53 protein-coding genes and 1 pseudogene (2 of these 54 running past the window's edge) are annotated in these 55,299 nt (G+C 70.8%); 28 read left to right on the forward strand and 26 right to left on the reverse strand.

Features of this window, described 5'->3' with window-relative positions; translation table 11 throughout:
• The 3 genes from ACWFRU_RS19055 to ACWFRU_RS19065 all read right to left on the reverse strand — a co-directional run.
• On the reverse strand, window positions 1-354 hold the 5' portion of the coding sequence (locus tag ACWFRU_RS19055; protein ID WP_453688388.1) for an effector-associated constant component EACC1. The gene continues 72 nt to the left of window position 1, outside the view; the window shows 354 of its 426 coding nt (coding positions 1-354); it begins with the start codon at window positions 352-354; the stop codon falls past the left edge of the window.
• 90 nt (window positions 355-444) lie between these two features.
• Complete coding sequence (locus tag ACWFRU_RS19060) at window positions 445-1,704, reverse strand: MFS transporter (RefSeq protein WP_453688390.1); 1,260 nt, start codon at window positions 1,702-1,704, stop codon at window positions 445-447.
• Window positions 1,701-2,372: a winged helix-turn-helix domain-containing protein gene (locus ACWFRU_RS19065; RefSeq protein ID WP_453688392.1), complete on the reverse strand. Its 672-nt coding sequence runs from the start codon at window positions 2,370-2,372 to the stop codon at window positions 1,701-1,703. Before ACWFRU_RS19065 ends, ACWFRU_RS19060 begins: the two co-directional genes overlap by 4 nt.
• A gap of 125 nt (window positions 2,373-2,497) precedes the next feature.
• Here ACWFRU_RS19065 and ACWFRU_RS19070 point away from each other — a divergent pair, with 125 nt between their 5' ends.
• Together ACWFRU_RS19070 and ACWFRU_RS19075 are read left to right on the forward strand one after the other, a co-directional pair.
• Window positions 2,498-3,433 carry a PPK2 family polyphosphate kinase gene (locus ACWFRU_RS19070; RefSeq protein ID WP_453688394.1) on the forward strand — a complete coding sequence of 312 codons (936 nt, stop codon included), beginning with the start codon at window positions 2,498-2,500 and terminating at the stop codon, window positions 3,431-3,433.
• 119 nt (window positions 3,434-3,552) lie between these two features.
• Entirely contained in the window at window positions 3,553-5,196 is a 1,644-nt protein-coding gene (locus ACWFRU_RS19075; protein ID WP_453688396.1) for a GMC oxidoreductase, read from the forward strand.
• A gap of 25 nt (window positions 5,197-5,221) precedes the next feature.
• Here ACWFRU_RS19075 and ACWFRU_RS19080 read toward each other — a convergent pair whose 3' ends face one another.
• From ACWFRU_RS19080 to ACWFRU_RS19095, 4 genes are all read right to left on the reverse strand, one after another.
• Window positions 5,222-5,701: a carboxymuconolactone decarboxylase family protein gene (locus tag ACWFRU_RS19080; RefSeq protein ID WP_365816265.1), complete on the reverse strand. Its 480-nt coding sequence runs from the start codon at window positions 5,699-5,701 to the stop codon at window positions 5,222-5,224.
• 5 nt (window positions 5,702-5,706) lie between these two features.
• Window positions 5,707-6,786 (reverse strand): NAD(P)H-dependent amine dehydrogenase family protein, encoded by a 1,080-nt coding sequence (locus tag ACWFRU_RS19085; protein ID WP_453688398.1) that lies wholly within the window; start codon window positions 6,784-6,786, stop codon window positions 5,707-5,709.
• Window positions 6,787-6,882: 96 nt separating this feature from the next.
• The gene (locus ACWFRU_RS19090) at window positions 6,883-7,398 is read right to left on the reverse strand and encodes a lytic polysaccharide monooxygenase auxiliary activity family 9 protein (RefSeq protein ID WP_453688400.1); all 516 of its coding nucleotides are present in this window, start codon (window positions 7,396-7,398) and stop codon (window positions 6,883-6,885) included.
• Between the two features lie 149 nt (window positions 7,399-7,547).
• Complete coding sequence (locus ACWFRU_RS19095; RefSeq protein ID WP_453688402.1) at window positions 7,548-8,090, reverse strand: FABP family protein; 543 nt, start codon at window positions 8,088-8,090, stop codon at window positions 7,548-7,550.
• A 216-nt stretch (window positions 8,091-8,306) separates the two neighbouring features.
• Between ACWFRU_RS19095 and ACWFRU_RS19100 the strand changes: the two genes are divergently transcribed.
• The 8 genes from ACWFRU_RS19100 (at window position 8,307) to ACWFRU_RS19135 (ending at window position 17,630) form a co-directional block, all read left to right on the forward strand.
• On the forward strand, window positions 8,307-9,332 hold the full coding sequence (locus ACWFRU_RS19100) for a FecCD family ABC transporter permease (RefSeq protein ID WP_453688404.1): 1,026 nt from the start codon (window positions 8,307-8,309) through the stop codon (window positions 9,330-9,332).
• Between the two features lie 2 nt (window positions 9,333-9,334).
• The gene (locus tag ACWFRU_RS19105; RefSeq protein ID WP_453688406.1) at window positions 9,335-10,369 is read left to right on the forward strand and encodes a FecCD family ABC transporter permease; all 1,035 of its coding nucleotides are present in this window, start codon (window positions 9,335-9,337) and stop codon (window positions 10,367-10,369) included.
• Window positions 10,370-10,373: 4 nt separating this feature from the next.
• Window positions 10,374-11,225 (forward strand): ABC transporter ATP-binding protein, encoded by an 852-nt coding sequence (locus ACWFRU_RS19110; protein WP_453688408.1) that lies wholly within the window; start codon window positions 10,374-10,376, stop codon window positions 11,223-11,225.
• A gap of 47 nt (window positions 11,226-11,272) precedes the next feature.
• Window positions 11,273-12,967 (forward strand): ABC transporter ATP-binding protein, encoded by a 1,695-nt coding sequence (locus ACWFRU_RS19115; protein WP_453688410.1) that lies wholly within the window; start codon window positions 11,273-11,275, stop codon window positions 12,965-12,967.
• Entirely contained in the window at window positions 12,964-14,829 is a 1,866-nt protein-coding gene (locus ACWFRU_RS19120; protein ID WP_453688412.1) for an ABC transporter ATP-binding protein, read from the forward strand. The genes ACWFRU_RS19115 and ACWFRU_RS19120 overlap by 4 nt, the downstream gene beginning before the upstream one ends.
• Window positions 14,829-15,896 carry an iron-siderophore ABC transporter substrate-binding protein gene (locus ACWFRU_RS19125; RefSeq protein WP_453688413.1) on the forward strand — a complete coding sequence of 356 codons (1,068 nt, stop codon included), beginning with the start codon at window positions 14,829-14,831 and terminating at the stop codon, window positions 15,894-15,896. Before ACWFRU_RS19120 ends, ACWFRU_RS19125 begins: the two co-directional genes overlap by 1 nt.
• Before the next feature lie 15 nt (window positions 15,897-15,911).
• The gene (locus ACWFRU_RS19130) at window positions 15,912-16,448 is read left to right on the forward strand and encodes an NUDIX hydrolase family protein (RefSeq protein WP_453688415.1); all 537 of its coding nucleotides are present in this window, start codon (window positions 15,912-15,914) and stop codon (window positions 16,446-16,448) included.
• Window positions 16,449-16,574: 126 nt separating this feature from the next.
• Window positions 16,575-17,630 (forward strand): YncE family protein, encoded by a 1,056-nt coding sequence (locus tag ACWFRU_RS19135; RefSeq protein ID WP_453688417.1) that lies wholly within the window; start codon window positions 16,575-16,577, stop codon window positions 17,628-17,630.
• Here the strand turns inward: ACWFRU_RS19135 and ACWFRU_RS19140 are convergent.
• On the reverse strand, window positions 17,627-18,349 hold the full coding sequence (locus tag ACWFRU_RS19140; protein ID WP_453688419.1) for a FadR/GntR family transcriptional regulator: 723 nt from the start codon (window positions 18,347-18,349) through the stop codon (window positions 17,627-17,629). The two genes, ACWFRU_RS19135 and ACWFRU_RS19140, sit on opposite strands and share 4 nt — an antisense overlap.
• Window positions 18,350-18,573: 224 nt before the next feature.
• On the opposite strand from ACWFRU_RS19140, the gene ACWFRU_RS19145 reads away from it, so the two are divergent.
• The 3 genes from ACWFRU_RS19145 to ACWFRU_RS19155 all read left to right on the forward strand — a co-directional run bounded on the left by ACWFRU_RS19145 (window position 18,574) and on the right by ACWFRU_RS19155 (window position 22,753).
• Window positions 18,574-19,818, forward strand: a complete 1,245-nt coding sequence (locus ACWFRU_RS19145) for an SLC13 family permease (protein ID WP_453688421.1) — start codon at window positions 18,574-18,576, stop codon at window positions 19,816-19,818.
• 69 nt (window positions 19,819-19,887) lie between these two features.
• On the forward strand, window positions 19,888-21,345 hold the full coding sequence (locus ACWFRU_RS19150; RefSeq protein ID WP_453688422.1) for an acyl-CoA synthetase: 1,458 nt from the start codon (window positions 19,888-19,890) through the stop codon (window positions 21,343-21,345).
• On the forward strand, window positions 21,338-22,753 hold the full coding sequence (locus tag ACWFRU_RS19155; protein ID WP_453688424.1) for a carboxyl transferase domain-containing protein: 1,416 nt from the start codon (window positions 21,338-21,340) through the stop codon (window positions 22,751-22,753). Before ACWFRU_RS19150 ends, ACWFRU_RS19155 begins: the two co-directional genes overlap by 8 nt.
• Before the next feature lie 41 nt (window positions 22,754-22,794).
• On the opposite strand, the gene ACWFRU_RS19160 is transcribed toward ACWFRU_RS19155, so the two are convergent.
• Together ACWFRU_RS19160 and ACWFRU_RS19165 are read right to left on the reverse strand one after the other, a co-directional pair.
• Window positions 22,795-23,217 (reverse strand): hypothetical protein, encoded by a 423-nt coding sequence (locus ACWFRU_RS19160; RefSeq protein WP_453688426.1) that lies wholly within the window; start codon window positions 23,215-23,217, stop codon window positions 22,795-22,797.
• A 27-nt stretch (window positions 23,218-23,244) separates the two neighbouring features.
• A complete protein-coding gene (locus tag ACWFRU_RS19165) occupies window positions 23,245-23,649 on the reverse strand; it encodes an STAS domain-containing protein (RefSeq protein WP_453688427.1) in 405 nt (134 codons plus the stop codon).
• Between the two features lie 187 nt (window positions 23,650-23,836).
• Here ACWFRU_RS19165 and ACWFRU_RS19170 point away from each other — a divergent pair, with 187 nt between their 5' ends.
• Entirely contained in the window at window positions 23,837-24,886 is a 1,050-nt protein-coding gene (locus tag ACWFRU_RS19170) for an NAD-dependent epimerase/dehydratase family protein (RefSeq protein ID WP_453688429.1), read from the forward strand.
• Between the two features lie 48 nt (window positions 24,887-24,934).
• Here ACWFRU_RS19170 and ACWFRU_RS19175 read toward each other — a convergent pair whose 3' ends face one another.
• Window positions 24,935-26,047: a sensor histidine kinase gene (locus tag ACWFRU_RS19175; RefSeq protein WP_453688431.1), complete on the reverse strand. Its 1,113-nt coding sequence runs from the start codon at window positions 26,045-26,047 to the stop codon at window positions 24,935-24,937.
• Window positions 26,048-26,052: 5 nt separating this feature from the next.
• On the reverse strand, window positions 26,053-26,904 hold the full coding sequence (locus ACWFRU_RS19180) for a response regulator transcription factor (RefSeq protein ID WP_453688433.1): 852 nt from the start codon (window positions 26,902-26,904) through the stop codon (window positions 26,053-26,055).
• A 124-nt stretch (window positions 26,905-27,028) separates the two neighbouring features.
• Here ACWFRU_RS19180 and ACWFRU_RS19185 point away from each other — a divergent pair, with 124 nt between their 5' ends.
• From ACWFRU_RS19185 to ACWFRU_RS19195, 3 genes are all read left to right on the forward strand, one after another.
• Window positions 27,029-27,814, forward strand: coding sequence for a glycosyltransferase family 2 protein (locus ACWFRU_RS19185; protein ID WP_453688435.1), 786 nt, complete (start codon window positions 27,029-27,031; stop codon window positions 27,812-27,814).
• Window positions 27,815-27,995: 181 nt separating this feature from the next.
• Window positions 27,996-28,661, forward strand: a complete 666-nt coding sequence (locus tag ACWFRU_RS19190) for a TIGR04282 family arsenosugar biosynthesis glycosyltransferase (protein WP_453688437.1) — start codon at window positions 27,996-27,998, stop codon at window positions 28,659-28,661.
• Window positions 28,658-29,362 (forward strand): class I SAM-dependent methyltransferase, encoded by a 705-nt coding sequence (locus ACWFRU_RS19195; RefSeq protein WP_453688439.1) that lies wholly within the window; start codon window positions 28,658-28,660, stop codon window positions 29,360-29,362. Before ACWFRU_RS19190 ends, ACWFRU_RS19195 begins: the two co-directional genes overlap by 4 nt.
• On the opposite strand, the gene ACWFRU_RS19200 is transcribed toward ACWFRU_RS19195, so the two are convergent.
• A complete protein-coding gene (locus ACWFRU_RS19200; protein WP_453688441.1) occupies window positions 29,305-29,790 on the reverse strand; it encodes a hypothetical protein in 486 nt (161 codons plus the stop codon). The two genes, ACWFRU_RS19195 and ACWFRU_RS19200, sit on opposite strands and share 58 nt — an antisense overlap.
• Window positions 29,790-31,088 (reverse strand): molybdopterin-dependent oxidoreductase, encoded by a 1,299-nt coding sequence (locus ACWFRU_RS19205; RefSeq protein WP_453688443.1) that lies wholly within the window; start codon window positions 31,086-31,088, stop codon window positions 29,790-29,792. The genes ACWFRU_RS19200 and ACWFRU_RS19205 overlap by 1 nt, the downstream gene beginning before the upstream one ends.
• Window positions 31,089-31,306: 218 nt before the next feature.
• Between ACWFRU_RS19205 and ACWFRU_RS19210 the strand changes: the two genes are divergently transcribed.
• The 4 genes from ACWFRU_RS19210 (at window position 31,307) to ACWFRU_RS19225 (ending at window position 36,825) form a co-directional block, all read left to right on the forward strand.
• Window positions 31,307-32,665: a hypothetical protein gene (locus tag ACWFRU_RS19210; protein ID WP_453688444.1), complete on the forward strand. Its 1,359-nt coding sequence runs from the start codon at window positions 31,307-31,309 to the stop codon at window positions 32,663-32,665.
• Window positions 32,666-32,802: 137 nt separating this feature from the next.
• Window positions 32,803-33,714 carry a LysR family transcriptional regulator gene (locus ACWFRU_RS19215; RefSeq protein ID WP_453688446.1) on the forward strand — a complete coding sequence of 304 codons (912 nt, stop codon included), beginning with the start codon at window positions 32,803-32,805 and terminating at the stop codon, window positions 33,712-33,714.
• A gap of 123 nt (window positions 33,715-33,837) precedes the next feature.
• Window positions 33,838-35,199 (forward strand): histidinol dehydrogenase, encoded by a 1,362-nt coding sequence (hisD, locus tag ACWFRU_RS19220; RefSeq protein ID WP_453688447.1) that lies wholly within the window; start codon window positions 33,838-33,840, stop codon window positions 35,197-35,199.
• Window positions 35,200-35,379: 180 nt separating this feature from the next.
• Window positions 35,380-36,825, forward strand: a complete 1,446-nt coding sequence (locus ACWFRU_RS19225; protein WP_453688449.1) for an amino acid permease — start codon at window positions 35,380-35,382, stop codon at window positions 36,823-36,825.
• 4 nt (window positions 36,826-36,829) lie between these two features.
• Here the strand turns inward: ACWFRU_RS19225 and ACWFRU_RS19230 are convergent, their stop codons facing one another.
• Window positions 36,830-37,375, reverse strand: a complete 546-nt coding sequence (locus ACWFRU_RS19230; protein WP_453688451.1) for a substrate-binding domain-containing protein — start codon at window positions 37,373-37,375, stop codon at window positions 36,830-36,832.
• Between the two features lie 61 nt (window positions 37,376-37,436).
• On the opposite strand from ACWFRU_RS19230, the gene ACWFRU_RS19235 reads away from it, so the two are divergent.
• Window positions 37,437-38,435: an ester cyclase gene (locus tag ACWFRU_RS19235; RefSeq protein ID WP_453688453.1), complete on the forward strand. Its 999-nt coding sequence runs from the start codon at window positions 37,437-37,439 to the stop codon at window positions 38,433-38,435.
• 70 nt (window positions 38,436-38,505) lie between these two features.
• Here the strand turns inward: ACWFRU_RS19235 and ACWFRU_RS19240 are convergent, their stop codons facing one another.
• Window positions 38,506-39,681, reverse strand: coding sequence for an MFS transporter (locus ACWFRU_RS19240; protein ID WP_453688455.1), 1,176 nt, complete (start codon window positions 39,679-39,681; stop codon window positions 38,506-38,508).
• A 155-nt stretch (window positions 39,682-39,836) separates the two neighbouring features.
• On the opposite strand from ACWFRU_RS19240, the gene ACWFRU_RS19245 reads away from it, so the two are divergent.
• Window positions 39,837-41,894 (forward strand): glycoside hydrolase, encoded by a 2,058-nt coding sequence (locus ACWFRU_RS19245; protein ID WP_453688457.1) that lies wholly within the window; start codon window positions 39,837-39,839, stop codon window positions 41,892-41,894.
• A 22-nt stretch (window positions 41,895-41,916) separates the two neighbouring features.
• Here ACWFRU_RS19245 and ACWFRU_RS19250 read toward each other — a convergent pair whose 3' ends face one another.
• The 3 genes from ACWFRU_RS19250 to ACWFRU_RS19260 are packed head-to-tail and all read right to left on the reverse strand — an operon-like array spanning window position 41,917 to window position 44,377.
• The gene (locus ACWFRU_RS19250; RefSeq protein ID WP_453688459.1) at window positions 41,917-42,246 is read right to left on the reverse strand and encodes an STAS domain-containing protein; all 330 of its coding nucleotides are present in this window, start codon (window positions 42,244-42,246) and stop codon (window positions 41,917-41,919) included.
• Window positions 42,243-43,574, reverse strand: a complete 1,332-nt coding sequence (locus ACWFRU_RS19255; RefSeq protein ID WP_453688460.1) for a PP2C family protein-serine/threonine phosphatase — start codon at window positions 43,572-43,574, stop codon at window positions 42,243-42,245. Before ACWFRU_RS19255 ends, ACWFRU_RS19250 begins: the two co-directional genes overlap by 4 nt.
• Window positions 43,574-44,377 (reverse strand): alpha/beta fold hydrolase, encoded by an 804-nt coding sequence (locus tag ACWFRU_RS19260; protein ID WP_453688462.1) that lies wholly within the window; start codon window positions 44,375-44,377, stop codon window positions 43,574-43,576. The genes ACWFRU_RS19255 and ACWFRU_RS19260 overlap by 1 nt, the downstream gene beginning before the upstream one ends.
• 171 nt (window positions 44,378-44,548) lie before the next feature.
• Between ACWFRU_RS19260 and ACWFRU_RS19265 the strand changes: the two are divergent.
• Both ACWFRU_RS19265 and ACWFRU_RS19270 read left to right on the forward strand, forming a co-directional pair.
• Window positions 44,549-45,667 (forward strand): annotated as a pseudogene (locus ACWFRU_RS19265) (pectate lyase family protein); the annotation flags it as partial.
• Between the two features lie 237 nt (window positions 45,668-45,904).
• Window positions 45,905-47,557 carry a glycine/sarcosine N-methyltransferase gene (locus ACWFRU_RS19270; protein WP_453688464.1) on the forward strand — a complete coding sequence of 551 codons (1,653 nt, stop codon included), beginning with the start codon at window positions 45,905-45,907 and terminating at the stop codon, window positions 47,555-47,557.
• A gap of 95 nt (window positions 47,558-47,652) precedes the next feature.
• On the opposite strand, the gene ACWFRU_RS19275 is transcribed toward ACWFRU_RS19270, so the two are convergent.
• Together ACWFRU_RS19275 and ACWFRU_RS19280 are read right to left on the reverse strand one after the other, a co-directional pair.
• Window positions 47,653-48,012 (reverse strand): hypothetical protein, encoded by a 360-nt coding sequence (locus ACWFRU_RS19275; RefSeq protein WP_453688466.1) that lies wholly within the window; start codon window positions 48,010-48,012, stop codon window positions 47,653-47,655.
• Window positions 48,013-48,093: 81 nt separating this feature from the next.
• Window positions 48,094-49,182 (reverse strand): hypothetical protein, encoded by a 1,089-nt coding sequence (locus ACWFRU_RS19280; protein WP_453688467.1) that lies wholly within the window; start codon window positions 49,180-49,182, stop codon window positions 48,094-48,096.
• A gap of 372 nt (window positions 49,183-49,554) precedes the next feature.
• Between ACWFRU_RS19280 and ACWFRU_RS19285 the strand changes: the two genes are divergently transcribed.
• Window positions 49,555-50,442, forward strand: coding sequence for a glycosyl hydrolase (locus tag ACWFRU_RS19285; protein ID WP_453688469.1), 888 nt, complete (start codon window positions 49,555-49,557; stop codon window positions 50,440-50,442).
• On the opposite strand, the gene ACWFRU_RS19290 is transcribed toward ACWFRU_RS19285, so the two are convergent.
• Together ACWFRU_RS19290 and ACWFRU_RS19295 are read right to left on the reverse strand one after the other, a co-directional pair.
• Window positions 50,439-50,564 carry a hypothetical protein gene (locus ACWFRU_RS19290; RefSeq protein WP_453688471.1) on the reverse strand — a complete coding sequence of 42 codons (126 nt, stop codon included), beginning with the start codon at window positions 50,562-50,564 and terminating at the stop codon, window positions 50,439-50,441. The genes ACWFRU_RS19285 and ACWFRU_RS19290 overlap by 4 nt on opposite strands.
• 32 nt (window positions 50,565-50,596) lie before the next feature.
• Window positions 50,597-52,702 (reverse strand): APC family permease, encoded by a 2,106-nt coding sequence (locus ACWFRU_RS19295; protein ID WP_453688473.1) that lies wholly within the window; start codon window positions 52,700-52,702, stop codon window positions 50,597-50,599.
• Window positions 52,703-53,033: 331 nt separating this feature from the next.
• Here ACWFRU_RS19295 and ACWFRU_RS19300 point away from each other — a divergent pair, with 331 nt between their 5' ends.
• Window positions 53,034-53,513 (forward strand): hypothetical protein, encoded by a 480-nt coding sequence (locus tag ACWFRU_RS19300; protein ID WP_453688475.1) that lies wholly within the window; start codon window positions 53,034-53,036, stop codon window positions 53,511-53,513.
• A gap of 396 nt (window positions 53,514-53,909) precedes the next feature.
• Here the strand turns inward: ACWFRU_RS19300 and ACWFRU_RS19305 are convergent, their stop codons facing one another.
• Window positions 53,910-54,476 carry a hypothetical protein gene (locus ACWFRU_RS19305; RefSeq protein ID WP_453688477.1) on the reverse strand — a complete coding sequence of 189 codons (567 nt, stop codon included), beginning with the start codon at window positions 54,474-54,476 and terminating at the stop codon, window positions 53,910-53,912.
• Between the two features lie 9 nt (window positions 54,477-54,485).
• A complete protein-coding gene (locus tag ACWFRU_RS19310) occupies window positions 54,486-54,713 on the reverse strand; it encodes a hypothetical protein (protein WP_453688479.1) in 228 nt (75 codons plus the stop codon).
• Window positions 54,714-54,820: 107 nt separating this feature from the next.
• Here ACWFRU_RS19310 and ACWFRU_RS19315 point away from each other — a divergent pair, with 107 nt between their 5' ends.
• Window positions 54,821-55,033, forward strand: coding sequence for a hypothetical protein (locus ACWFRU_RS19315; RefSeq protein ID WP_453688481.1), 213 nt, complete (start codon window positions 54,821-54,823; stop codon window positions 55,031-55,033).
• A 226-nt stretch (window positions 55,034-55,259) separates the two neighbouring features.
• On the opposite strand, the gene ACWFRU_RS19320 is transcribed toward ACWFRU_RS19315, so the two are convergent.
• A protein-coding gene (locus ACWFRU_RS19320; RefSeq protein ID WP_453688483.1) for a class I SAM-dependent methyltransferase crosses the window boundary here: on the reverse strand, window positions 55,260-55,299 show its final stretch. The gene runs 653 nt beyond the window's last position; the window shows 40 of its 693 coding nt (coding positions 654-693); its start codon lies off the right edge, out of view; it ends in the stop codon at window positions 55,260-55,262.

Raw genomic sequence — 55,299 nt, forward strand, 5'->3', positions numbered from 1 at the left:
GACGGTCTCCGGTGAGCTGTCCCGCAAGGTGATGACGACGCCGTCCCGTTCGAGCCGCACCTGCGGCGGGCGCGGTCGCGAGCCGCGCCAGGCGGCGACGGCGGTGACCAGGCCGCCCAGGGCGATGCTGTTGGCGAGGACGACGTTGACGAGGTCCAGGCCGTCGCCCATGCTTCCCGGTGCCGTGTGCCGTGCCGCGGTGGACACCTGTGCCTGGCCGCGCAGATCGGGCTCCGCAAGGAGCCAGCGGTACAGCGAAAGCACGGACGCCGTGCTTTCGCCGTCGCCGCCGCGGCCGCCGTCACCGCCGCGGCCGCCTTCGCCGCCTTCGCCGAACGAGAGGTTGACCTCCACGTCCCGGTTCCTTCCCCCGTTACCCCCGATGTGGTCCGCGCTGTTCATCGTAGAGCCGCGGGTCGTGCGAGGAGCGGGCTTTCCTGGGCCCTAGACCGGCACAGGGTCTTCGGCGGGCTCGGGCAGCTCCCGGGTGCCGGGAACGGGTGACGGCAGGAGCCACAGGATGGCCAGGACCGCTCCCGCCGTACCGATCCAGAGTGTGGGGCGCAGGCCGATGGCCGTGCCGAGGACGCCGGCGGTCAGCGCCCCCAGCGGGCGGAAGCCATGGTTCAGGGTGCGTTGGGCTCCCATCACCCGGGAGCGGATGACGGAGGGGATCAGCGCCATCTGGAGCGAGGCGGCGGCCACGTCGATGAGCATCACCCCGACACAGCTGAGGAATTCGGCGACGAAGAGCGTGGTGACGACCAGCGGCAGCGGGCCGCCCGCGAGGGGGATGAACACCAGCGGCAGGGTGAAGCCCACGGAGCCGACGATGATCGACGGTCCGATGCCGAAGCGGCGTACGACCCTCCCGCTGCACACGGCGCCCAGCAGACCACCGATGGCCCCCGCGCCGAGTATCGCGCCGAGAACGCCCGCGCTCAGGCCGAGTTCGACCGTCACGTACAGCACGAAGAGCGTGTGGAACATGTAGTTGAAGAACTGGATCGTGCCCGACCAGGCGAAGAGTGCCCGCATGGTCGGCTGCCTGAAGACCCAGCGCAGCCCCGCCGTGAAATGCCCCTTGGCGACCGGTGCGGGTTCGGGCTCGACGGGCTTGATGCGGGAGAGCTGACGCGCCGAGACCAGGTAGGTGAGGGCGTCGGCGAACAGGGCGAAGGGAGCGGTGAGGAACTGCACCAGCAGCCCGCCCGCCCCGGGTCCGGCCAGCCAGGACATCGAACGGCTGCCGTGCACCAGGGAGTTGGCCTGGACATAGCGCTCGCTCGGCACGAGAGCCACGAACAGCGTGGCGTTGCAGGCGTCGAAGAGCACGGTCAGCGCACCGATGCCGAAGGCGGTCACGTAGAGCTGCCCGAGCGTGAGGGCGTCGAGCAGATAGGCGACCGGAAGGGTCAGGAGCAAGGCCGCGCGCGCCAGGTCGGCGGCGATCATGGCGTACCTGCGGCGCGCCTGCCGGTCGGCCCAGGCGCCGAGCGGGATGTTGAGGAGGAGCGCGGGCAGCAGCTCGACGGTCTTGAGCCAGCCCATCTCGGCGGCGTCGGCACCGAGGACCAGCACGGCGGCGAGCGGGACGGCGATCAGTGAGATCTCGTCGCCGATGAGCGAGACGGTCTGCCCGGTCCAGTAGCGCCGGAAGGTCCGCTCCCGCAGCAGCTCGGGTATGCGCTCCCTGAGCTTCACCCTTCGGCCTCCGTGCCGACACCCTCTCCAGTCGCGTCCGGGACTTCCTCCGGAATCTCCCGGTCGACGAAGGCGAGCCGCACCAGGCTGACGGGGCGCGCGTCTTCGGGGCGCAGGGCGGGGTCGTTCTCGCGGTCCTCGTAGGGCCGCAGCAGCGCGTCGATGCGCTCGCCGATGCCGGTCAGCTCCTCAGGGGTGAGGTGGAGGAGCGAGTCGCTGAACTGTTCCGCCTCGCGCCAGGCGCGCGGCAACAGGTGGCGCTGCTCCATCGCCCGGGCGGCCCGCTCGAAGTACCGCCGGGCGACCGCCGCGCTCAGCGCGTCCGACGCCTCGGCCACGGACGGGTCCTCGCTGTAGCCGGGCCAGTCGGTGAACCGGGCGGTCGCCTGCCACGGCTTCTCGCGCCCCCGGCCCCCGGGCGCTTCCTCGACGAGCCCGTACTTCGCCAGTATCCGCAGGTGGTACGAGCAACTGGCCACGGACTCGCCGGTCAGCTCGGCGGCGCGGGTGGCCGTGAACGGTCCGCTCCGCCGCAGCAGGCCGACCAGGGCCATGCGCGTGGGGTGGGCGTAGGCCCGCAGGGCGCGGGGGTCGGTGAGGTGGATGCTGCGCTCGGCAGGCCCGGCGCTCTCGTGGTCTTCCGGGCTCTTCGGGGTCTCCTCCATCATGTAAAGGTATCTTTAGAAAGAAGTCTTTACAAGGCGCTGACAGGCTTCGCCGAGGCCCCGATCCCGCTGGCGGGTACCCGCCCCCTGACCCACCATCGAGGGACACCGGAGGAAGGGACCGCCCCGTGGCCAAGGACAAGAAGGACTCGAAGAAGGACCCGAAGAGGAACCAGAAGGACAAGAAGAAGCAGGGGGGCAAGAAGGCCAGGACGCCCTCCACCCCGCCGCTCAGCGAACTCCTCCGCATCCCCGAAGGCGAGCGCGTCAACCTCGCCTCGTACGCCGCCGACGCGACTCCCGGCGGCCCGGTGGACAAGGCCACCGGGGTCCTCGCCACCGCCCGGATGGGCGAACAGCTCGCCGACCTCCAGGAGCGGCTCCACGCGGCGAGCACCGCCGGCGACCGCCGGCGCATCCTGCTGATCCTGCAAGGCATGGACACGAGCGGCAAGGGCGGCACGGTCAAGCACGTCATCGGCCAGTTCAACCCCTCCGGCTGCCGCGTCCGAGCCTTCAAGACGCCCACGCCCGAGGAGTTGAACCACCCCTTCCTCTGGCGCATCACGCAGGCACTCCCCGTGCCCGGCGAGATCGGCATCTTCGACCGCTCGCACTACGAGGACGTCCTGATCGCCCGCGTACGCGAACTGGTCCCGCCCAGCGACCTCGGCCGCCGCTACGGCAGGATCAACAACTTCGAGCAGAGCCTCGCCGACGACGGCGTCTCCGTCATCAAGTGCTTCTTGCACATCTCGTACGAACAGCAGCGCCGCCGCCTGCTCGAACGTCTCGACAACCCGGACAAGCACTGGAAGTTCAGTCCGGGCGACATCGAGGATCGCGCCCTGTGGCCCGCCTATCAGGAGGCGTACGAGATCGCGCTCGAGCGCTGCTCCACGGCGGACGCCCCCTGGTACCTCATCCCGGCGGACCGCAAGTGGTACCGCAACTGGGCGATCAGCGGCCTGCTCCTGGAGCATCTGACCGCGCTCGATCCGCGGTACCCGAAGGCGGACTTCGACGTCGCCGAGGCCAGGAAGCAACTCCTGCACGACGACTGAGACACAACAACGGATCTTAGGTACAAGATCGGACAGAAGTTACTTCTAGGTATGCCGTGACTTAATGCGCCACTAGCAGTAGAACTCGTTCCCATTCCTACGAGAGTGAGGAACGTCACATGAGTGGCACCACCACGTGTTCTGACGGTTCCGGAGGCGTCTCACGCCGAAGATTCATAGCTGGAACCAGTTCTATTCTTGGCGTCGCGTCCCTCGCGACGCTCGCCCCCGCGACCCGGACGTACGCCGCGGCAGCGGCCGGACCCATCGGCGACGGAGCCCGCGTCCCCGTACTGATCATCGGCACCGGGTACGGCGGCTCCGTCGCCGCCCTGCGCCTGGCCCAGGCAGGCGTCGACGTGCACATGGTCGAGATGGGCATGGCCTGGGACACCCCCGGATCCGACGGCAAGATCTTCGCCCACACGACCTCACCCGACGGCCGTTCCTACTGGCTGCGCACCAAGACCAAGCAGCCCCTGAGCAACTTCCTCGGCTTCCCCATCGACAAGGACATCCCCCGCTACACCGGAATCCTCGACGCCGAGGACATGGGCGGCATCCTCGTCTACCAGGGCCGCGGGGTGGGCGGCGGCTCCCTGGTCAACGGCGGTATGGCGGTCACGCCCAGGCGCGAGAACTTCGGCGCCGTCCTCCCCTCGGTCAATGCCGACGAGATGTACTCCACCTACTACCCGCGTGCCAACGCCGGTCTCGGCGTCAGCACCATCGACCCCGCCTGGTTCGACAGCGTCGACTGCTATCAGTACTCCCGGGTCGGCCGTAAGCACGCCCAGCGTTCCGGCTTCCCGTTCGTCTTCGTGCCCGGTGTCTATGACTGGGACTACATGAAGCAGGAGGCGGCCGGAACAGTCCCCAAGTCGGCGGTCGCCGGTGAGATCCTCTATGGCAACAACTACGGCAAGAAGTCACTGCAGAAGACCTACATCGCCAAGGCCACCGCGACCGGAAAGGTCAGCATCTCCGCCCTGCACAAGGTCACCACGGTCAGCCCCGCGTCCGGTGGCGGCTACACCGTCGTCATCGAGCAGCTCGACACCAGCGGCACCACCACCGCCACCAAAACCGTCACCGCGCAGAAGGTGTTCTTCGCGGCGGGCAGTGTCGGCACCAGCAAACTGCTGGTCAGACTGAAGGCCACCGGCGCGCTGCCCCGGCTGAACGCGGAGATCGGCAAGGGCTGGGGCGACAACGGCAACGTCATGTGCGGCCGCGCCAACCACATGTGGGACCCGACCGGCAAGGTGCAGTCGTCCATCCCCACGGCCGGCATCGACAACTGGGCGGCCGGGGGCGCGTTCGCCGAGGTCGCGCCGCTGCCCACCGGCATCGAGACCTACGCCTCGTTCTACCTCTCCATCACCAAGAACCCGAACCGCGCCGCCTTCTCCTGGAACGCGGCGGCGAACAAGGTCGAGCTCAACTGGCAGACGGCCTGGAAGCAGCCGTCCATCGACGCGGCCAAGACCATCTTCGACAAGATCAACGCGAAGGAGGGGACGATCTACCGCACCGATCTGTTCGGCACGTACAAGATCTGGGGCGACCATCTCACCTATCACCCGCTGGGCGGCGCCGTCCTGAACAAGGCGACCGACAACTACGGGCGTCTGCACGGCTATGCGGGCCTGTACGTCATCGACGGCTCGCTGATCCCCGGCAACACGAGCGTCAATCCGTTCGTCACCATCACGGCGCTCGCCGAACGCAACATCGAGAAGATCATCGCCACGGACGTGTAGCACCGTGGGTGTGTAGCAACTCCCCTCAGTGGCCGGGGAGTACGCAGACCGCGTCCAGGCCCAGCACGTGGTTGAGCCGGCCGAAAGCCAGCCAGGAACCGATGCTCATGCTCAGCTCCACGATCTCGCGCTGGCTGTAGTGCGCGGTCATCCGCTTCCAGAACTCCTCGTCGAGGCCATGGTGATCCAGGGCGTACCGCTCGGCGTACTCGGCGGCAAGGCGTGTCCGGTCGTCGAAGGCGTCGGTGGTGCGCCACTGGGTGACCGCTTCGGCGAACTCCTCCTCGACCTTCTCGCCCTCGCGTTCGGTGCGCCAGTCGAGGCAGAACAGACACCCGTTGATCTGCGCGACGCGCAGCCGCGCGGCCTCGAACTCCCGCAGCCCCAGGGTCGTGTGCTCGTACACCGACAGCGAGAAGTTCGCCGCGGCCATGCCGATCCCGGGGACCATCTCGCCCCACACGTACCCGATCGGCTCCTGCCCCTCGGGGATGTCTATGTGCATCGAGCTCATTGCTTGCTCCTTCCGAGCTTGCCGGTCGCGGGGCGCAGCGGGACGTCGAGCGCGTCGTACAGGCCGGGGTCCATGTCCACGAGCCAGTCGATGGCGCCCACCAGACGGCCGACCGCGGTGGCGTTGCCGCCCGCCGACCGGTTCTCGCCCTCGTCGGTGGCCTCGACCGTCACCTCGATGCGCGGGCGGCCCTCGATGATCACGCGGTGCGCCCCGGCACCGTCGGGCGGCGTGGGCCAGTCGGGTGCGCAGGACGGATGGATGCGGGTGACGTGCTCGATGACGATGCGGGGCTCTCCCCCGACGATGCCCTGCACCTCGAAGCGCACGGCGCCCTGCGTGCCCGCCTCGAAGTCACCCATCGTCCTGGTGCTCACCGAGCTGTCGAGCGCGCGCCGCTCCAACGTCTCGCGGATGTCGTCGAGTTCGACGCCGAGCGCCCTGGCCATCAGCCGGATCTGCCCGCCCCACACCATGGTCGGAACGGTCTCGGCGAGCATCAGGGGCTGGTAGTCCATCGGATGCCCCATGCCGATCAGGTGGCGTACGGAATCCTCCTGGTCGTACGTGGAGTAGTCGAAGATCTCCTGGCAGCGGATTGCGTCGACGGTGCTGCCCAGTCCGCTGATCAGCAGCGGCAGGATGTCGTTGCCCCAGCCGGGGTCGACGCCGGACACGAACAGGGAGCCGCCGCCGTCCGCGACGGCGGCCAGGAGCGGCTCCCGCAGCTCGGGCGGGGCGTTGCGCTGGTCGTAGAGCGCGTAGAGGGCGGGGGTGACGACGACGGCGCCGGCCCGGATCGCCCGGCCGACGTCGTCCAGGGCCTCGTCGGGGCGGATGTCGCCGGAGGCCGCGTACACCACGGCCCGGGGCGATGCCGCCAGGACCGCGTCGATGTCGTCGGTCGCCGTGACGCCCAACTGCCCCTGGAGACCGGCGAGGTCGGCCGCGTCGCGGCCGACCTTGTCGGGACTGTGGACGAGCACGGCCGTCAGTTTCAGCGCCGGGTGGGCGTCCACGGCACGTATGGCCGCTCGGCCGACATTTCCGGTACCCCAGACAACCGTGGAAATCATGCGCGGAGGGTAGCCAGAGGGCGTATCACTTCATAGGGCCATGACCGGAGAAATTTCCAGCGAGAGCGCCCGCCCCGAGGAGCAAGAGGGGTGCCTCTAACGGATGTTGACGTCGATGCACGCGTAGAAGGCGTTCGACGTGTCACCTATGTTCCAGACCGCGAGCACCTTGTGCCTGCCGGTGGCGCTGCCCAGGTTGACCTGGTGCGAGACGGTGGCGGGGGGCTGCTGGTTGCCGCCGTCGATGGTGGCGACCTTCCTGCCGTCGACGAAGTACTCGTAGTTCGCGGTGCGGTGGCGTGCGGTGAAGGTCCAGGTGAAGGTCTGCGTGCGGCTGACGTCGCTGACCCGCCACCCCTTGCTGTCGTTGTCGAGTTCCGCGAACCGGGCGTTGCCGCCGCTGCAGCTGCGCAGGCCCTTGGGGCCTTCGACGCTCTGCGGTTCCCACTTGATCTCACCGCAGGCGACCGTGCCGGCGGCGCACTGCGCCTGCCGGCTGGCCGGTGCGTTGACGTATCCGTGCGCACTGGCCGAACCGGTCGGCAGGGTGAGGGCGAGGACCGGTGCGAGGCCCGCACCGATCATGGCGGCCATCTTCCGCTTCCTGTGCATGCGTACTCCTTCACGGCGCTGAGGTGGGGGTGTGCGTGAAGTGCTGGGGCCAGATGTTCGCGAGGGCCGATTAGTCCAGACCATAGACTTCGGCCGCCCTCGGTCAAGGCCCCTTTCGCGCCAGGTACGTGCGACAGGAGAGCCGCGCTCTACGCCGTGCGGCGCAGGCGTGCCGAGAGGTGATGCTGGAGCGGTTGGCCGACCGCTTCGAGGTCGTGGGCGAAGGTGAGGTGACCGTCGTCGGTGAGCGTGTAGCGGCGGCGGGTCGCCGTGACCTCCTTGGCGGTGGGGGTACGGGCCACCTCGCCGGTGGCGAGGTCGATCGTGCCGCCCGTCGCCCGGCCCACCGCGATCTCCGCGATACCGGTGGGCTGGGTGATCAGCGCCTCCACGCGGCCGTCGGGCTGCAGCCGCCACCAGCCGCTCTCCCGTGCGGACGGCCGCAGCGGTGCGTCGTCCGCGTCCAGGAGCCAGGCCCGTGCCTCGTAGCGCAGGAAGGGGCGGCCGTCGTGACTGAAGGTGACTTCCTGGGCGTAGGTGAAGTCCGATTCGAGGGTCGGGTATTCGCCCTGGCCCCGGCCGTGCCAGGTACCCAGCAGACCGAGCACCGGCGCGAGCAGCGCGTGCGGCGTCGGCGCCTCGTCCGGCCGGTGGCCGTCGGGGTACGGGTGCTCCGGTGCGGGGTCGAACACGGTGTGCGCTCCAAGGTCGGGGGCCGATGCCAGGAGAAGCCTAGGGGCCCTCCGGGTCGTGGCCCGGGAGGCGACGGGAACGGCGGGAGCCCTCACCGGCGGTGGCCGAAAAGTTAGGGTAACCTCATCGACCGGCCCGGCTTCGGCGTGTCACGCGTCCCGCATCACGCCCAAGTCCCGCCGCTTCCAAGGGAGTTGGCTGTTGGAGACCGTAAGGTGACGGAGAGCGGAAAGGTCCGCCCAGCCCTTCTCGTGGCTCTGCTCTGCACCGTCCTCGCCGTGCTCTGCGTGCTGTCGCTCGCCGTCGGCGCGGCCTCCATCGCCCCGGATCAGGTCGTACGGGCCCTCTTCGGTGACGCCCCGAGCCGGCTCGTGGAGAACATCGTCTGGTCGGCACGTGTGCCCCGCACCGCGCTCGGTCTCGCGGCGGGCGCCGCCCTCGGCATCTCCGGGGCGCTCATGCAGGCCCTGACCCGCAATCCGCTCGCGGACCCGGGCATTCTCGGCGTCAGTGCCGGTGCCTCCTTCGCCCTCGCGCTCGCCGTCGGGGTGATCGGGATCGGCTCGTTCCACGGGTACGTCTGGTTCGCCTTCGCGGGCGCTCTCGCGGCGAGCGTCCTGGTCTACGCCCTCGGCAGGCTGGGCCGCTCCGGCCTGACGCCGGTCAAACTGGCCCTCTCCGGCGTCGCGGTGACCTCGCTGCTCTCCTCCCTCACCAGCGCGATCGCGCTCACCGACCCCGACGCCCTGGACCGTTACCGCTTCTTCTCGGCCGGCTCGATGGCCGACCAGGACGCTGCGACGGTCCTGCGCATCCTGCCGTTCATCGCCGTCGGCACGGTCCTCGCCCTGGCCTGCGCCCCCGCGCTCAACAGCCTGGCCCTGGGCGACGACGTGGCGGCCTCGCTCGGACGGCGGCTCGGCCTCGTCCGGCTCCAGGGCGTCGCCGCGGTCACGCTCCTGACCGGCGCGGCGGTCGCCATGATCGGCCCGGTCGTCTTCATCGGGCTGATCGTCCCTCATATAGCCCGTGTGCTGGCCCAGTCGGCGGGCATCGGCCCCGACCAACGGTGGCTGCTGCCACTGTCGGCGGTGCTCGCCCCGTGTCTGCTGCTCGCCGCCGACATCGTCGGGCGGGTCGTCGCGCGGCCCACCGAGATTCAGGCGGGCGTCATCGTCGCCTTCATCGGCGGCCCGTTCTTCATCGCCATGGTCCGCCGACGCCACCTGGCGGAGGTATGAGCGTGAGCACCTTCCGGCTGACGGTGCCGCCGGTCTCCTGGATCATCCGCCCCCGGCTCGTGACGCTGGGCGCACTGCTCGCCGTCACCGCCTTCCTGCTGTTCTGCTGGGGCCTGTCGATCGGCGACTACCCCATCGCCTTCGCCGACGTCGTGCGCGCCCTGGCCGGCTCCGGCGACCCCGGCACCGTCCTCGTCGTCCAGGAACTGCGGCTGCCCCGCGCCCTGGTGGGGCTGCTCGCCGGGGTCGCCTTCGGTGTCTCCGGCGCGCTGTTCCAGACCATGACGCGCAACCCGCTGGCAAGCCCCGACATGATCGGCCTGACCCAGGGCGCGGGCACCGCCGTCGTCGCGGGGATCGTCCTCGGCTGGGACGGCGGACTCGGCACCCAGGCGCTCGGCCTGCTCGGAGCGCTGACCACGGCCCTCGTCGTGTACGCGCTCGCCTGGCGACGCGGCGCCACGGGTTACCGCATCATCCTGGTCGGCGTCGGGGTGGCCTGGATCTGCACCAGCGCCACCGACTATCTCGTCGCCAAGGGCGGACGGTTCCAGGCGCAGGCCGCCCTCGGCTGGCTGGTCGGCAATCTCAACGGGCGTACGTGGGACCAGGTCGGGCCCCTCGCGATCGCCCTCGCGGTGCTGCTCCCGACGGCGCTGCTCCTGGGACGGCTGCTGCGCACCCTGCAGCTCGGCGACGACGTGGCCACCGGGCTCGGCACCCGGGTGCAGCCGGTGCGCCTGGCCGTCCTGCTCACCGGGGTCGGCCTCGTCGCCTTCGCCACCGCGTCCGCCGGGCCCGTGGCCTTCGTCGCGCTCGCCGCGCCCCAGATCACCCAGCGCCTCGCCCGCACCGCGTGGCCGCCCACGCTCGCCTCGGGCCTGACCGGGGCCGTGGTCGTCCTCGGCAGCGACCTCCTCGCCCGCACCCTCGTCACCGGCACGGAACTGCCGGTCGGAATCGTCACCGGCGTGCTCGGCGCGCCGATCCTGCTCTGGCTGCTCGTCCGCGCGAACCGCGCGGGTTCTGGAGGTTGATCCCATGTCGGCTGACTCCCTGTCGACCGACCCCGGTCCCGGCCCCGCGAAGGCCGCCGACGTGGACCTGCGGGCCGAGGGCCTGCGCCTGGCGTACGGCAACCGCCTCGTCGTGGACGGACTCGATCTGTCGGTCCCGCCGGGCCGCGTCACGGCCATCGTCGGCGCCAACGCCTGCGGCAAGTCCACCCTCCTGCGCGCCCTGGCCCGGCTGCTCGCGCCCCGCGAGGGCAGCGTCCATCTGGACGGCCGCGCGCTGCACTCCATACCGAGCCGCGAGCTGGCCCAGCGCCTGGGCATCCTGCCCCAGAGCCCGGTCGCCCCGGAGGGCCTGACCGTCGTCGACCTGGTCAACCGCGGGCGCTCACCGCACCAGACCTGGTGGCGGCAGTGGTCGAGGTCCGACGAGCGTGCCGTGCACGAGGCGCTGGCCGCGACCGGCATGACCGATCTCGCGGACCGTCCCGTCGACGAGCTCTCCGGCGGGCAGCGCCAGCGCGCCTGGATCGCCATGGCGGTCGCCCAGGGCACCCCCGTCCTGCTCCTCGACGAGCCGACGACCTATCTCGACCTGGCGCACCAGATCGACGTGCTCGACCTGATCACCGACCTCAACCGCCGCGAGCACCGCACCGTCGTGATGGTCCTGCACGACCTCAACCAGGCCTGCCGGTACGCCGACCATGTCGTCGCCATGAAGGAGGGGCGGATCGCCGCCGAGGGCCCGCCGGCCGAGGTGATCACCGCCGACCTCGTCCGGGACGTCTTCTCCCTGCGGTGCCGCATCACGCCGGACCCGGTCAGCGGGACCCCGCTGGTCATTCCCATGGGACGCCACCACGGAGAATCGACTTAGGGTAGCCTCACCTAGATTTTTACTGTCCGGCCCTGGAGAGGTGGCGGGTGAGTTCCTCAAGTCCGTCGGGGCGGGACGTCCTGAAAGAGTCGATACGGGGCCAGCGGCGCGATGTCGCCGTCGGCTCGGTGCTGGGTTCCGGGCACCAGATAGGCGAGGCGCTGGTCCCCGTCCTGATCGGTGTCGCGATCGACCAGGCCGTCACCGACTCCGACACCGGCGCCCTGCTGATATGTCTCGGCGTGCTCGCCGTCGGCTATGTCGCGCTCGCGCTGAGCTTCCGCTTCGGCGCCATGGCCGGTGAGCGTTCCGCCGCCCGCGCCGAGCACACCCTGCGCGTCTCCCTCGTACGCCGCATCCTGCATCCCGGCGGCGGAGCCGAGGAAGGCCGGCTGCCCGGCGCCCTCGCGAACATCGCCACCGAGGACGCCAAGCGCGTCGGCGCCGTCAACATGGCCCTGATGTCCGGGATCTCGGCCCTGACCGGCATCCTCACCTGTGCGGTCGTCCTGTTGCGCATGTCGCTGACGCTCGGCCTCGTCGTGCTGCTCGGCACACCGGTGCTGCTCTGGCTCGGGCATCTTCTGAGCAAGCCCCTCGAAAGCCGCAGCGAGGCCGAGCAGGAGCGGGCGGCACACGCGTCCGCCGTCGCCGCCGACCTGGTGACGGGCCTGCGCATCCTCAAGGGCATCGGCGGCGAGTCGGCTGCCATCGCCCGTTACCGCACCACGAGCCGCGACTCCCTGGGGGCCACCCTCAAGGCGGCCCGCGCGCAGGCCTTCCAGAGCGGCATGGTCCTCGCGCTGACGGGGTGCCTGATCGCCACCGTCGCGCTGGTCGGCGGCAGGCTCGCCGCCCAGGGCAGCATCAGCCTGGGCGAGCTGGTCTCGGCGGTGGGGCTCGCGCTCTTCCTCCTCGGTCCCCTTGAGGTGCTCGCCTGGGTCAACGCCGAGTTCGCCCAGGGCCGGGCATCGGCGGGACGGATCGCGGAGGTCGTCGCCACCGAACCCGCCGTCACCGGCGGCGACCGGAGCCTGCCCTTCCCGGTGCGCGGAGCGGTACGGCTCGACGGCGTACGGCACGGCGGGCTGCGCGGAGTGGACCTGGACGTCGCGCCCGGCGAACTGCTCGGCATCGTCGCGACGGACCCCGCGCACGCGGGCGATCTGCTGCGCTGCCTGGCCCGGCGGGCCGACCCGGAGGCCGGGACCGTGGAGCTCGACGGCATCCCCCTGCGGGACCTCGACCCCGCCGAACTGCGTACGGCGATGCTGGTCGCCGAACACGACGCGGACCTCTTCGAGGGCACCGTCCGCGACAACGTCACGGCCGCCGCGTCCGACGCCACCGACCCCGAGCAGGCCATGGCGGCGGCCGGCGTCGCGCAGGTCGCCCGAACGCTGCCGGACGGCGAGCACACGCCGGTCGGCGAGCGCGGCCGCTCGCTCTCGGGCGGGCAGCGCCAACGCGTCGCCCTCGCGCGCGCACTGGCCGCCGAACCCCCCGTCCTGGTGGTGCACGATCCGACGACCGCGGTCGACGCCGTGACCGAGGCCGGCATCGCGGCCGGTGTCCGCGAGCTCCGCAAGGGCCGCACCACGGTCCTGGTGACCACGAGCCCCGCGCTCCTCTCGGTCACCGACCGGGTGGTCCTCCTGGACGCGGGACGGGTCATCGACACGGCCGCGCACGCAGACCTGATCCAGCGTCATGAGGCCTATCGCACGGCGGTGTTGGCATGAACGAGACCTCGGCCGAGCAGCACACGGACACCCGCGAGCTGCTCCCCACCGCCACCGCGACCCGCACCCGCGCCGCGGTCCGTGAACTGGTGCGCCCCTACCGCGGCCTGGCGGTCGGCGGCTTCGGAGTGATGATCGCGGCGACGGCCGTGGGCCTCCTGGTCCAGCCGCTGCTCGGCCGCATCGTCGACCTGGTGGCCGAACAGCGTCCGGCGGGCGACCTCACGCTGCCGGTCGTCCTGCTCGTCCTGGTCGCCCTCGTGCACGGCGGGACCACCTCGCTCGGCCTGACGCTCGTCTCCCGGCTCGGCGAGACCGTGCTCGCGCAGCTGCGCGAACGGTTCGTGGAGAAAGCCCTGCGGCTGCCGCTGGAACAGGTGGAGAAGGCCGGGGCCGGAGACCTCACGGCGCGCGTGACCCGGGACGTTTCGGTGGTGGGCGAGGCGGTGCGCAGCGCCCTGCCCGAACTGGCCCGCTCCCTGCTCGCCATCCTGCTGACGCTGGTGGCGATGGCGGCGCTCGACTGGCGCTTCCTGGTCGCGACGCTCCTCGCGGTGCCCATCCAGGCGTCCACCGCCCGCTGGTACGTCCGCCACGCCGTCCCGCTCTACGCCCAGCAGCGCATCGCCACCGGGGCCCAGCAGCAGCAGTTGCTCGACACCATCGCCGGCGCGGGCACGGTGCGGGCCTTCCGCATCGAGGAGGAGCACACCGCGCGGGTGACCCGGCGCAGCTCGACGGCCGTCGAGCTGAAGATGCGCGGCATCCGGCTCGTCCTGGACTTCTACAACCGGCTGCACGTCGCCGAGTACCTCGGCCTCACCGCGGTCCTCGTCACCGGCTTCTACCTGGTCCGCGCGGACTCCGTGTCCATCGGCACCGCGACCGCCGCCGCGCTCTACTTCCACAGCCTCTTCACGCCGGTCAACTCCGCGCTCGTACTCCTGGACGACGCGCAGTCGGCGACGGCCTCGCTCGCCCGTCTCGTCGGGGTCGCCGACGAGACGACCCCCGGGCCCGCGGCCGCACCGCTGACGCAGCGCGGCACGGAGCCGGACGGCACCGTCACCGTGATCGGCATCGACCACGAGTACGTCCCCGGGCAGCCCGTCCTGCAAGCGGTGGACCTGAAGCTGCGGGCCGGGGAGCGCGTGGCGCTGGTCGGCCCGAGCGGCGCGGGCAAGACGACCCTGGCCAAGCTCATCGCCGGGGTGCACCGGCCGACCTCCGGATCGGTGCACCTGTCCGGCGCCCGGGGCCGGGGCGACGGCCTTCCGGTCGCCCTGGTCACCCAGGAGACGCACGTCTTCGCCGGGCCGCTCGCGGACGACCTGCGCCTCGCCCGTGCCGACGCCACCGACGACGAGCTGCGCACGGCGCTGACCGACGTCGAGGCCATCGACTGGGTCGAGGCACTGCCCGAGGGTCTGGACACCGTCGTGGGCGACGGAGGCCACCGCCTCACCTCCGCCCAGGTGCAGCAACTCGCCCTGGCCCGGCTGATGCTGGCCGATCCGCCGGTGGCGGTGCTCGACGAGGCGACCGCCGAGGCGGGCAGCACCGGCGCGCGGCTTCTGGAGAAGGCGGCGGACCGGGCGGTCGAGGGACGCACCGCGCTGGTCGTCGCGCACCGCCTGACCCAGGCCGCGACCGCGGACCGCATCGTCGTCATGGAGGACGGCCGGATCGTGGAGAGCGGCACCCACGACGAACTGCGCGTGGGCTCCGGGCCCTACGCCTCCCTGTGGCAGGCGTGGTCGGGCACTCGCACCGCGAGTGACAGGACGAGCGACAAGACGAGCGACAAGACCCCCACGCAGCATGCCGGCACCGACACCACCACCGTGAAGGACGACGACTGATGCTCGGCTCTCCCAGACGCGCAGGCCGCCTCGCGACCGCGCTCGCCTCCGCGCTCCTCCTCATCGGCACGGCCACCGCCTGCGGCTCGGGGGACGACTCCGACGCGGGATCGGACGACGCCGCGTCCGCGAACGGTGCCTTCCCGGTGTCCATCGCGCACAAGTACGGCAGTACCACCGTCAAGGCCGAGCCCCAGCGCATCGTCACGGTCGGCCTCACCGACCAGGACGCCGTGCTCGCCCTGGGCAAGGTGCCGGTCGGCACCACCGAGTGGCTCGGCGGCTACAAGGGCGCCATCGGTCCCTGGGCCGCCGACAAGCTCGACGGCGCCAAGGCACCGACCGTCCTGAAGGACACCGGCACGGGACCGCAGACGGAGAAGATCGCGGCGCTGCGTCCCGACCTGATCCTCGCGGTCTACGGGGGCCTCACCAAGGAGCAGTACACGACCCTGTCGAAGTTCGCCCCGGTGGTCGCCCAGCCCAAGGAGTACAACGACTTCGGGGTCCCGTGGCAGCAGCAGACCAAGACGATCGGCAAGGCGCTCGGCCAGGAGGCCGAGGCGAAGAAGCTGGTGACGGGCGTCGAGGCCGAGTTCAAGACGGCGGCCAAGGAGAATCCGGCGTTCGCGAAGTCGACCGCCGTGATGGCCACTCCGTACGAGGGGATCTTCGCCTTCGGCAGCCAGGACCCCCGCTCCCGCGTGCTCACCGGCCTCGGCTTCACCCTGCCGGGCGACCTGGACGAGGTCATCGGCGACGAGTTCGGCGCCAACATCAGCAAGGAACGCACCGACCTGCTGGACACCGACGCGATCGTGTGGATCGCCACGGACCCCGCGAAGGACGAGGCCAAGCTCGACAAGAACGCGCTCTACGCCGACCTGGACGTGGCCAAGGAGGACCGTGAGGTCTATGTGGCGGAGGCGAGCGACTACGGCAACTCGGTCTCCTTCGTGTCGGTCCTGAGCCTGCCGTACATGCTGGAACGCCTGGTGCCGCAGCTCGCGTCGGCCGTCGACGGCGACACCGCGACCAAGGTGAAGCAGCACGCCGGGAGCCAGTGAACGTATGATCAGCCGATGTCTGACACGACCGAAACCACACCCGGCTGGCTGACCTCCGACGAGCTCGAGCAGGCCCGTTCACGCATGCCGATCCTGTACGTCGAGGCCGTGCCGGTGCGCGTCGACGACAACGGCGAAGTCACCAGCATCGGACTGCTGTTGGGCATGGGGCGGGACGGGGCGGTCAGCCGCTCCCTCGTCTCGGGCCGGGTCCTGCACCACGAGCGGGTGCGCGACGCCCTGCTGCGCCACCTGGAGAAGGATCTCGGCCCGGCGGCGCTCCCCCGTGTCCCGGCCTCGCTGCAGCCCTTCACCGTCGCCGAGTACTTCCCGACCCAGGGCGTCACGCCGTTCCACGACCCCCGCCAGCACGCCGTGTCCCTCGCCTACATCGTCCCGGTCGCCGGTGACTGCCGTCCGCGGCAGGACGCTCTCGACCTGGCCTGGTTCAGTCCGCAGGAGGCCTCGTCCGAGGTGGTCCAGAGCGAGATGCCGGGCGGGCACGGCGTCCTGCTCAAGCAGGCCCTGGCGCACGCGGGTTGCCTGACCTGAGCTGCGTACGGAGCGGCCCGGCGCAGCACCCGGCCGACCCCCGGTGACGGATTAGGTAAGGCTCGGCTAAGTTGATCGGCGAGTGCCTCCCTCCGGAGGCACCTCTGCCAAGGAGATCGACGCAGCATGAGCTCAACCATCCGCCGGGCCCGCCGTACCACCGCGATAGCCGTGTCCCTCGCCGCGGGCGGCGCCCTTGCCTCGACCGGGAGCGCGGGCGCCGTCACCGCGGACGCCGGCTCGCCTTCCACCTCCGCGCCGATCGCGCCGGGCCTGTACCAGTCCGCGTACTCGGAGCGGAACGACGCGCTCTGGGTCGCCTCTTCGGTGGGCCAGCCGCCCGCGCCCGTCACCGCGTCCAGCCTGCTGAAGGTCGACCCGGACTCGCTGCGGGTGGAGGAGAGATACACGCCGGCGACCAACGCGGCCACGGGGGCCGTCCAGTCCGTCTACGGCGTCGCCGTCGACGACGAGCACAACACCGTCTGGACGACGAACACCCGCGACAACTCCGTCTCCGTCTACAGCCAGCGCACCGGCAAGCACCTCGCCACCCTGCCCGGCGTGAACCACTCGCGGGAGATCGTCGTCGACGAGCGGCGCGACCTGGTGTGGGCGAGCGCCTTCGGCGACGGCACCCTCGTCGCCTTCGACTCCGGCACCTTCAAGGAGAAGCGGCGCGTCACCGTCCCGGGCGCGGGACCGACGGGCCTCGCCGTGAACGAGCGGACCGGCTCGGTGTACGCGGCCGACCACACCGGCGACCGGATCATCGAGGTCTCCCCCGGCGCCGACAGCCCGCGGCTCATCCCGACCGGCAACGGCCCGCTCTCGGTGGCCCTCTCCAAGAACGGCCGCACCGCCTACACCGGTGACCAGACCGCGGGCACCGTCTCGGTCGTCGACCTCCGCAAGGGCGCGGTCACCCGGTCCGTGACGTCGGGGGCGGGCACCAAGTCCGTTGCCGTCGACCACCGTTCGGGCCACGTCCTGGCCGTCAACCGCCTCTCCGCCACCGTCACGATCGTCGACCCGTACATGGGCGCCGTCGTGAAGACGGTGACCACCGCGGCCCTGCCCAACCACGTCCACGTGAACAAGGGCACCGCCTACGTGGTCGACAAGTCGGCCTCGGGCCCCGCGGGCGAGGACCTGATGACCCGCTTCCGCGTCCGCCACTAAGGCTCCGTGGTGCTCGCCTCGGCGTCCGGGTCCCAGTCGAGGAGGCGGACCTTCGCCACCGTCCGCACATGACGGCGCATCGCGGCCGCCGCCGCCCGCCCCCGGCCGGCCTCGATCGCGTCGAGGATCGCGTGATGCTGGGCGAGGGACCGGGCGGGACGCCGCACCTGGCGCAGCGACTCGTTGCGGCTCTCGGTGATCTGCTCGGCGATGGAGCGCATGAACTCGGCGAGCAGCGCGCTGTGGGCGGCCGCGGTCACCGCGGCGTGGAAGAGCCGGTCGCCCTCGACCCCGCGCTCGCCCGCCTCGATCTCCCGCGCCATCGTGTCGAGCGCCGCCCGCATCGCCCGTACGTCCTCGTCCGTGCGGCGCTCCGCGGCCAGTTCGGCGAGCTTGGTCTCAAGCGCCTCGCGCGCCTCCAGGACGTCGGGCAGCCGGCGCTTGCGCTCCACGAGCCGCTCCACGGGCTCGGCGTCCAGGCTGTCCTTGACCAGGTAGGTGCCGCCGCCGTGCCGCACCTCGACCAGGCCCTGCACTTCCAGTACGACGATGGCCTGCTTGACGGAGGCGCGGGACACGCCCAGGCGCTGGGCCAGTTCACGCTCGGGCGGCAGCCGGTCGCCGGAGCGCAGCCCGCCCTCGCCGACGTAGGCGCGCAGCCGGTCGAGCACCTGCTCGTACAGCCGCGTCCTGCCCATGGGGCGCAGCGCGTCCGACATCCCAACCCCCCATATCGGCCCCAGTGCCGGATTTCGGTCCCCTTGCCGATGGCTCCGCAGCCTAACAGCGGCCGTTCCACTGGACGAGTGGGCAAGTGGCTGAGCCAATTTGCGTCCGATCTCTTGACGGCCGAAACCGATACCCCGACGCTGAGTTCCGCCAACGGCCACATTGGCTCAGCCACTTGGCCACTGAGGGACGGCCCCAGGGACGGGAGCCCACGATGTCCGCCGAACTCATCTCCATCCTCGTACTCGTGGTGGTCTTCGTGATCGCCACCACCCGCTCCATCAACATGGGCGCGCTCGCCTTCGCCGCCGCCTTCGCGGTCGGCGAGCTGGTCGCCGACCTCGACGCGGACGGCATCTTCGCCGGCTTCCCCGGCGACCTCTTCGTCGTCCTGGTCGGCGTGACCTATCTGTTCGCGATCGCCCGCGCCAACGGCACCACCGACTGGTTGGTGCACGCGTCGATCCGCCTGGTGCGCGGGCGTATAGCCCTGATCCCCTGGGTGATGTTCGTGATCACGGGAGCGCTCACCGCGATCGGCGCGGTCAGTCCGGCCGCCGTGGCGATCGTCGCCCCGATCGCCCTGAGCTTCGCCGCGCGATACGGGATCAGCCCGCTCCTCATGGGCGCCATGGTGGTGCACGGGGCGCAGGGCGGTGGCTTCTCGCCCATCAGCATCTACGGGTCGATCGTCAACGGCATCATGGAGCGCGAGAACCTCCCGGGCAACGAGGTCGTGCTCTTCCTCGCCTCGCTCGTCGTCAATCTCATCATCGCCGGGATCGTCTTCGTCCTCTTCGGCGGGCTGAAACTGGGCGGGCGCGACACCGGCGAGTCGGCCGAGAACGAGGACGGTTCACGGCTCGATCCGGCCAAGATCGCCACGCTCGCCGCCCTGGTCGCCCTCGTCGTCGCCGTGCTGGCCTTCGATCTCGACGCCGGTCTGAGCGCCATCACCCTGGCCGTGCTCCTGAGCGCCTTCTGGCCCGACACCAGCCGCAAGGCCGTCGGCGAGATCGCCTGGCCGACCGTGCTGCTGATCTGCGGTGTGCTGACCTACGTCGGGGTGCTTGAGGAGATGGGCACCATCAAGTGGGCCGGTGAGGGCGTCTCCGACATCGGCGTCCCGCTCCTCGCCGCCCTACTGCTCTGCTACATCGGCGCGCTCGTCTCCGCGTTCGCCTCCTCCGTCGGGATCATGGGCGCGCTCATCCCGCTCGCCGTTCCGTTCCTGGCCCAGGGCGAGATCGGGGCGGTCGGCATGATCGCGGCGCTCGCCGTGTCCGCCACCGTCGTGGACGTCAGCCCCTTCTCGACCAACGGCGCGCTGGTGCTCGCCGCTGCCCCGGACGTCGACCGGGAGCGCTTCTTCCGGCAGCTCATGGTGTACGGCGGGATCGTGGTGGCCGTGGTGCCCGCCGCGGTGTGGCTCGTCTTCGTGGTGCCAGGATTCGGGTAGGACGAACCAGCACCAGACAGAACCGGCGCAAGACGTCGGCCCGTGACGACAACCAAGGAGATACGCAGCGTGAGCTCCCCCCATCCGCCCCTCTTCCCGGCCCTCGTCGCGGGCCCCGACCTCCCCGCCCTGCGCTTCGGCGCACGCTCGCTGACGTATGCCGAGCTCGCCGCCACGGCGGGTTCCCTGGCCGCCTCGATCTGCTCGGCGCGCCGGGCGGCGCTGTGGGCCACGCCGACACTGGAGACCGCCGTCGGTGTGGTGGCCGCGCTGTTCGCCGGGGTGCCGGTGGTGCCACTGAACCCGAAGATCGGGGAGCGCGAGCTGGGGCACATCGTGGCGGACAGCGCCCCGACGGTGGTGCTCGCGGCCCCCGGTGACGAACTCCCGCCGCCTCTGCGGTCGTTGGAGCGCGTGGACGTCACCCTCACCGGCACCGGTACCGTGACGCCCGCGGCGCCGCCCGTTGAGCCCGACCCCGAGTCCCCCGCCCTGATCGTCTACACCTCGGGCACCACGGGACCGCCCAAGGGCGCGGTACTCCCCCGCCGGGCCCTCTCCACCACCCTGGACGCCCTGGAGGACGCCTGGCAGTGGACGTCCGACGACGTGCTGGTGCACGGGCTTCCGCTGTTCCACGTGCACGGGCTGATCCTCGGCATCCTCGGGCCGCTGCGCCGGGGCGGTTCGGTGCGGCACCTGGGCCGGTTCTCCGTCGAGGGGGTGCGGCGCGAACTGGCGGACGGGGCCACGATGCTGTTCGGCGTGCCGACCATGTACCACCGCATCGCGGAGGCGCTGCCCACCGACCCGGGCCTCGCCAAGGCCCTGTCCGGCGCGCGCATCCTTGTCTCCGGGTCCGCCGCACTGCCCGTCCACGACCACGAGCGGATCGCGGCGGCCACCGGGCGCCGGGTGATCGAGCGGTACGGCATGACGGAGACCCTGATGAACACGAGCGTGCGGGCCGACGGCGAACCGCGCGCCGGGACCGTCGGGGTGCCGCTGGGCGGAGTGGAGCTGCGCCTCGTGGACGAGACAGGTGCCGAGACCGCCGACCCGCGCGAGGTCGGCGAGATCGAGGTGCGCGGCCCGAACCTGTTCACCGAGTACCTCAACCGGCCGGACGCCACCGCCGCCGCCTTCACCGCCGACGGGTGGTTCCGGACCGGCGACATGGCGGTGCGTGACGACGACGGTTATGTGCGCATCGTCGGCCGCAAGGCGACCGACCTCATCAAGAGCGGCGGTTACAAGATCGGCGCGGGCGAGATCGAGAACGCCCTCCTGGAGCACCCGGGGGTACGCGAGGCCGCCGTGACCGGGGAACCCGACGACGACCTGGGCGAGCGCATCGTCGCCTGGATCGTGTCGACCGACCCCGAACAGCCGCCTACAGCGGCCGACTTGGCGGACCACGTGGCCGCCCAGCTCGCCCCGCACAAGCGCCCCCGCACGGTGCGCTACCTGTCGGAGCTCCCCCGCAACGACATGGGCAAGATCATGAAGCGATCCCTCCATGCCTGAGCCGACACCCGACGGCCCGGCTCCCCACGTGACCGCCCGCTGGACCGCCCGTGAGGCCATCACCGCGGTGGCGGACGAGGAGAGCTTCCGCGAACTCCCCCCGTGCGTCGCCGACTTCGAGGAGGCCCGGCCGGACGGCCCGCTCGCTTGGGAGGGTTACGCCGAGTCCCTCGCCCGCGCCGGGCAGCGTACCGGCGAGCGGGAGTCGGTGGTCTGCGGCACCGCCACCGTGGGCGGCACCCCCGCGGTGTTCGTCTCCTTCGAGTTCGGTTTCCTGGGCGGCTCCCTCGGCGAGCGCACGGGTGACCGCTTGGAAGCCGCGCACCGCCATGCCCGGGACCACCGGTTGCCCGTCGTCTCGCTCATCGCGACGGGAGGCAGCCGCATGCAGGAGGGCATGCGCGCACTGGTCCAACTCCAGCGCGTGGCACGGCAGTCCGAGCTCACCGGGGCGGCGGGGCTGGCTCGGATCGCGGTCCTGCGCGACCCGACCACGGGCGGCGGCTGGGCCACCCTGGGGGCAGGCGCCGACCTGATCCTCGCCCTGCCCGGCAGCCAGGTCGGCTTCGCCGGGTCCCGGGTCCGCCCGGCGGACGCGGACCCGGCTGCCTACACCGCCGAGGCCCAGCTCGCGGCCGGGGCGATCGACGACGTCGTACGCCCCGATGAGTTGCGCGAGGCGCTGGCACTGCGTCTCGGGCTGCTGTCCGCTCCCGGCAGCGACGCCCGCCCTGCGGCCGACACGCTCGACGCCCCCGCGCCACCCGACGCGCTCGGCCGCCGCGACCTGCCCGCCACCGGATGGGAGGCCGTCAGCCGTGCCCGAGCCTCCGAACGGCCGCTCGCGGCAGCCTATTTGGACGCCTATTTCACGGAGCGGGTGCCGTTGCGCGGCGACCGGTGCGGGGGCACGGACCCGGGGATGCTCTGCGGGTTCGGGCGCCACGAAGGGTGGACCGTCGCCTTCGCGGCGCAGTGCGGGACGGCGACGGCGCCCGCCGGGTACCGCACCGCGGCGCGTCTCGTGCGGCTCGCGGGGCGGCTCGGGATTCCCGTCCTGACGCTCGTCGACACCCCGGGCGCCGCCAACGGGGCGGAGGCCGAGCGGGCGGGTGCGGGCGCGGCGATCGCCGATCTGTTCGCCGCCGTCGCCACCTCGCCCGTGCCGGTGACGTCGCTGATCATCGGCGAGGGCGGATCGGGCGGGGCACTCGCGCTCGCGTCACCGGACAACCTCTGGGCGACACCGGACAGTTACTTCTCGGTGATCGCCCCCGAACTGGCCGCCGCGATCCTCAAGCGAGGGCACGACGAGGTCCGGGCGACGGCGGAGCAGCTGCGGCTGCGTCCGCAGGACCTGGTCGAACTCGGTGTGGCGCGCGGCATCGTGACGGCACGTCATGACTGAACCTTGATGCACCCCCTTCCTTCCGGTCTCGCCTCCCCTCGTCACCGCGAGGGCCCGGCATCGCTCCCTCGCACGACCTCGGCGGCCATGCGCAGACAGATCTCGGGGAGTTCGGGGGCGGCCCGGATCCAGTCGTCGGTGTCGACACCGGCGACGACACCCGCCGTCCACAGGGTGGCCAGCAGACGGGTGGCCAGGTCGCGTTCCGCTCCCCTGACCCCGGGAGCCACCCGGCGGACGGCGACGGTCGCCCGCTCGATCAGGGACGGTTCGAGCAGCCAGCGGATGCCCGCCCCGGCCTCCACGAGGAAGCCGGAGTAGATCGCCATGAAGATCCGCGCGGTGTCGTTCTCCTCTTCGAGGCCGACCCGCGCCTGCTCGGTGAACTGGGATATCAGACCCAGGTGGTCGCCCAGATGACTGGTCGGGGTCCCGCGGCTGCGCCGGCGTTCGCCATTGGTCATGTCAGCACCATCCGTCCGCTCTCCGGGTCAGGAGGTCTTCCCGATCTCGGGGCGACCCCGGCCCTCACCAGAGGCTTCACCAGCGGCCAGCGCCTGATCCACGGTGTCGTGGACCGCCAGCACGCCGTTCAGGCCCACGACGCGCAGTACCGCGCGAGGCGCTCTGTGCGGGGTCACCAGCCGCGTCGGGACCCCGCGTTCGGCCGCCGTCCGCCGGAAGTCCTCCAGGACGGCCACCCCGGCCAAGGTCAGGGAGCGCGCGGCCGCCCAGTCCACGACCACCGCCGACACCCCGCCCCGCGACACGCGGTCGAGGCGGGTCCGGCACATCTCACGCAATTCCCACCGCAGCGGCTCGGCGTTGCCCACGCGCACATCCGGGGGCATCCTCACCACCAGGCAGCCCTGTCTGACGGAGGTCTGTAGTTTCACCCGGACCACCTCCCTACGGCCCGTCCCGGCCACGGGACACGGCTTCAAGCCATGGCGCCAGTATGCCCACCCGCATTCCGGACTTCAGTGGTTGCGACCGGATCCGTCACCGACGGGTTCTTACGGACCCGTGACGTGGGCCCGTCGTCGGCCGTCGTCCCTGCTCTGCGCGCCTAGCGTGGGCCGCATGCGCGTACTTGTCACCGGCGGCGCCGGGTTCATCGGATCGCATGTGGTCGAAGCCCTCACCGAACGCGGGCACGACGTGGAGGTGTACGACGCCCTGCTGCCGTCCGCGCACGCCGACCCGCCGCGGGCGCCCGACGGGCAGCGGTGGACCGTGGCCGACGTCCGGGACCGGGACGCGGTACGGGAGGCGTTGCGCGGGATGGACGCGGTGTGTCATCAGGCGGCGATGGTGGGACTCGGCAAGGACTTCGCGGACGCGCCCGCGTACGTCGGCTGCAACGACCTGGGCACGGCCGTGCTGCTCGCCGCGATGGCCGAATCCGGCGTACGTGACCTGGTGCTCGCCGGGTCGATGGTGGTCTACGGGGAAGGGCGCTACGCGTGCACACGCCACGGGGTGGTGCGGCCGGGTCCGCGCGCGGCGGCGGATCTGGACGCCGGGCGCTTCGAGCCCCTCTGCCCGGACTGCGGGGCCGAGCTGCGGCCCGGCCTGGTGGGCGAGGACGCGCCCGCCGATCCGCGCAATGTGTACGCCTCCACCAAGCTGGCACAGGAGCATCTGGCCGCCGCGTGGGCGCGGGCGAGCGGTGGCCGCGCGGTGTCCTTGCGCTACCACAACGTGTACGGCCCCGGCATGCCCCGCGACACCCCGTACGCCGGTGTGGCCTCCTTCTTCCGTTCCTCGCTGGAGCGCGGCGAGGCGCCACAGGTCTTCGAAGACGGCCGTCAGCGGCGGGACTTCGTGCACGTACGGGATGTGGCGGCGGCCAATGCGCTGGCGCTGGAGGCGGTGTGCGAGCGGGAGGCGGGGGTGTTCACGGCGTACAACACCGGCAGCGGGGAGCCGCACACGGTCGGGGAGATGGCCCACGAACTGGCGCGGGCTTTCGGCGGCCCGGTTCCGGCGGTGACGGGCGAGTACCGGCTCGGGGACGTCCGCCACATCACGGCCGACTCGGGGCGGCTGCGGGCGGAGCTCGGCTGGCGGCCCGAGGTCGGCTTCACCGAGGGGATGACGTCCTTCGCCAAGGCGCCGCTGCGGGGGTAGGGCGGTGCCGCACGTCGGCGGGGCGCTGTGCCCGCGCCGGTCTGCCTCTCACGTCCCCGCCGCCGGCAGTGTCACCTCGAAGCGGCAGCCGCCCGCGACGTTGCGTACGGCCGCCCGGCCCTGGTGGGCCTCGACGATGCCGCGGACGATCGCCAGGCCGAGGCCCGCGCCCGCCGGGGGTGTGCGGGACTGGCTGCCGCGCCAGCCGGTGTCGAAGACGCGGGAGAGGTCCTCCTCGGGGATGCCGCCGCAGCCGTCGGTCACGGACAGGACCACGCCGTCCGGGGAGCGCTCCGCGGCCACCGCGACGGTCCCGTCGGCCGGGGTACGACGGATCGCGTTGATCAGGAGGTTGCCCAGGACGCGGCTCATCTCCTTGCTGTCGACCTCCACCGGAACGGCCTCGACGCTGTCGCCGACGAGCCGCACCCGGTGCTCGCGGGCCAGCGGGTCGGCGCCCGCGAGCGCGTCGCCCACAAGGTCGTAGACCGAGATGCGGGACGGAGAGAGAGCGAGTGCGCCCGCGTGGATGCGGGAGAGCTCGAAGAGGTCCCCGACCATGGAGTTGAGGCGCTCGACCTCGGTGCGGATCTGGCGCAGATAGCGGTCCGGTTCGGCGGCGACGCCGTCCTCGAGGGCCTCGGACATGGCACGCAGTCCGGCCAGCGGGGTGCGCAGGTCGTGCGAGATCCAGGCGACCAGTTCGCGCCGGGAACGCTCCAACGCGCGCTCGCGCTCGCGGGATTCGGCGAGTTTGGCGCTGGTCGACTCCAGTTCCCTTGTCAGTGCGGCCAGTTCGGCGCTGACGGGTTCCGGCGGGGCCGCGAAGCTGCCGCCGTCGCCGAAGGAACGGGCCGCCAGGGTCAGGGCCTTGCTGCGGGCGACGACCCAGCGGCCCAGCAGCAGCGCGGTGGCGAGGGAGACCACGGCGGCCATCGCGACGACGATGGTGACCACCTTCAGGTCGTGCGGCGACAGGAACATCTCCCAGGCCACCGCGAGCGTCCCGGCCAGCATCGCGAGCACGGCGACGGCCGCCACGACGGTCGTCGCCACCACGAGGGATCGGTGCCGCAGCAGGCGCAGCGTCAGGGCGCCCAGAAGTCCGGCGCTCGCGGCGCCCAGGAAGGCGAAGAGGGCGATGAGGAGGATGTCCTGCATGCGGGTCAGCCTTCGGCTCGGGGCGGGACGTGGTCCCGGCGGTCGTGGTCGTGGCCGTCACCGTGCGGAGTCCCGACGTCAGGGACGTCGAGACGGTACCCCAGGCCCCACACCGTCTGGATCAGCCGCGGCCTGGCCGGGTCGTCCTCGACCTTGCCCCGCAGCCTGCGTACGTGGACCGTGACCGTGGACAGGTCGCCGAACTCCCAGCCCCACACTTCCCGCATCAGCTCTTCGCGACTGAACGCCTGCCCGGGGTGGCGCAGCAGGAAGGCGAGGAGGTCGAACTCCCGCAGAGTGAGGGCTAGCTCGACGCCACCTTTGGTGGCGCGGCGGGCCGCCGGGTCCAGCCGGAGGCCCGCCGCGCCCAGCGTGGCGACACCCTCGGGAGCACGCAGGGCGGCGCGGCTGCGCCGCAGGACCGACTCCACCCGCAGGACCAGTTCGCGTGGGCTGAACGGCTTGGTGACGTAGTCGTCGGCCCCCACCTCCAGGCCCAGAATCCTGTCGTCCTCGTCGCCCCGGGCGGTGAGCATGATGACCGGCACCGGTCCCTTGCCGCGCAGGCGGCGGCACACCTCCAGACCGTCCATGCCGGGCAGCATCAGATCGAGGACGACCAGGTCGGGCCTGAGGACCCCGGCGCGTTCCAGCGCGCCGGGGCCGTCCTCGGCGCGGTCGACCTGGAAGCCACCGCGCTCCAGGTAGCCCGCGACGACCTCGGCGACGGTCGGGTCGTCGTCCACGACGAGCACCCGAAGCGGGCCGGGAGCGGCGGCTTCGTCGGCCCCGGTGCTCCCGGCGCTCCCAACGTTCCCGGCCTGCGGGTGGTCCTGCGGTCGTGGTGGTGGCTGCATGCCGCAAGCCTCGCACCTGCGGGGCCTGGACCGGCCGGTCAGAGGTGCTCCCGGTTGCCGACGTCCCCGTTTCGTAAGAACCTCAAGTCCCATTTGTACGGTTCGGATTCATAGGGTGAGTCACATGACCCCCTCCCCCTCCGCGGAACCCGATGGCCCTGACGTACCCGGCCCACCTGACCCGCCCGGCCCTCGCTCCCCCCGGGTGGACGTCATCCTGCCCTGTCTCGACGAGGCCGCGGCGCTGCCCTGGGTCCTGGAGCGCGTGCCCGCGGGCTGGCGGGCCGTCGTCGTCGACAACGGCTCCACCGACGGTTCGCCGGACATCGCCCGCGCCCTGGGCGCCACGGTCGTGCGGGAGCCGCAGCGTGGCTTCGGTGCCGCCTGCCACGCGGGCCTCATGGCGTCCGACGCGGACGTGGTGTGTTTCTGCGACTGCGACGCCTCCCTTGATCCGGGACTGCTGCGGCCCTTCGTACGCGGGGTGACGGACGGGACGGCCGACCTGATCGTCGGACGGCGGCGCCCCCAGGGCCGCGGCGCCTGGCCGCCGCACGCGCGCGCCGGGAACCTCGCGCTCGCCCGGATGCTGCGGCGGCGTACCGGCGTACGGCTGCACGACCTGGGCCCGATGCGGGCGGCGCGGCGCGACGATCTGCTGGGGCTCGATCTGACCGACCGCCGCAGCGGATACCCGCTGGAGATGGTCGTGCGCGCGGCCGACGCCGACTGGCGGATCGAGGAACGGGACGTCCCGTACCTGCCGCGCGAGGGCAAGTCGAAGGTCACCGGGACATGGCGCGGGACGTGGCACGCGGTACGCGACATGCGCTCGGTACTGGCACAACCCCCACGACCGGCCCCCGCCCCCGCCGCGAGCGGCCGGCACACGCCGGGCGGCGCCACATGACCACGCACGGTACGCCCCTCCGCGACACCGCCACGGAACAACCGCTGGCGCCCGCAAAAGCCCGCCTCACTCCACCCCACACCCCGGAAAGGCACGCTGCCCTGCCGCCTGAAACCCGGGCCACGCGCACCGAACCACCGCACGCCCTCACCCCCGCACTCCACACCCCAGGTGGTGCTGCATGACCACCCACCGCACGACCCTCCTCGTCATCGCCAAGGAACCACTCCCCGGACGCGTGAAAACCCGGCTCACTCCGCCCTACACCCCCGATGAGGCCGCCGAGCTGGCCGCGGCCTCGCTTGCCGACACGCTTGACGTCGTGCTCGCGGTGCCCGCACGCCGGCGTGTCCTGGTGCTTGCCGGAGAACCGGGGCCCTGGGTTCCTGCCGGGATCGAGGTGGTCCCGCAGTGCGCGGGGCGCCTGGACGAACGGCTCGCCGCGGCCTTCGCGGGGTGCGCCGGGCCCGCCCTCCTGGTCGGCATGGACACCCCCCAGGTCACGCCGGGCCTGCTCACCCCCGCCCTAGGCCCCGACGCCTGGCGTGACTGCGACGCCTGGTTCGGCCCCGCCGTCGACGGTGGGTTCTGGGCCCTCGGCCTGGCCGAGCCCGACCCCCGGCTGCTGCGCGGCGTCCCCATGTCACGGCCCGACACCGGCGCCCTGCAACGGACCCGGCTCACCACCGCCGGCCTGCGGGTGCGCGACCTGCCCACGCTGCGCGACGTCGACACGGCCGACGACGCCGGCAAGGTCGCCGCGACCGCACCGAGCAGCCGCTTCGCCGCCACGCTCACCCGCCTGACCACGACAGCCGGACACACGAGCCCCGGCGGCAGCCGATGAGCACAGCACCGCCGGTCACCGGCCTCCGCGACACGACAACCGCACCCGCGACCCCACCCACGCCCTGGCGTGCCGATCCGTACACCAACGCCCTGCGCAACGGACACGGCCCCCTGTTCCTGCGTCGCAGCGACGGGTGGCTGTTGCCCCTCGACGTCGAACGCTGGTGCGCAGGTGCCGATGCCGCGGACCTCTCCGCGTTGCGCCGCTGCGAGGGCAGTGTCCTTGACATCGGCTGCGGCCCCGGCCGCCTGGTGGCCGGGGCCGCGGCCCTGGGTCACCGCGTCCTGGGCGTCGACGTCAGCCAGGCAGCCGTCGACCACACGCTCCGGCTCGGCGGCACCGCACTGCTCCGCTCCGTCTTCGACACGCTCCCCGGCGAAGGACGCTGGGGTACCGCCCTGCTCATGGACGGCAATCTGGGGATCGGCGGAGATCCCGACGCGCTGCTCGCGCGCGTGGCCCAACTCCTGGCACCCGGCGGTCTGTTGATTGCCGAGACCGCACCGGTGGACGTCGACGAACGGGTCGAGGTGCACGTCGACGACGGGCACGGTGCCCCGGGCGAGTCCTTCCCCTGGGCCCGTCTCGGCACCCCCGCCCTGCTGCGCCACGCCCGTCCGCCCGGCTGGAGCCCGGCCGCTCAGTGGGACACCGAGGGCCGTTCCTTCCTGGCGCTGCGCCGCGCTCGCCGCACCTGAAGCGCCCGGCACAGAGCGGAGCCCGCGAACAGCGCGGCCGTGACGATCAGCCACCGCGTCAGGAAGACATCGGCGGGGAGCCCGGTGGTGGACTCATAGCGCCCCACCTGCCCGGCGACGAGCGGGAACCACACCAGCAGAAGCAGCCCGGACAGGAACGCCGGAACGCGTACGAAGTTGACCCACCCCCTGCTCTCGCGCCGCCCCGCGGCGGCCCGCAGGGCCCGGTCGGCGAGCGCGTACGCGGGCACGAACAGCAGATCGTGCACCAGCGCCGCACCGACGAACCAGGCGGAGATCAGCAGCCAGTCGCCGTCCAGGAGGCGCACCCCCGCATACCCCGCGAGCGCGAACGAGGCCAGCAGCACGAGGAGTTGCAGCGGGCCCTCCCCGTACCACCGCCGGAGTCGACGCACGAGACCGGCCATCACAGCTCCCCGAACGTCAGACGGGACACCCACTTGGTGTTGAGCACGCCGGGCGCGGCCGGAACGATGATCCGCGCCGGATAGCCGTGATCCGGCGACAGATCCTCGCCGTTCACCCGCAGCGCGAGGAGGGAGCGCGGGTCGCGGACCTGGTTGTCGCGCAACGCGGCCTTGCGGAAGGCCCCGTGCCGTTGCAGGGACTCCACGAAGACACCTGGAGGGTCCTCCTCGTACCCGGCGAGAGCCGCGAGGTCACGCAGCCGTACCCCACGCCACCACTGGTCCGACGTCGACCAGCCCTCCACGCAGGCGATGGGCAACGCGGCACTGTGCAGCGGGAGTTGGAGCAGGTCGCCGCGCGAGAGTCGTACCTCTCCCCGGGGGCCGCCGACGGACAGCCGCCACCCCTCACCCCTGTCCCGCTGACCTACCCCCACCTTCGCGGCCGTCTTGTTGATCTGGAAGCCGTTCGGCCCGCTCCCCGGATCGCCGCCACCGTGCGGGGCGAACAGGGCGGTGCGGCGCAGGGGCCCGTCCACGTTCTGCCCCGCCGTCGTCACGAACAGCAGGGCGGAACCCGCGCCGACCATGCCGAGCGCTCCCCGCCGCGTCACGGTGGGCTCGGCGGGCGCGGGCGCGACCAGGCCCTCCGCACCGGCGGGCTCTGCACGCGGATCACGAGGATCACGCGGATCACGCGGATCACGCACTTGCTCGCGCCATCCCCGCTCCCGCAGCACCCGTACTACCTGGGGCAGGCGCAGCGCGACATGGGCCACGAACGCGCCGAAGAACACCCAGGCGCCGTAGAAGTGCAGCGGATAGAACGAGCCGGGAAAGAGGTACTCCAACTGGACGTTGAGGACCCCGGTGACGAACTCGAAGAGCGCGCCTCCGACCAGCAGGAGCAGCGACACCCGCTCAAGGGCGTGTCCCACCGACCGGGCGGGAGGCAGCGCGAAGAGCTTCGGGATGACCGACCACAGCTTCGCGAGCAGCACCGGGATCAGCGTGACGCCGACCGTCACGTGCAGGCCCTGGGTGAGGCGGTAGAGCCAGTGCGGGTCGGTCGGCCAGTCGAAGAGGTAGAAGCCGAGAAGGCCCTTGTCGGGTGTCTTGTCGTTGACGGGTGACAGGTTCGGGTTGTAAGCCGCGTACGACAGCAGGCCGGTCACGAACAGGACCGTGATGCCGACGAGCAGGACGACGCCGAGCACCGAGGTGAGCCAGGGCCCGCGCAGCGGACTGCGCCAGAAACCGGGGTCGGCGGGAGAGGGGACGCGTGACGCTGGGGGCATGGAGCCACGGAGCATGGAGCGACGAGGCGTGGAGCGACGGGGCGTGGAGCGACGGGGCATGGAGCGACGGGGCATGGAGCGACGGGGCATGGAGCGACGGGGCATGGAGCGACCGTAAGCCGGACCATGTGCCCGAACGGGCCCGCGACTCATGACGAAACGCTGACGTCGTGCCGCGGGGCCCGTTCACTCCCGCCACCTGCGCCTACGGTGCAGACGTGAGCACCACGGAACGCACCGGCCGCCGCCGTGACCTGGCCGCTGCCGGCATCGCGGCGCTGCTCGTCGCCGCGGCCGTCGTCGTCGGCACGTCGATCGAGCACGCGGACGGCACACTGCACCTCAACTGGCCTCCCCTGTATGCCCGTTGGGATCCGCACATTGGACCCGGCACACCCGCCGCGCTCGCGGTCGCCGTCGCGGTGACCGCGTACGCCCCCGTCCTCGCCGCCCGGCTCTCCTGGCGGGCACTGCTCCTGTCCGCATGGACCGCTTCGATGGCCTGGATCTGGTCGCTCGCGCTGATCGACGGCTGGCACCGGGGCGTGGCAAGGCGGCTCACCACCAAGTACGAATACCTCCAGGTCATCGACCGCTTCGAGGACATTCCCGCGACGCTGCGGGACTTCACCCGGCACATCCTGATCGACTCCCCCGGTCACTGGCCCGCCCACACCGCGGGCCATCCGCCCGGCGCCACCCTCACCTTCGTCCTCCTCGACCGCGTCGGCCTGGGGGGCGGCGCCTGGGCCGGAGCCTTCTGCATCACGGTGGGCAGCACCGCCGTGGCGGCCGTCCTGATCACCGTGCGCGCGCTGGCCGACGAGGCGGCGGCCCGCCGTGCGGCGCCGTTCCTCGTCCTGGCCCCGGCCGCGATCTGGGTCGGCGCCTCGGCGGACGGCTACTTCGCCGCCGTCACCGCCTGGATGATCGCCCTGCTCGCGCTGGCGGCGACGCGCGAAGCCCGCTCCCCCGTCGTCGCGGCACTGGGCTCCGGCCTCCTGTTCGGCCTCGTCTGCTACCTCTCGTACGGTCTGACGCTCTTCGCGCTCGTCGCCGCGGCCGCCCTGCTGATCACCCGCACCGCGCGCCCTCTGCCGTTCTTCCTGGCGGGGGCGGCGGTGGCCCCGCTCGTCTTCACGCTTGCGGGCTTCGACTGGTGGGAGGCGTACCGCCTGCTCGTCGAGCGCTATCACCAGGGGGCGGGCGGCATCAGGCCGTACGCCTACTTCGTCTGGGCCAACCTGGCCTGCACGGTGCTCGTGGTCGGCCTCGCCACGGTCGCGGGCCTGCGCAGGACGGTGAGGGCGGCGCCCGGCGCGGTCAGCCGCCTGTGGAGCGGGCGCACCACACCCGCCGACCGGCTGACCGCCCTCGTCCTCGCCGCCCTGCTGGCGCTGCTTGCCGCCGACCTGTCGGGCATGAGCAAGGCGGAGACGGAACGCATCTGGCTGCCGTTCGCCACCTTCCTGCTCGCGGCGACCGCGTTCCTGCCGATGGCCGGTCGGCGCCACTGGCTCGCCGCGCAGGCCCTACTGGCGCTCCTGGTGAATCATCTGCTGTTCACGGGCTGGTGAGAGCGCGGCGCCCGCCGGCTTCGCCGCCGTCCCGCCGTTTCCTAAGGTGCGGGTATGCACAGAACAACCTCCCGCCCCGCCGCTCCACGGCCCCGCGGCAGCCGCCTCCCGGTATGCGCCTCGAAGGGAGGCGCCGCGTGACCCTCAACCAGTTGCGGGCGTTCGTCGAGGCCGAACGGCTCGGCTCCTTCACCGCCGCCGCGCAGGCCATGGACATCGCCCAGGCCTCCGCCTCCGAGCTGGTCCGGCGCCTCGAGGCGGAGCTGGACGCGGAGCTGTTCCTGCGCGGCAGCCGCACCCTGACCCTGACGGCCGCCGGCCGCGAGCTCCTGCCGTACGCCCAGGAGTCGCTCGCCGCGGCGGACAGCGGGACCCGGGCCGTGCACTCCCTGGGGTCGCTCGGCGGCGGCACCGCCACCTTCGGGGTGCTGCGCAACGCCGACTACTACCTGCTCTCCAACCTCGTGCAGATGTTCCACGCCCGGTACCCGGCGGTCCGCGTGCGGCTCGTGGGCCAGAACTCCGCCGAGACCGCGTCGGCCGTCGCGGAGGGGCGGATCGAGGCGGGTCTCGTCATCCTGCCCATCGACGACGAGGGGCTCGCCATCACTCCCCTCATGCGGGACGAGGTGCGTTACGTCAGCGCGAGCGCCGAACGCACCAGCGCGCCCGTGACCATCGAGGCGTTCTGCCGGGCGCCGCTCGTGCTCTACGACGCGCACTACGGCTGGAAGGACCCGACGCGGCGTCAGCTCGCCGAACGCGCCCAGCTCGCCGGGGCCCGTATCGACCCGTTGATCGAGCTCGAACACGTGGAAGCGGCACTGAAGTTGGCGGCGACCGGCGTCGGCGACACGATCGCGAGCCGGGCGGTGATCGACAGCCCCAGGTTTCCCGCCGGACTGCACACCGCACCCTTCGCCGAACCCCTCTACGACACCATCGCGCTCGTCAGGCGGCGCGGTCGCCCCCTGTCCCGCGCCACCCGGGAGCTCGCCCGCCTCGCCGAGGACACCATCCGCGAGATCGGGAACGGGCTGCTGTCCTGACCCGCGTCCTGATCTGGGGGAACGCAGTCATTCGACGGAAAACACACCCACAGGGAAACCCTGTGGGAAGCGCAGGAATCGCCCCTCTAGTCCTGTGGCCCAGGCACATCTACGGTCCCGGATATGCAGATCACGCACGACGAACAGAAGACCCTCGCTCCCTTCCAGTGGCTCAAGAAGCCGGAGGTCGACGGTCCCCCCGCCCAGCGCGACCCCAAGGTGGTCGAGCGCGTCTCCCAGATGCTGAAGGAGATCGAGAGCAAGGGCATGGACGCGGTCCGTGCCTACGGACAGGAACTCGACGGCTGGTCCGGCGACCTGGAGATCGGCGCCACCGAGCTCAAGAAGTCGGGTGACGCGCTGCCCGCCGACGTCCGTACCGCCCTGGAGATGGGCTACGAGCGCACCCACCGCTTCGCTTCCGCGCAGCGCGAGCACCTGACCGACTTCGAGGTCGAGATCGCCCCCGGCGTGGCGGGCGGCCAGCGCTACGTCCCGGTGTCCCGGGTCGGCGCCTACCTCCCGGCGGGTCGGTTCCCGCTCCTCGCCAGCGCCTTCATGACCGTGGGCGTCGCCAAGACGGCCGGTGTTCCCACCGTGGTGGCGTGCACCCCGCCGTCGGGTGAGCACGGTGCCCACCCGGCGGTGCTCTACGGCGCCTACCTGTCCAAGGCCGACCGCGTCTTCGCGGTGGGCGGCGTGCAGGCTCTCGGCGCGATGGCCTTCGGTCTGCTCGGCGAGGCCCCCGTCGACATGCTGGTCGGCGCCGGGAACGCCTTCGTCACGGAGGCCAAGCGGCAGCTCTTCGGGCAGGTCGGCATCGACCTCCTCGCGGGCCCCTCCGAGGTGGCCGTCCTCGCCGACGACACCGCCGACCCGGTCTGGGTCGCCGCGGACCTGCTCGGCCAGGCCGAGCACGGCCCGAACTCCCCGGCCGCCCTGATCACCACATCGGAGAAGCTGGGCCGGGCGGTCGTCGCCGAGATGGACCGCCAGCTGGAGACCCTCGCCACCCGTGACATCGCCGGACCCGCGTGGCGGGACTTCGGCTCCGTGATCGTCGTGCGCGACCGGGACCAGGCCGTCGCCGTGTCGGACATCCTCGGCCCGGAGCACCTGGAGATCCAGACGGAGGACGACGACTTCTACCTGCAGAACCTCACCAACTACGGCTCGGTGTTCCTGGGTCCCTGGTCCACCGTCGCCTACTCCGACAAGGGCATCGCGGGCACGAACCACGTGCTGCCCACCGGCAAGACCTCCCGCTACAACGCGGGCCTCTCGGTCTCCCGCTTCCTCAAGCCCCTCACGTACCAGCGGGCCGTCAAGGAGGGCACCGCTTCCCTGGCACCCGCCGTCGAACGCATCTCCGCCTTCGAGGGCCTCGCCGCCCACGGCGCCACCGCCACGATCCGCATCGACCGGATCGGCCGCACCTCCGGCGCCTTCGACGCCGTCCCCGAAGCGCTGCGCGAGCAGCTCTGATCCCGTCCCGCGCCTCGCCCCCGTGCCCCCTGCGGCCGGGGGCGAGGGGGTCCGGCGCCCGGAGCGTCACGTTCCGGCGCCGTCCGGTCCCCGGGCCGCCGCCGGCGTCACCTGCCCGGGACGAGTGAGTACCGTCCCGTACCAAGGGCACCCGCGCTCCCACTCCCCGAGGATCTCCCCATGCACCACCCCTCCCCAGACCCAGCCCCCACGGCCGCGGGCCCCGCCCTGCAACAGGGGCTCAAGGGCCGCCAGATCACCATGATCTCCATCGGCGGCGTGATCGGGGCCGGGCTCTTCGTCGGCTCGTCGACCGCCGTCGCGGCCGCCGGGCCCGCCGTACTGATCTCGTTCCTGCTGGCCGCCGCCCTGGTGGTGCTCGTCATGCAGATGCTCGGGGAGATGGCTGTCGCCAACCCCGACACCGGTTCGTTCTCCACGTACGCGGACCGCGCGCTCGGCCGCTGGGCCGGCTTCTCCATCGGGTGGCTCTACTGGTGGTTCTACATCCTCGTCATTCCCATCGAGGCCATCGCCGCAGGCGAGGTCATCGCGGGTCTCACCGCCGTCCCGAGCTGGATTCCGGCGCTCGCCATGATCGCCCTGCTCGCGGGCAGCAACCTCCTCGCGGTCCGCAACTACGGCGAGTTCGAGTACTGGTTCGCGCTGTTGAAGGTCATCGCGATCGTCGCCTTCCTCGTGCTCGGCGCGCTCGCGATCTTCGGGGTCCTGCCCGGGTCGGACGCCCACGGCGTCTCGCACCTGTGGAGCGACGGAGGGTTCGCGCCCAAGGGCGGGGTGGCCGTGCTCGCCGGACTGCTCACGGCGATGTTCAGTTTCCAGGGCAGCGAGATCGTCACGATCGCCGCCGCCGAGTCCGAGGAACCGAAGAAGAACATCAAGAAGGCCGTCCGTGCCGTCGTGTGGCGCCTGGGACTCTTCTACGTCGGCTCGATCTTCGTCGTGGTGAGCCTGGTGCCGTGGAACTCCGACGCCCTCGCCGACGGCTCCTACCAAGCGGTCCTCGACGTGATGAACATTCCGGGCGCCGGACGGATCATGGACGTGGTCCTCGTCGTGGCCGTGAGCAGCTGCCTCAACTCGGCCATCTACACCGCGTCGCGCATGGCCTTCTCGCTGGCCCGCCGCCAGGACGCCCCCGCCGCGCTCGCCGCGACATCGGCGGCCGGTGTGCCCCGTAACGCGGTGCTCGCCTCGACCGTCATCGGCGTCGCCGCGGTGATCGCCAACTACCTGCTGCCGAGCGTCTTCACGTACCTCATCGCGTCCAGCGGTGCGATCGCCCTGATGATGTACATGGTCATCGCCATCACCCAGTACGCCACCCGGCGCAAGGAACCGCAGCCGACCGAGGTGCGGATGTGGGCGTTCCCCTATCTGACGCTTGCCACGATCGCCTTCATCGCCGGTGTCCTCGTCCTGATGGCGGCCCTGCCCGGCCACCGCCTCGAACTGTGGCTCTCGCTCGCCCTGGCCGCCGTCCTGGTCACCGTGGGAGTCCTGCGGCAGCGGCGGCACGGCGACCGGCCCAGCGGTGAGGCCGGCGATACCGGTGACCCCGGTGACCCCGGTGTCAGTACCGGCGCCATGACCGGTCAGCGGTAACAGGTCAGGGGAGCCTGGCGTGCGTCGCCCGGGGCACGAACTCGGTCGGCAGGACGAGGCGTTCACCCTTGGGGTCGGCGTCACCGTCGATGCGCCGCACCAGCAGACGGGCCGCCTGACGCGACAGTTCCCGCAGGTCGTGCCGGACCGTGGTCAGCCGGAACACCTCCCAGGCCGCCATGGGAAGGTCGTCGAAACCGATCACGGTCAGGTCGTCGGGAACCCGCAGCCCGGCCGCGAGCGCCGCGTTCAGGACGCCGATGGCGACCACGTCGTTGCCGCAGAAGACCGCGGTGGGCCTCTGTGCCGCGTCGAGCAGCCGCGGCAGCGCCTGATATCCCGTCTCGTACTCGAAGGCGCCGCGCGGGGGATCACACCGTTCGTCGCCGCCCTGCTCGTGACCAGCTTCGACACGATCTACGCCGTGTGGGTCTACCTCGCGGCCGCCGCGGTCCTGGCCCTCGTGGTCGTCAGCGCGTTCATGACGGAGACGTACCGGAGCCACCTCGGCGCGGACAAGTTCACCGCCTGAGCACGACTGCATACGCATACACGAATCACCTACGCGCACCTGCGCGTCCAATTCTGAGACATCGAGAAAGGCACCCACCATGTCGCTTGACCCCGTCGCCTACCTCCCCTACAAGGACCCCGACGACTTCATCCGCGAGGTCACCGACCGCATCTGGGTCGACCGGGACATCGCCTACATCGTCGACAACTACGAGCCGGACTCGATCGTCCACACGAGCCTGGGCACCGTGGTCGGCCGCGACGGCGTCATCGAGGGCACCACGATGCGCATGGGCAGCACGCCCGGACACATCGGCCAGGCCGAGGACGTGGTGTGGGAGGCGCGCGGGAACGACGCCTTCCTCAGCTCGCACCTCGTCTTCTCCAACGACGAGCACCTGGTCGACGGCCGGAACATCCGCATCCGCAAGCGCACGGTCGCCAACTGCCTCTACCGCCGCGGCCGGATGGTCGAGGAATGGGTGGTCCGCGATGAACTGGCCACCTGTCTGCAGAGCGGCATCGACCCCGACGAGGCGGCCCGCGCCCTGCGGTTCCAGGGATACAGCGGATCGATGACCGAGGAGCCGCCGAAGGACGTGCTGCTCGCCGGAGTCAGCGGACCGCGGCCCGACGAGTTCCGGCCCGAGTGCGAGATGGTCCTGGAGTTCATCGACGAGGTGTGGTCCCAGCGCCGGTTGCACAAGGTCAACGACTTCATGACGCGTGACCTCTTCCTGCACACGATCGGCGACCGGACGGTCATCCGCCCCGAGCGCTACCAGAGCGACCTGATGGCCATGGTGGCCGCCTTCCCCGACGCCCGGTTCGAGGTACGGGACGTACAGACCAACTACGCGCCGCGGTACGCGGGCCTGCGGGTGGCCGTCACCTGGACCATGCACGGCACCTACCGGGGCACGCCGGACTTCGGCCGGCTGACCGACAAGCCGGTGACCGTGCTCGGCGTCTCCCAGTTCCTGATCCAGGACGGCCGGATCGTACGGGAGTTCCGTGTGTACGACGAGATCTCGTTGCGGGCGCAGATCAACAGCACGCGGGGCGACGGCCCGGAGGTGGAGGCCAACATCTACTGATGGCCGGCATCCGCTGAAGGACCCATGGGACGTGGAGGGGCTCCGGTGCGTCCGGGGCCCCTCCCCTCGTTCAGCGGGACGCACCCACGGGTTGCGGCACGGTGGGTTCGGGCTCACGCAGGGTGCGGAACAGCAGCCAGCTCAGCACGGGCATGAGGACCAGGGGCGCCAGGGCGGTCCGCAGGGATGTCGCGTCGGCGAGACCGCCGATCAAGGGGCTCGCCAGACCACCGATGCTGACGGTCAGACCGAGGGTGATCCCGCTCGCGGTGCCGACGCGGGAGGGCAGGTAGTCCTGCCCGAGCGTGACCTGCAGCGAGAACGGGACGTACAGGCCCGCCGAGGTCAGCGCCACGCACGGATAGAGCGCAGGACCGGGCAGGAACACCACACCCGCGACACATCCTGCCGTGAGCAGGTACGCCCAGCGCGCGACGGCGACCCGGCCCCAGCGCTCGGCCAGCGCGCCGCCGAGCACGGAGCCCACCGCGCCCCCGAGGTAGAGCACGAACAGCGCCGCCGTGCCCGCGGCCGTGCTGCCGCCCATACGTTCCTTGGCGAGCAGGGAGATGAACGTGCTCAGGCCGATGAAGACGATCGACCGGCACACCACGGCCAGCGACAGCTTCACGAACGACGCCTTGTCGTCCTTCGCCGCCACTGCCACCGTGTCGGCGCCGTCCCCGGCGGCCTGACGCTGCCGCTCCAGCGCACGCAGCACGGGCAGGCACAGCACGGCGCCGACGAGCGCCGGCAGGACGAGCAGCGGAGTCAGTCGCAGGCCTCCCGCGGCGACGACAGCGGTGACCAGAAGCGGGGCGACCGCGAAGCCGAGGTTCCCGCCGAGCGAGAACCACCCCATGCCCCGGTGACTGCCCTGGCTCGCGAGCCGGGCGACCCGCGCGGACTCGGGGTGATAGGCGGCCACGCCCACCCCGGACACGGCCACGCACACGAGGGTCAGCCCGTACGAGCCGCTCACCCCGCTCAAGGCGATGCCCAGACCGCCGAGGAGCGTGCTGGCCGGGAGCAGCCACGGCATCGCCCGGCGGTCGGTGAGGATGCCGAACAGCGGTTGCGCCACCGACGACAGCAGCGAGGCGGCGAGCACGATGCCGGAGACGGCGGCGTAGCTGTAGGCGCGCTCAGCGACGAAGAACGGCACCAGGGAGGCCACGGCGCCCTGGTACAGGTCGACGCAGGCGTGCCCGGCGGACAGGAGACTGATGGACGTATTCCTTCGCACCCCGTCATCGTCGACGCCGGGGACCGTGTCGCACTTCCGAGAATCTGCCATAAGATGCCGATGATCCGCCATGCTCCGGGCCTGGAACCGTTCCATGCGCCGGGCCTGAAACCGTTCTTAGAAACTTCTTAGGCCCACCCCTGACGCTCTCCCCCGTGAACTACGCGATGAACAACAGCAGTCAGCCCCAGGGAGCCCGGCACAGTGACGTCGCGGGTGCGCGGCGTCGGCGACTTGTCCGTACGTACGGCATCGCCGTGGCCGTGGCGCTGACCGCCGGTACGGCGTCGGCGGGTTACCTGGCCATGGCCGAGCCGCCGTCCGGGGGCGGCAGGCCGACGGCGTCGCCTCAAGTGCACGGCGCCACAGTGGACTTCGCCGTGCGGGGTGGCACCGCGCGCGTGGACACCGGGTCGCTGCGCGTCACGGGTCGGACCGGCGACGGGGCCTCGCTCCCGGTGTCGGGCGCGGCGGGACAGCGGCTCGGCAAGCCGGGCAAGGTGACCGTGGACGGCGGCACGGCCCGCTGGTCGTACCCCGCCAAGAAGGTCACCGTCACGGCGAAGAGCGAGCGCGGCCGCCTGCGCATGACGGTCCACTCCGCGGCCGACCAGAACCTGTCGTGGCCCAGCACGAGGCCCGGCGCCGGCGCGGCCCTGCAGATCCCCCGCGGCGAGGGCCTGCGCGTCCCGGTGGGTGACACCTTCTGGAACTCCGGCGAGGCCGGTCTCAAGGACTCGGAGGCCGACCTCTCGGGCGGCCTCACCCTTCCGGCCTGGGGCTACACCCAGGGCAAGCACGGTGTCGGCTACATCGTGCCGGAGGAGGTCGGCACGTCACTCGCCTTCGCGTCGGAGGACGGCCGGATCGGCTCCACCGCGCGGCACGAGTTCTCGCGGCGCGAGCGGACCCGCGACTACACGGTGCACTTCTCCCTCACCGACGCGTCCCCGGTCTCCTCGGCCTCCGACTACCGCGCCTACCTGGACGAGCACGGCGGGCTGCGCTCGCTGAAGCAGAAGATCCGCGAAAACCCGGAAGTGAAGCGCCTGTTGGGGGCCGTGCACGCCTACGCCTGGGGCAGCGCACGCACCGCCAAGGGCGTGGACGAACTGCGTGAGCTCGGTGTCTCGCGGCTCTGGCTCGGTTACGACGCGGACGACCGGCCGATGGACGCGCAGGCCGTGCGGGCGGCGAAACGAAACGGTTATCTGGTCGGCCCCTACGACTCCTACGCCAACGGCCAGCCTGCCGGAACCGCCGACAACCCGTCGTCGAAATGGCCCGGCCCGGTCTACCCGGATTTCTGCGTGCGGGACTGGAAGGGCAAGGTCAAGGAAGGCTTCGGAGGCCGGGGTTGCTATGTCAGCACCCAGGCCTTCAAGCAGGCCGAGCCCACCAAGCACTACCTGGCCGACCGGGCGAAGAAGATCACGGCCAATGGCGCCAACAGCTATTTCCTGGACGTCGACGCGGCGGGTGAGCTGTTCACCGACAGCAGCGAGAGCCACCGCATGAACAAGAAGCAGGACCGCGCCAATCGCCTGGAGCGCATGCGGAAACTGGCCTCCGACGACAAGTTCGTCCTCGGCTCCGAATCGGCGGGCGCCTGGGCCGCCCCCGTGCTCGCCTTCAACCACGGCGGCCAGACACCGGTCGCCGACGGTCTGTGGAAACTGGAGAGGGACAAGGAGAAGTGGGGCGGCTACGCACCGCAGGGCGCGCCCGCGTTGTTCTTCAAGGAGGCCGAACTCCCGCCCGCTCTGGCGAAGTCGATGTACGACCCGCGCTATCGCGTTCCCCTGTACGAGACCGCGCTGCACGATTCCGTCATCAACACCGACCGCTGGGAGATGCCGTACAACAAACTCCCGGAACAGAAGACGGACCGAGCGCTGATGTCCGCTCTCTACAACACCCCGCTCAACTTCACGCTCGGGGACAAGAACTTGAGGTCCACGGGCAGGGAAATGGCCGCGCTGCAACGCTATTTCGCACCTTTGCACCAGGCCGCGGGCACCGAGCGGATGACCGACTACCGGCGGCTCACCGCTGACGGGACGGTGCAGCGCTCGGAGTTCGGCGACGGGAAGCTGACGGTGACGGCCAACTTCGGCAAGAAGGCGTACGGCTCGCTGCCGGGCGGCTGCGCGCAGGCCAGGATCGAAGGCGACCCGAAGCCCCACCGTCTCTGCCCCGCACGGCTGCCCTGATCTCGTGGACCGCCCGTAGAGCTCAGGCGGTCTCGCTGGCGGGCTGGATGGTGAAGACCTGGTCCAGGCCGACGATCCGCAGGATGCGCAGTGTGTTGGCGGGGATGCCGACCAGGATCAGCTCGGCCTCCGCGGCCTGAGCCCGCAGGCGGGCGGCCAGCAGGACGCTGATGCCGGTGGAGTCGCAGAACTCCAGGCGGGACAGGTCGATGATCAGGTTCTGCCCCCGGGACAGGGCCAGGCTATCGACCTGTTCGCGCAGGGCGGTGGCCCGCTCGTAGTCGAGTTCGCCGACCACGTGCAGGACGGGTCCGGTGACAGTGCTGCGGCAGGTGATGTTCAAAGGGCTCATCGTGGGTGATCCGTGGCCGGGTGGGCGGTGGGGACGCCCAGAGCGAGCAGTGCGGTGTCGTCGTCCAGTCCGTCGCCGAAGCTTTCCAGGAGCCCGGTCAGCTCGGCGATCATCTCGTGGGGCGTGGTGGGGGCGTTCTCGGCGGCGAACGCCTGTAGGGCGTCGTCGCCGAAGAGGCTCTGGCGGGTCGAGCCGGTACGGGCCTCCGTGAGCCCGTCGGTGTACAGCAGCAGCGTGTCACCGGCGGCGAGCGTGGTCTCCGCGGTGGCGAACCGGGCCTCGGGAACGACGCCGACGAGCAACCCCCCGGGCGTCGGCAGGTAGTCGGCGGTCCCGCCGGCCCGCACCACCAGCGCCGGCGGGTGCCCCCCGGAGGCGAGGCGCACGTCGACGTCTCCGTCCTCGGCGCCCGGCTGGACGACGCCGAAAATGACCGTGCAGTAGCGGGGGTCGCCACTGGCTCCGTAGCGCTCCTGGAGGACGGAGTTGAGCGTGGCCAGGGCCACGGCGGGCTCGGGATCGTGCAGTGCCGCGGCCCGCAGGGTGTACCGCGTGAGGGAGGTCAGCGAAGCCGCCTGGGGGCCCTTGCCGCACACGTCGCCCAGGAAGAAGGCCCACCGTCCGTCCCCCAGGGCGAACAGGTCGTAGAAGTCGCCGCCGAGACGGTCCGGAGAGGCCGTGTGGTAGTAGACGGCGGCCTCGAGCCCCGGCACGGCGGGCAGCGAGGAGGGCACGAGGGACTGCTGCAGCACGGCGAGCGAGTCGGCGAGGCGCCGGCGGTCGGCCTCGGCCTGCCGACGGGCCTCCTCCGCCTCCGCGCGTGCCCGCTCGGCCTCGGCACGCGCCCGCTCGGCCTCCTGGCGGCGGTGCAGGAGTTCCTGCTCGTAGGCCCGCCGGTCGGAGGCATCGGAGAGGGTCGTGCGGATCAGCAGCGGGTCACCCTCACTGCCGTACTTGACCACGGAGGAGGCCATCACCGGCAGCCGGCTCCCGTCGGCAGCCTTCATCTCCAGCGCGATGCCGCGCAGCTCGCCCTGCATGCGCAGCAGCGGCGCGAAGTGCGTCTCGTGGTAGAGCTTCCCGCCGACAGTGAGGAGATCGGCGAAGCGGACCTGCCCCACCACTGCCTCGCGCTTCAGGCCGAGCCAGTCGAGCAGGGTGGTGTTGATCTTGGCGATGGTTCCGTCCATCAACGTCGACAGGTAGCCGCAGGGAGCCGTCTCGTACAGGTCCTCGGCACTGTCCTCGAGCAGCGCGGTGAACGCGGCGTCCGTTCCCGCGGTGTCCCCCAGCTCAGCCGGCTCCGGCTCGTCACCTCCGAGGCTCATCAACGCAGGGTCCCCAGGAAGCCGAGTATGGCTTCGTTGGTGGCCTCCGGCGCGCTCAGCTGCGGGCAGTGCCCGGTGGCGTCCAGGGTGACCAGGCGCGACGAGGGGATCGCGGCGTGCACATACGCGCCGACCTCGCGGGGCGCGATCATGTCCTGGGAGCATTCGAGCACCAGGGTGGGCACGGTCACGCTCTTCAGGTCCTCGCGGCTGTCGGAGAGGAACGTGGTGCGGGCGAAGACCCGGGCGATGTCCGGGTCGGTGGCGCAGAAGCCGTTGGTCAGTTCCTGACCGAGTTCCGGCCGCTCCGGATTGCCCATGATCACCGGCGCCATCGCGGACGACCAGCCCAGATAGTTCGATTCGAGCGAGACCAGCAGCTCGTCGATGTCCTCCGCGGTGAAGCCGCCCCGGTAGCCGTTGTCGTCGATGTAACGGGGAGAGGGCGCCACCATCACCAGCGACCCGATGCGCTCCGGTGCCGTGCGGGCGGCGAGGACTCCGACCATGGCGCTGACGGAGTGCCCGACAAAGACCGCGTTCTCGAGTCCGAGTTCCGTACAGACGTCGACCACGTCCTGGGCGTAGCCGTCGAGTGTCGAGTACCGCTCCTGGCTCCAGGCCGACAGATCCGAGCCACCGGAGCCGACGTAGTCGAAGAGCACCACGCGGTGCCGCTCCGCCAGGGCCGGCACGGCCAGTCGCCACATGTTCTGGTCACAGCCGAATCCGTGCGCGAGGACCACCGCGGGCCCATCGGCCGGACCCGTGACCGTCACATTGTTCCGGGCTCGTATATCCATGCTGCCCATACTCCCACCTGCCCCAAGAACCCCGGACGCGGACTCCACCCCCACGGTCACCCCACGGCACGAAGAACGCGGCAAGGAGGCGGCAACCTCGGGGTCCGCCGTGACCACTACCGCGTGCGGGACAGCGACATCCCGGATTCAACGACGAACAGGGAGCCGAGCATGAGCCGAGCACGTTCACGAAGACTGCAGGTCACACTGGCCGCGCTGGTCGCCACGGCCGCGACCGGCGCGGCGCTGACCCTGCCGGAGGCCTCCGCACGGGCCGGGGCCTCGGCCGCGGTCGGCAGCGCCACCGGCTACGCCGCGCAGAACGGCGGGACCACGGGCGGCGCGGGCGGGAAGACGGTGCGGGCCACGACGGGCACCGCGATCCACACGGCGCTGTGCACCCGCGCCGCCGACGACACTCCGATCACCATCGAGGTGGAGGGGACGATCAACCACGGCAACACCACGAAGGTGTCGGGCGAAAGCTGCAACACCGCCGCCGGTGTGATCGAGCTCAAGCAGATCAGCAACGTCACGATCGTCGGCGTCGGAAGCGGCGCCGTCTTCGACCAGCTGGGCATCCACATCAGGGATTCCAGCAACATCATCATCCAGAACGTGACCGTCAAGAACGTCAAGAAGTCCGGCTCCCCCACGTCCAACGGCGGCGACGCCATCGGCATGGAGAGCGATGTCCGCAACGTCTGGGTCGACCACACGACCCTGGAGGCGTCGGGCGGGGAGTCGGAGGGCTATGACGGCCTCTTCGACATGAAGAACAACACGCAGTACGTGACCTTGTCGTACAGCATCCTGCGCAATTCCGGGCGCGGCGGCCTCGTCGGGTCCAGCGAGAGCGATGTCTCGAACGGCTACGTCACGTACGACCACAACAAGTACGAGAACATCGACTCCCGCACGCCCCTGCTGCGCGGCGGCACGGCCCACATCTACAACAACTACTACGTGGGTCTGAACGAGTCCGGCATCAACTCCCGCGCCGGGGCCAAGGCCAAGGTGGACAACAACTACTTCAAGGACTCCAAGGACGTCCTCGGCACCTTCTACACCGACGCGGCCGGTTACTGGCAGGTCAGCGGCAACACCTTCGACAAGGTGACCTGGTCCCCCGCCGACGACGAGTACAAGCCGGCGGGCCCGAACCCGACGTCCAACACGACGGTGAACATCCCTTACGCGTACAGGCTGGACAGTGCCGCCTGCGTGCCGGCCATCGTGGCCAGGACGGCGGGAGCGAACACCGGCCTCAAGGTGTCCGACGGCAGCTGCTAGGCACAGCGGCCGTTCTGCCCCCGCCGCCGCAAACAATCTTGCGGCGGGAAAGCCGCTGGCCAAGACCGCTGTTCGGCCCAACTCCAGCTCCGTATACGAACTTTGGAGGAATCAGACCCCTCAGTCTTGGATAGCAATGCGCTCACACCACGTGGCTCCCCAGGCCTGCGGCATGTGCCGGCCTGGGCTGCCGCGCCGGGCAGGATTCCTCAAGGCTGAAGGGTCCCCATCATCGTGCAACCGGCCCAAGAGTTCGGCGACAACCCTGTCGAAGTACGCGAAACCGGGCACTACACGGAGGAGTACGTCCCCAGCTTCGTCGAGAAGTGGGACTCCCTCATCGATTGGGAGAAGAGAGAGGAGAGCGAAGGGAACTTCTTCATCGACCTGCTGCACAAGTGGGGGGTGAGGAGCGTGCTCGACGTCGCGACGGGCACGGGATTCCATTCCGTACGGCTGCTGGCCGCCGGATTCGAGACCGTGAGCGCGGACGGCAGCGCGGAGATGCTGGCGAGGGCGTTCGAGAACGGCATGAAGCAGGGCGGGCACATCCTGCGGGTCGTCCAGGCGGACTGGCGATGGCTCAACAGAGACGTCCACGGGGAGTACGACGCCATCGTCTGCCTCGGCAACTCCTTCACGCATCTGTTCTCGGAGCGGGACCGGCGCAAGGCGCTGGCCGAGTTCTACGCGATGCTCAAGCACGACGGAATTCTCGTCCTGGACCAGCGCAATTACGACGCGGTCCTGGACGACGGATACACCAGCAAGCACAGGTATTACTACTGCGGTGAGGACGTCATCGTGGAGCCGGAGTATGTCGACGAGGGACTGTGCCGCATGCGGTACAGCTTCCCGGACAACTCCATCTACCACCTCAACATGTTCCCGCTGCGCAAGGACTACACGCGGCGGCTGATGTCCGAGGTGGGTTTCCAGCACATCGAGACCTACGGCGACTTCCAGCACACCTACCGGGGCGAGCAGCCGGACTTCTTCGTGCACGTGGCGGAGAAGGAGTACCGGACCGAGAACGAGGGGCAGTACAAAGGCGCGGTCGGCACCGCCCGCAGCTACTACAACTCGCCCGACGCCGACACCTTCTACGCCTCGGTGTGGGGCGGCGAGGACATCCACATCGGCCTGTACGAAAGCCCGGTGGAGCCCATCGCGGCCGCGAGCCGGCGGACCGTCGAGCGGATGGCGTCGAAGCTGGAGCTGACCCAGGAATCCGTGGTGCTCGACCTCGGTTCGGGGTTCGGTGGCTCGGCGCGCTATCTGGCGCAGACGTACGGCTGCCGGGTCCTCGCCCTCAACCTCAGCGAGGTGGAGAACCAGCGCCACAAGGAGCTGAACGCGGCCCGCTCGCTCACCGACAGGATCGAGGTCGTGGACGGGTCCTTCGAGGACATCCCGTACCCGGACGACCACGTCGACGTCATCTGGTCCCAGGACGCCTTCCTGCACAGCGGCAACCGGATCCGGGTCCTGGAGGAGATCGCACGGGTGCTGCGGCCGGGCGGCCGTCTCATCTTCACCGACCCGATGGCGGCGGCGGACGGCGGCAGCACGGACGTGCTGCAGCCGATCCTCGACCGTATCCATCTGGACGACATGGGCTCACCCGGCTTCTACACCCGCGAGCTGGACCGGCTCGGCTTCACCGCCGTCGACGGTGGCTTCGAGGAGCACCGCGAGCAGTTGGTGAACCACTACACGCGGGTCCTGGAGGAAACCGAGCGGCAGGAGGCCGAGGGGCTGGCCAGGAGGATCAGCCACGACTACCTCGCCCAGATGAAGAAGGGTCTCGGCCACTGGATCGCGGGCGGCCGCGACGCGCACCTGACGTGGGGAATCTTCCACTTCAGGCTCGGCGCCGGTGACTGACCGAGACGGCTGAGCGGGACATCCGAACAGCCCGAGGGGCCCGGGCGCCGGCCGGCGCCCGGGCCCCTCGGCACGTTCTTCGGTAAGGGCGTCCGTCAGTGGTCGGAGTAGCTGAAGTCGCCGATGGTCCAGGCGCTGACATCCTCGATCGCCACGCGGTACATGCCGCCGGTCTCCGGGATACCGACCGTGCCCTGCAGAATCCGCGCCACGTGGAAATGCAGATGGCGCGGGGGCCCCTCCTTGTCCGACGCGGCGGTGAACATGGCGGAGAAATCGCTCAGGCGGTCCGAGTCCGCCAGAACCTCCGAGACCCGCTGCCTCCAGACGGATTCGGGGGCCAGCCGGCCTGTGATGACAGCACCACAGGCGACCACGGTCAGAGACATCTGATTGCTGTGCCCGGACTCCACCAGGGCGGCGACGTCAACAAGCAGTTCGTCAGGCTTCGACATGAGAGAAGATTCTAATCGCCCGCCGCCGACGCAGCTCACGCAGTGGTGCGCCGGGGCCCCTCACACCGTGCCGCGCCTCCCTCACGATCGTGACGCCGTGCCGCATTCCGATCTGTCGCGCATGCGCGTCTCCATCGACTCGCTGCGGTCGTACGGGTCGACTTCGGGGCCCTCGTCCGCGTTCGGGGCGGCGCGGTCGGCGCCGAATTCGGGGGTGAGGTAGCCGGTGTAGGTGTCGCAGCCGCCGTTGGTGGTGTCGACCTTGTAGGAGACGAAGGAGAACGTCCCCTTCTTGGTGATCACCTTCGCCGGGTCGTCCCAGCTCATCACGGTCTCGCGGCGCACGATGGTACGTACGACCTCCTCGCTGCCCGCCTCGGCGCTCACGACCGGATAGACATAGGTGACATCGGCGGTCACCTCGACCGCACCGCGCTTGCCTTCCTCGAACGTGATCCGGCCCCGCGTCTTGACCACGTCCCCGACGAGACGCACTTTCGACTTCTCGAACCGGCTGAACATCAGCAGCGGATCGTTCTCCTTGCTGGGCGCGCTGAACGCGGCGGAGAGGAAGTCCTTGACGTCGGCCTGATGCGGGTTGATGAGTTCGATCGCCTCGGCGGGCCGCTCCCCGCGCAGCACCCCTCGGTCGAGACTGGACGCCACCAGGAAGTCCCGGGACCGCTTGAGGGTGTCCGCGACCTGCTCCCGGCTCATCCAGCCCGTCGCCCGTGCCGCCGGCAGATGAATCCCTGCCGCCCCGTCACCCCACCGCGCCGCGGGCGATCCTCTGAACGGCTCGTCCATCGTGGGCTGTTGCGCCGCGGCCTCCGTCGCCGGTGCCGTACTCGGACGTGCCGACTCCGCGGCGGCCGGCGAGGCATCCCCGTCGCCCCCTCCGAACCATCCCGTCAGGCCTCCCGGCGCGAGCGCCGCCGCCAGGACCAGGGCGACCGCGACCAGCCCGACCACGTACCAGCCCTTGCCCCGGCGCCGCCGGACCGGTTGATGGGTCCGCCACCCCTCCGGCGGTCCTGGCTCCTCCCGCAACCGCCGCGCCACCATGCGGGCCCGCGCCGACGGCTCCTCGGGAGCGCTCCCAGCGCCGGCCTCGGCTTCCCGCAGGAAACGCGTCCATTCCTCGTCCGATATGGACCCATCCTTGCCCACGCGGCGTCCCCACCCCTTCGCATACATCCGGCCACTCCCCAGGGCCGGGCAACATCCGCGTATCATCACACAACTCCGTCGACGCCCTTCCGACGTGAGATGCGCCATGCCGTCCCCGGCTCCAACGACGCTCGATAGCAGCGAATCGCGCCGATTACGGACGGGTGAACCGCCCACGAACCGCCCACCCTCCGCCCACCCTCCGACCGCGCTACGACCGCGCTACGACCGCACTTAGTAACGATCTCTCATTGCCTTCGCGCACGGCCCTTCCCACAATGTCCCGAAACTGGGGGCCAGGGTCGACAAGGATGAGAAGTGAAGCGGAAACTGGCGACGATCTTCGCCATGGCCGGGGTTATCCTCGCGACCATGGCCATGCCTTCCGAGGGTGCCGCCGTCCCCTCTCGTCTGGGTGTCTATGCCGGGCCGGGCAAGACGGATGCCGTGAACGAGTCGCGGACGTGGCTCGGCCGGTCGCAAATGGATGCCACGGACTATCTGGACCCGTCGGAGAACGACGGCTGGAATCAGTACGCGGCCAGGTACTGGGGCGACTGGAAGAAGGCCGGGGACGGCCGGCAGTTCGTGCTCGGGCTGCCGCTGCTGCCCAAGGGCGGAAACTTCAAGGACGGGCTCGCCGGGGAGTACGACGGCCAGTTCCGCGACCTCGCCGACCTGCTGGTCAGGAACGGCCTCGCCGACTCCGTCGTCCGCCTCGGATACGAGGGCAACAACAAGACCATCGGCGCATGGCAAGGCACTGACGACCCGGCGGCCTATCGGGAAATGTTCCGCAGGGTGGTCACGCTCATGCGCGCCCGAACCGGCACGCATTTCCGCTTCGACTACAACATGGCCGTCGGCACCTCGGGCAAGGTCACGTCATTCGAGACGCTGTACCCGGGCGACTCGTACGTCGACATCGTGGGTCTGAACATCTACGACGTGTGGTGGGAACACCCCGACGCGACGCCCGCCCAGCGGTGGAACCACACCCTCACCACCCCCATGGGCGTGAACGAGTTCAAGGAATTCGCCGCCGCACACCACAAGCCGAAGTCCTATCCCGAATGGGGCCTTTACGGCAGGGGCGACGCCTATATGGGCGGCGGCGACTCCCCTTACTTCATCGACCGGATGGCCGACCTGGTCAAGGACTCGACATACCAGGCGTACTTCGACTTCGACTGGGGCGGCGGAACGCTGGACGACTACCCCAAGGGAAAGGCGCGGTACAAGCTCCGCTTCGGCGGCTAGAGATCCGGCTGATCGGACGCGGTCAGATCTGGACCCGGCAGCGGCACCGGGCCCGTGCTGCCGCGCGGGACCAGTTCCACCGGCAGGATCACATGCCGCTCCCGGTTCGCCCCCCGGATCATGGATCACCTGGTGGGCCAACTCCGCTGCCGCCTCAACGAGTCGGCGGGCCGGCTGGGCCAGCGTGGACAGGTCCCACGGCTCCGCCATCGCGTGGCCGTCGAAGCCGAGGATCGACATCCGCTGCGCCACCGGGACGTTGACGCCGCGCAACACCGTGGCAGCCTGAAGGCGATGTCGTCCGTTCCTGGTCGCGGTCACCCCCGCCGTTGCCGCCGTTGCCGCCGTTGCCGCCGTTGCCGCCGGGGAGACGAAACCGCAGGCGGCAGATGACCGCAGGGGTGTCACGGCGCACAGCGTGGGCGACGACCGCGCCGCGCTGGTTCTGCAACAGGCGCTGCCAGAGCTTGGGCGGCTCGACCTCGGGGATCAGGACCGTGACGCGGGTGCCCGGGTGGTAGGCGTAGATCTTCCGGACGTACGCCGCCACCGGGCGGCCGATCGTACGGCGCTCGGATTTGAGCTCCACCAGCTCGACGCCCGGGTTCCACAGCTCCCAGTCGCGGTGAAGGGCGGCGGCGGCCTCTCGGTCCTCGGGTTCGAGGTGGGTGACGGTGACGGCGCGTACCTCGTCGCCGAGGGAGACAGCGGCGTTGAGCGCCTCACTGGTGAGTCCGGAAAGGCCGGAGACCGGGACGATCACCAATGAGCGGGTGCGGTGCGGGGGTTCGGGTACGCGGCCGATGCCGAGGCGGTCCCCGATTCCGGCGTACGCGCGCTGGACTGCCTCGAAGGCGGCCACCAGAAGAGGCAGGGCGACCATGATGAGCCAGGCGCCGTCGTGGAACTTGGTGGCCGTGACGACGATCGCGGACACACCCGTGAGCAGCCCTCCCAGACCGTTGAGGACGGCCTTGCCCAGCCATCTCGGCCCACGCACCCGGTGCCAGTGCAGGACCATGCCGGTCTGCGCGAGCGTGAAGCCGACGAAGACGCCGATCGCGAAGAGCGGGACGAGGGTGTTGGTGTCACCGCCGGAGAAGAGCAGCAGCGCGGCGGATACGGCGGCCAGGGTCAGCACGCCATGGCGGTGCACCTGACGATCTGCCTTGAGCGCGAAGACGTGCGGCAGGTAGTTGTCGCGGGCGAGCAGCTTGAGCAGGACGGGCAGGCTCCCGAAAGAGGTGTTCGCGGACAGGGCCAGCAGGAGCATCGTCGCGAACTGGATCACGTAGAAAGCCCAGTTGTGGCCGAGCGAGGCGTCCGCGAGCTGGGCGAGGACAGTGACGCCTTCGACGGGCCGCAGGCCGAAGCGGGAGATGAGCACCGCGAGGCCGATCAGCATGAACCCGAGGATGGCGCCGAGGGCGACCTCGGCATGCTGGGCACGGCGTGCCCGCGGGCTGCGGAAGGAGGGCACGGCGTTCGCGATGGCCTCGACGCCGGTCAGTGCGGAGCAGCCGGCGGCGAACGCCTTCAGCAGGAGCAGGGCACCGACCGTGGTCACGTCGTCCGCGACGACCGAGGCGTGCCCGTCGGCCGTGGCCGTGGAGACCGGTCCGTCGCGGAACAGGCCCGCGGTGATCAGGACCAGGATCGAAATGACGAACACCGCGGTCGGCACGATGAATGCCCGGGCCGATTCGGCGATGCCCCGCAGATTGATGGCCGTGATCAGGACCAGGACACCCAGGCAGAGGGGCAGCCGCTCGGCGTACAGCCCCGGAAAGGCGGAGGTGAGCGCGGCGACGCCGGCCGTGACGGCAACCGCGACGTTCAGCACGTAGTCCAGGACCAGGGAGGCCGCGGCCACCAGGCTGGTGCGCGGGCCCAGATGTGTCTTGGCCACCGCATACGATCCGCCGCCGTTCGGGAAGGCCGCGATGACCTGCCGGTATGAGGCGACCAGAACCGCGAGCAGACCGGCGATCGCCAGGGTCACCGGAAGTGTGAAGCCAAGGCCGAAGCCGCCGGCGGCAGCAAGGACCAACACGATCGCCTCCGGGCCGTAAGCCACCGACGCCATCGCGTCGAGCGAGAGCGCGGCCAGGCCGGTGAGGGCGGTGAGGCGATGGCCCTCCCCGGTATCCGGGCGCTCCCCGGTATCCGGGCGCTCCCCGGTATCCGGGGGCTCCTCGGTATCCGGGGGCTCCTTGGCTGCGGAGACGGCGGTACCGGGATCGGCGGTCAGGACGGACATGCAAGTGCTCCTCGGCGCTCAACCAGGTCAAGTCCCGCCAGCGTCGACCCACTCCTGGCTGTTCTCCGACGGCCCTTGCACGTTCTTCGCGCGAAAGGCCCCGGTCTTCACGCAGCCTTGACACCCGGAGGCACGACCAGACCGCTCCAAGCCGGTCAAGGTGCAGCCGCCGGGGCATCGCGGGCCGTCAAGGTTCACCCGCCAAGGCATCAGGGGCCGTCAAGGTTCAGACACCAGGGCATCAGGGGCCTGACAAGGTTCAGTCACCACGGCATCAGAGACCCGTCAACCGGCATGCCGCACGACTGCCTCACTCCCTAGCTTCACTCGCATGGGACTCCGTACCGCATCAGCCGAAGCCGAAGCACAACCGCCCGAACACGTGGCCCATGACCGCCGCTGGTCCGCCGACCTGCGTGACACCACCCTGTGCGCCGGCGTACTGCTCGCGCTCCTGATCGTGGTCGACGCAGCCCGTGGCGGGCTCACGCTGCCGCGGACCGCGCTGTGGCTCGCGCTCGCGGTGCTGCTCTTCGCTGTCCTGCTTCCGCCCAAAGTCAGCGCCAGCCAGGGCTGGTTGGCCTCGCGGGGTTTGCTGCGCACCAAGCGGGTGCGCACCGACCGCCTGATCTCCGTGCGCTGGATCGATGGCGTCGCGCAGCGCCTCGTGCTGCGCGATCTGTACGGCACCAGGGTCGAGATCGACCCCACCGTCCTCACCGCCAACCCTGACCTGTGGGCCCTCCTGGAACACGGCGCACGCTCCTCCTGCGAGGCAGGCCTGATGACCTGCGGCGCGACCGCGCTGTGACAGCTCTCCCGACGCTTCGACAGCGAAACCGCACACTTGCTGTTCAAGATCTCCCAAGCCGACGAGGCCGGACTCGACTAACGCGCAAGCCACCCACGCATACCTGTCCCGCATACCTGTACGTGACCGGAACGCGTAGTAAGCCGCCCTCTTCGGCACCCTCCCGAGCAACGTCGGCTCGTGGCACCAACCCTGCCGTTCTTCATGTCCCCCTCGGGACAGTCGTGTCATGAGACAGGCGCAGTGCTCAGCGCTCTCGAAGGCAGATCGGCCGTGCCGACAGTGAGCCCTCACGAAGGGCGCACTCGATGGTGATGCTCTCTCGTGTGCGAGACGACCGCGTGAGCCCGCAGGCCCCACAGCCGCCCCGCTCACGGGAGACGGTGCGACAAGGGGTCAGCCCTCGCACCCGTCGATGTCGTCGTCGCATCCCTCCACATCGCCGGGGGCGATCGTGGTCAGGCGCCATGCGATGAGTCCCGTGCCGGCCCGCTCGGATTCGACGTGCGCCGTGAACGGCTTGCCCGTCGGGAGGTTGAAGTGGTCCGCCTCGCGGTCCCCGCATCCCACCCCGTAGGCCTGCTCATCCGCACCCCGGGCCAGAGTCAGAGTGAGCTCCTCGGCCCCATCCGTGTCACAGGTGATCTCAAATCGGTACGATTTGTCGCCGCTCGTGCGGAAGGACTTAGCCAGGCCCGACCCGAGATAAGCGGTGCCGGAATCAACGAGCTCCGCCTCTGTACCGTCGTCAGCGGCGGACTTGAGCGCCCGCTCGGCACGCCGCAACGCGTCATCCGGCTCCCACGGCCTACCAGCGTCTCCGGAAGAAGCCGACGGCTTCGACGGCTGCGCCGAGACATCGGCACTCCCCTTGGGGCTGCTCCCGCCCTGCTCATCCGCGCAACCGGACACCAGAACAGCCATGACCGCGGCAAACAGAGGGAGGGTGTGACGTATGCGCATGAAATAACCCTATCCGGGAGGAACAAGCTGGTACTCGCGGCCCAGCGCGTCGGCCTGGGTGTTGCCGTACACGGACACCTCACCGTCGGACCAGCGCACGAAGACGTCGTCCTCCCAGAGGTTCCCGCCGAACTCGCCCGGAGCAATCACCCGCGCGTGCTTCCACGTACCGTTCGGGCCCTTGAGCTGGTTCTCCTTCCTTCCTGAACGTCCTCGGATGGATCGCGCTGCCGACATGATCGGAGGTTTCCAAGGGCGCGGAAGCACTCGTATTCCGACATCAACTCGCCGTCCCTCGCCGTCAAATCGCCCGGCTACAGCCCTTACGGGCGGGCCGGGTAGTGATGGCGGCACTGGCCCGGCTACTGCCCAAGGCCCTGCGAGGGCACCTGTTCGTCCCTCCGGCCACGTTGCTGCGCTGGCACATCGGCCTGGTCAAGCGCCGCTGGACCTACAAACGCCGAGGCCCAGGCCGTCCACCGACCCGGCCCAGCGTGCGGGAGCTGGTGCTGCGGATGGCGGCGGAGAACCCACACTGGAACGTCAAGCCTGACTAACTCAGCGCATACAGCCCCGATTCCGTTCCGAGCTCCGCCTCGATCCTCTACCGGCATGAGATAGCTCAGGGGGCATCCGGTGTGCGGTTCGCAACGCCTTCGTCCACAGCCCACGCACGGCGCGCTCTCGTGCTGGCGGCGCCCACTGAGCAGCAGCGGGTACGGTCCGTGCAGGAATGAGAGCCGACCCCGGCGGCGCCGAGGAACGCGACGTCCCGTTACGAGATCATCGTGCGGAGGGATAGCTGCGCGCCGTGGCGGTGAAC

This window comes from Streptomyces sp. NPDC055099, from assembly GCF_053607685.1.

What these genes read in the sequence shown, in the direction of transcription:
- ACWFRU_RS19065 (WP_453688392.1), bottom strand. Translation starts at nt 2,372, where the DNA reads ATGATGGAGGAGACCCCGAAGAGCCCGGAAGACCACGAGAGCGCCGGG.
- ACWFRU_RS19075 (WP_453688396.1), top strand. Translation starts at nt 3,553, where the DNA reads ATGAGTGGCACCACCACGTGTTCTGACGGTTCCGGAGGCGTCTCACGC.
- ACWFRU_RS19080 (WP_365816265.1), bottom strand. Translation starts at nt 5,701, where the DNA reads ATGCACATAGACATCCCCGAGGGGCAGGAGCCGATCGGGTACGTGTGG.
- ACWFRU_RS19085 (WP_453688398.1), bottom strand. Translation starts at nt 6,786, where the DNA reads ATGATTTCCACGGTTGTCTGGGGTACCGGAAATGTCGGCCGAGCGGCC.
- ACWFRU_RS19090 (WP_453688400.1), bottom strand. Translation starts at nt 7,398, where the DNA reads ATGCACAGGAAGCGGAAGATGGCCGCCATGATCGGTGCGGGCCTCGCA.
- ACWFRU_RS19110 (WP_453688408.1), top strand. Translation starts at nt 10,374, where the DNA reads ATGTCGGCTGACTCCCTGTCGACCGACCCCGGTCCCGGCCCCGCGAAG.
- ACWFRU_RS19120 (WP_453688412.1), top strand. Translation starts at nt 12,964, where the DNA reads ATGAACGAGACCTCGGCCGAGCAGCACACGGACACCCGCGAGCTGCTC.
- ACWFRU_RS19125 (WP_453688413.1), top strand. Translation starts at nt 14,829, where the DNA reads ATGCTCGGCTCTCCCAGACGCGCAGGCCGCCTCGCGACCGCGCTCGCC.
- ACWFRU_RS19130 (WP_453688415.1), top strand. Translation starts at nt 15,912, where the DNA reads ATGTCTGACACGACCGAAACCACACCCGGCTGGCTGACCTCCGACGAG.
- ACWFRU_RS19135 (WP_453688417.1), top strand. Translation starts at nt 16,575, where the DNA reads ATGAGCTCAACCATCCGCCGGGCCCGCCGTACCACCGCGATAGCCGTG.
- ACWFRU_RS19140 (WP_453688419.1), bottom strand. Translation starts at nt 18,349, where the DNA reads ATGTCGGACGCGCTGCGCCCCATGGGCAGGACGCGGCTGTACGAGCAG.
- ACWFRU_RS19145 (WP_453688421.1), top strand. Translation starts at nt 18,574, where the DNA reads ATGTCCGCCGAACTCATCTCCATCCTCGTACTCGTGGTGGTCTTCGTG.
- ACWFRU_RS19155 (WP_453688424.1), top strand. Translation starts at nt 21,338, where the DNA reads ATGCCTGAGCCGACACCCGACGGCCCGGCTCCCCACGTGACCGCCCGC.
- ACWFRU_RS19160 (WP_453688426.1), bottom strand. Translation starts at nt 23,217, where the DNA reads ATGACCAATGGCGAACGCCGGCGCAGCCGCGGGACCCCGACCAGTCAT.
- ACWFRU_RS19170 (WP_453688429.1), top strand. Translation starts at nt 23,837, where the DNA reads ATGCGCGTACTTGTCACCGGCGGCGCCGGGTTCATCGGATCGCATGTG.
- ACWFRU_RS19175 (WP_453688431.1), bottom strand. Translation starts at nt 26,047, where the DNA reads ATGCAGGACATCCTCCTCATCGCCCTCTTCGCCTTCCTGGGCGCCGCG.
- ACWFRU_RS19180 (WP_453688433.1), bottom strand. Translation starts at nt 26,904, where the DNA reads ATGCAGCCACCACCACGACCGCAGGACCACCCGCAGGCCGGGAACGTT.
- ACWFRU_RS19185 (WP_453688435.1), top strand. Translation starts at nt 27,029, where the DNA reads ATGACCCCCTCCCCCTCCGCGGAACCCGATGGCCCTGACGTACCCGGC.
- ACWFRU_RS19190 (WP_453688437.1), top strand. Translation starts at nt 27,996, where the DNA reads ATGACCACCCACCGCACGACCCTCCTCGTCATCGCCAAGGAACCACTC.
- ACWFRU_RS19195 (WP_453688439.1), top strand. Translation starts at nt 28,658, where the DNA reads ATGAGCACAGCACCGCCGGTCACCGGCCTCCGCGACACGACAACCGCA.
- ACWFRU_RS19200 (WP_453688441.1), bottom strand. Translation starts at nt 29,790, where the DNA reads ATGGCCGGTCTCGTGCGTCGACTCCGGCGGTGGTACGGGGAGGGCCCG.
- ACWFRU_RS19205 (WP_453688443.1), bottom strand. Translation starts at nt 31,088, where the DNA reads ATGCCCCCAGCGTCACGCGTCCCCTCTCCCGCCGACCCCGGTTTCTGG.
- hisD (WP_453688447.1), top strand. Translation starts at nt 33,838, where the DNA reads ATGCAGATCACGCACGACGAACAGAAGACCCTCGCTCCCTTCCAGTGG.
- ACWFRU_RS19225 (WP_453688449.1), top strand. Translation starts at nt 35,380, where the DNA reads ATGCACCACCCCTCCCCAGACCCAGCCCCCACGGCCGCGGGCCCCGCC.
- ACWFRU_RS19230 (WP_453688451.1), bottom strand. Translation starts at nt 37,375, where the DNA reads ATGCGTATGCAGTCGTGCTCAGGCGGTGAACTTGTCCGCGCCGAGGTG.
- ACWFRU_RS19235 (WP_453688453.1), top strand. Translation starts at nt 37,437, where the DNA reads ATGTCGCTTGACCCCGTCGCCTACCTCCCCTACAAGGACCCCGACGAC.
- ACWFRU_RS19250 (WP_453688459.1), bottom strand. Translation starts at nt 42,246, where the DNA reads ATGAGCCCTTTGAACATCACCTGCCGCAGCACTGTCACCGGACCCGTC.
- ACWFRU_RS19255 (WP_453688460.1), bottom strand. Translation starts at nt 43,574, where the DNA reads ATGAGCCTCGGAGGTGACGAGCCGGAGCCGGCTGAGCTGGGGGACACC.
- ACWFRU_RS19260 (WP_453688462.1), bottom strand. Translation starts at nt 44,377, where the DNA reads ATGGATATACGAGCCCGGAACAATGTGACGGTCACGGGTCCGGCCGAT.
- ACWFRU_RS19275 (WP_453688466.1), bottom strand. Translation starts at nt 48,012, where the DNA reads ATGTCGAAGCCTGACGAACTGCTTGTTGACGTCGCCGCCCTGGTGGAG.
- ACWFRU_RS19285 (WP_453688469.1), top strand. Translation starts at nt 49,555, where the DNA reads ATGGCCATGCCTTCCGAGGGTGCCGCCGTCCCCTCTCGTCTGGGTGTC.
- ACWFRU_RS19290 (WP_453688471.1), bottom strand. Translation starts at nt 50,564, where the DNA reads ATGATCCGGGGGGCGAACCGGGAGCGGCATGTGATCCTGCCGGTGGAA.
- ACWFRU_RS19295 (WP_453688473.1), bottom strand. Translation starts at nt 52,702, where the DNA reads ATGTCCGTCCTGACCGCCGATCCCGGTACCGCCGTCTCCGCAGCCAAG.
- ACWFRU_RS19300 (WP_453688475.1), top strand. Translation starts at nt 53,034, where the DNA reads ATGGGACTCCGTACCGCATCAGCCGAAGCCGAAGCACAACCGCCCGAA.
- ACWFRU_RS19305 (WP_453688477.1), bottom strand. Translation starts at nt 54,476, where the DNA reads ATGCGCATACGTCACACCCTCCCTCTGTTTGCCGCGGTCATGGCTGTT.
- ACWFRU_RS19310 (WP_453688479.1), bottom strand. Translation starts at nt 54,713, where the DNA reads ATGTCGGCAGCGCGATCCATCCGAGGACGTTCAGGAAGGAAGGAGAAC.
- ACWFRU_RS19315 (WP_453688481.1), top strand. Translation starts at nt 54,821, where the DNA reads ATGGCGGCACTGGCCCGGCTACTGCCCAAGGCCCTGCGAGGGCACCTG.